This is a genomic window from Pseudomonas sp. GW821-FHT12A04, assembly GCF_058807755.1.
The window spans coordinates 1-56776 of the sequence record NZ_JBXAQZ010000018.1 but is presented as its reverse complement, the minus strand read 5'-3'; the positions used below and the strand labels follow the sequence as shown (position 1 = coordinate 56776).

Below are 56776 nucleotides of genomic sequence, written 5' to 3'. Positions count from 1 at the left end.
CCGGCCTTGCTCGACTCGACGAGGTCGGATTTGGTCGCTGCGATGACACGGCAATCCACCGCTACGCTCTGGTTCGAGCCGAGGCGTTCGAGGGTGCGCTCCTGTAGTACCCGCAGCAGTTTGATCTGCAAGGGCAGGGGCATGCTTTCCACTTCGTCGAGGAACAGCGTGCCGCCGTCGGCGTGTTCGATCTTGCCGATCCGCCGTTTGCCCGCGCCGGTAAAGGCGTTGGCTTCGTGGCCGAAAATTTCGCTTTCGAACAGGTTTTCCGGCAGGCCGCCGCAGTTCAGTGCGACGAACTGTTTGGTGTGGCGCCGACTGAAATCATGCAGGCAACGAGCGACCAGTTCTTTGCCAGTGCCGGTTTCGCCCTCGATCAGCACGTTGGCCGAGGTGTCGGCGACGTTGGCGATCAGTTCGCGCAAGTTCTGCATGGCTGGCGAACGGCCGATGATCCGCCCTTCGAGGGAGTCGCGCTCGGCCAGTTGCCGACGTAACGACGAGACTTCCCGCGCCAGGCTGCGTTGCTCCAGTGCGCGGCGGGCCACGTCCACCAGGCGCTCCGGGGAGAACGGCTTTTCCATGAAGTCGTAGGCGCCTTTCTGCATCGCGCCGACGGCCATGGAGATGTCGCCGTGCCCGGTGATCAGCACCACCGGCAGGCTGCGGTCGCGGGCCTTGAGCCGGGTCAGCAGTTCCAGGCCATCGATGCCCGGCAGGCGAATGTCGCTGACGACGATGCCGGCGAAGTTGTCGCCGACCCGTTCCAGGGCTTCTTCGGCGCTGCCCACGCCAATGCAGGGAATGTCTTCCAGGGTCAGCGCCTGTTGGCAGCCGAGCAGCACATGGGGGTCGTCTTCGACGATCAATACACTAAGGTCGTTGTTCATATTGGCTCGGCGGGAGTGAGGCTTACCAACGGTAAACTGAGGACGAATGCAGTACCACCGCTGGCCGGGTGCTCGACACCCAGGTGACCGCCGGTGGCGGCGGCGAGGCTGGCGGAAAGGGTCAGGCCCAGACCCAGGCCCTGTTCGCCGGGTTTGGTGGTGAAAAACGGTTCGAACAGGTGCTTGCGCGCTTCGGCGTCGATGCCGTGGCCGTTGTCACGCACCCGCAGGCGGTATTTGCCATCGAACGTTTCGCCTTCGAGCCACAACTCGGGTTGCGGCTGCGCTTGCATGGCGTCGAGGGCGTTGCCGATCAGGTTGACCAGAATCTGCTCCAGGCGGGTCTGGTCGATCTGCACCTGCACATCGGTGAAGTCGCGGTGTAATTGCAGCTGAATATTTTCCACCCGGGCGCCTAGCAATTGCAGGGCCGCGTCCACCGCTTTGCCGAGGCAGGCCTGGCCTTTGTCGTCTCCGCGCCGGGCGAACGAGCGCAGGCTGGCGGTGATCCGGCCCATGCGGTCGATCAGTTCGTTGATGGTCTTGAGGTTGGTGCTGGCCACGTCGAGCTGGCCGCGTTCGAGGAAGCGCACGGTATTGCCGGACAAGGTGCGCAGCGCCGCCAGCGGCTGGTTCAGTTCGTGGGCGATGCTGGTGGACATCTGGCCGATGGCCGCGAGTTTTCCGGCCTGCACCAGTTCATCCTGGGCACGGCGCAAAGTCTCTTCGGCGAGCCGGCGTTCGCGGATCTGGCCCTTGAGCCGTTCGTTGCTGGCGCGCAGGTCGGTGGTGCGTTCGGTAATCCGACGCTCCAGCTGATTGTTGGCTTCCTGCAAGGCTTCCCGGGCTGCGAGGCGGGTGGCGATCACCTTGCGCCGCTCGTTCCAGGCGATCAAAAGGAACGCCAGGAGGGCAAACGCCACGGCCACCAGGATCCCCTGGTTGATCGCTTCGCGGCGCAAGTCCTGGAGTGGCGTGAGCAGGGTGAAATTCCACGGTGTATCGCTCAACGGCCGGGTTTGCGCCAGATAGCTGATGTTTTCATCGTCGGACACCAGTTCGCTGTTGGCCGGGAACGTGAGTTTTTCGACGCCTTCGGACAGGGTTTCCCGGGCCAGCGGCTGCAGTTCGTTGAGCGGGAACCAGTAGTACTGCAGGCTGCGGGCGAGTTTTTCCTTGGTTTCTTCGCTCAGCGGCACCACCGATTTCAAGCGCCGTGCCGGATCGCTGGAAAGAATGATGATGCCGTTTTCGTCGCTGACGAAGGCTTCCAGGCGAGCCCGTTGCCAGCGTTCTTCCATGGCTTCCAGACGGACCTTGACCACGGCTACGCCGATGATCTTGCCATGTTCTTCCAGGCCATGGGCCAGGTAGTAACCGGGTTCGCCGTTGGTGCTGCCAATGCCATAGAAACGCCCCGGCTGACCGCGCACGGCGTTCTGGAAATAGGCGCGAAAGGACAGGTCTTCACCCAGGTAACTGTCGACATCGCGCCAGTTGCTGGTGGCCATGACGCGACCGGTGGTGTCCATCACGTAGATGGCCCGACTGCGGCTGCGCCGGTTCAGGCCTTCAAGGTAATCGTTGACCGTCTGCCGGTATTCCGGAGTCGGGTCGGCCAGCAACTGCGAAACGCTGGTTTCGAGTTCCAGCAGGCTGGGCAGGTAGGTGTATTTGCTGATTTCGCTTTCGACGGCGCGCGCGTGCAGTTCCAGCTGGCGCTGGCCGTTTTCGCTGAGGCTGCGGATGCCGTAGTGCTCACTGATCCAGAAGCCGATATAGCCCAGGCCGATCATCATGGCGATGATCAGTGGCGGCAGGAACAAATGACGAACCAGACGGGGTTTCACGGCGAGTGATGGCGACGTGGCGCGATAAAGAGTGGGGTCGCATTTCATCACAGATGCCTTGGGTCAACCACAACACAAATCTGCAAGCCACCGCCGGCCCCTGTGGGAGCGAGCTCTGTGGCGAGGGGGCTTGCCCCCGTTCGGCTGCGAAGCAGTCGTAAACCCTACACACGCGGTTCGACTTTGCAATGCAGGGGCCGCTCCGCGACCCAACGGGGGCAAGCCCCCTCGCCACACAAGCCCGCTCCCACATTAGGGGAACGGTGTTTGCTTAGTGCTGCAGAATCTTGTTGAGGAAGTGCTGCGTACGCTCCGCGCGGGCATTGATGTCACCGAAGAACTCTTCTTTCTTGCAGTCTTCGATGATCTTGCCCTGGTCCATGAAAATCACGCGGTCGGCCACTTTACGGGCGAAGCCCATTTCGTGGGTCACGCACATCATGGTCATGCCTTCGTGGGCCAGTTGCACCATCACGTCGAGCACTTCGTTGACCATTTCCGGGTCGAGCGCCGAGGTCGGTTCGTCGAACAGCATGACGATCGGGTCCATCGCCAGCGCACGGGCAATCGCCACACGCTGCTGCTGACCGCCGGACAGTTGGCCAGGATGCTTGTGGGCGTGGGCCGAGAGACCGACGCGCTCGAGCAGTTGCAGGCCTTTCTTGGTGGCCTCTTCCTTGCTGCGGCCCAACACCTTGATCTGCGCGATGGTCAGGTTTTCGGTGATGGTCAGGTGCGGGAACAGCTCGAAATGCTGGAACACCATGCCCACGCGCGAGCGCAGTTTCGGCAGGTTGGTCTTCGGGTCGGCGATGGAGGTGCCGTCGACCACGATGTCGCCTTTCTGGAACGGTTCCAGAGCGTTGACGCACTTGATCAGGGTCGACTTGCCGGAACCGGATGGCCCGCACACCACGATCACTTCGCCTTTTTTGACCTCGGTGCTGCAATCAGTCAGTACCTGGAAGTCCCCATACCACTTGTTGATGCTTTTGATAGAGATCATACGGCGAACCTTTTTTGCAGACGCTTGACCAGCTGCGAGGCGGCAAAGCTGATGATGAAGTACACGAGACCCGCGAAAATCAGGAACTCATTGGAGCGGCCAATGATGTCGCCACTGGCGCGCGAAGCATTGAGGAAGTCCACCAGGCCGACGGCGTAGACCAGCGAGGTGTCCTGAAACAGGATGATGCTCTGTTGCAGCAACAGTGGCGTCATCTTGCGGAACGCTTGCGGCAGGATGATCAGGCGCATCATCTGCCCGTAAGACATGCCCAGCGCCTGGGCAGCGCCCATCTGGCCCTTGGGAATCGACTGCACACCGGCGCGGACGATTTCGCAGAAGTACGCCGCTTCGAACATCATGAAGGCCACGATGCACGAGGCGAACGCGCCGATCGGCGTGTCTTCGCCGGTGATCCAGCGCAGCACGAACGGTACCGCCAGGTAGAACCAGGTGATCACCAGCAGCAAGGGGATCGAGCGGAAATAGTTAACGTACGCGCCGGCGATGTTCGACAGCACTTTGTTGTGGGACAGACGCATCAACGCCAGGATGGTGCCGAGGATGATGCCGCCGATCACGCCCATGGCCATCAGCTTGAGGGTCATGATCATGCCGTTCCACAGGCCCGGCAGGGACGGGATGATGCCCGAGAAGTCGAATTCCATCATTTACCCCCTACGGAAATCAGGCCCGGTACGGCGACTTTCTTCTCGACCACGCGCATCAGCAACATCAGGCTCATGTTCAGGGTGAAGTAGATCAGCGTTGCCAGGGTGAAGGCTTCGAACAGGTTGGCGGAGAACTCGGCGGTCTGCTTGGTCTGCGCGAGCAGCTCCATCAAACCGATCAGCGAGGCCACGGAGGTGTTCTTGAAGACGTTCAGGAATTCCGAGGTAAGCGGCGGAATGATGATCCGGTAGGCCTGGGGCAGCAGCACGTTCCAGTAGATCTGCGGCAGCTTGAAACCCATGGCGCGAGCCGCGGATTCCTGGCCTTTTGGCAGGGCCTGGATACCGGTGCGCACCTGTTCGCAAACCCGGGCGGTAGTGAACAGGCCCAGGCACACCACGACGCTGAGGAAGGCCGAGGTGGTCGGGTTCAGATCCTGCTTGTACCACTCTTGCAGGTCGGCCGGCAGCAGGTCGGGTACCAGGAAGTACCAGATGAACAGCTGAACCAGCAGCGGCACGTTACGGAAGAGTTCGACGTAGCAGGTGGCGATGCCCGATACGATACGGTTCGGCACGGTACGCATGACGCCCAGGATCGAGCCCAGTGTCAGGGCGATGATCCAGGCCGCGATGGCGATGCCGATGGTCCAGGCCAGACCGGTCACGTACCAGTCGAAATAGGTCTCGCTGCCCACGCCGGTGGACTTGAAGAACACGCCCCAGTCCCAGTTGTAATTCATTAGGGTCTCCCCTCAGTTCAATCAATGTACAAGTGCCCGCTTGGGGGAAGCTCCGTTCCCGCCCGACCTTTACGATCAGGCACACGCTCCCGGCTCGACAGCCACCGGTTCGAGTGTTTCCAAAAAATGCCAGCAGGAAGTGACCACCTCCTGAAAGGGCCAGGGCCCTCTCAGGAGATAAGGTTAGTCAGAAATCAGGACTTCTTGTCGTCAGCCGCTTTATCAGTCGGTTTGGCGATCAGGGCCTTGAGCTCGTCGCTCATCGGGAAGTTCAGGTTCAGGCCTTTTGGCGGGATCGGTTGCATGAACCATTTTTCGTAGATCTTGTTGATCTCGCCCGATGCGTAGGTGGCCTTGATGGCGTCATCCACAGCCTTTTTGAACGGCTCGTCGCCTTTGCGCACCATGCAGCCGTAGATTTCGTAGGACTGTGGAGTGCCGGTAACGGCCCAGTCACTTGCCTTCTTGGCCTTGGCTGCTTCACCGGCCAGCAGGGCGTCGTCCATCATGAAGGCCACTGCGCGGCCGGTTTCCAGCATCTGGAACGACTCGCCGTGGTCTTTGGCGGAGATGACGTTCATGCCCATCTGCTTGTCGGCGTTCATCGCCTTGAGGATGCGCTCGGACGTGGTGCCGGCGGTGGTCACGACGTTCTTGCCGGCCAGGTCAGGGAAATCCTTGTACTTGGAGTCTGCCTTGGACAGCAGACGAGTACCGATTTCGAAGATGCCAACGGAGAAGTCAACTTGCTGCTGACGCTCGACGTTGTTGGTGGTGGAGCCGCACTCGAGGTCCACGGTGCCGTTTTGCACCAGCGGGATACGGGTTTGCGAAGTCACCAGGTTGTACTTGACCTGGAGGTTCGGCATGTCGAGGTCTTTTTTCAGCGCTTCGACGACTTTCAGCTGGATGTCGTGGGAATAGCCGACCGGTTTGCCGGTAGCGTCGGCAATGTAGGAAAACGGAATGGAAGCGTCGCGATGGCCCAGGGTGATGGTGCCGGACTCTTTGATCTTCTTCAGGGTGCCGGTGAGTTCGGCGGCGAAAACTGGCGTGCTGATCAGAGCGGCAGCAATGGCTGCGCCCAGGATATGGGGAACGATGCGCATCAAATTTTCCTCGACTTTGTTTTTTTTATGGAGCCAGTTCACCGGCCCTTTTGTGCTGCAAAACACCTGAGCGCTACGATGAGTCGGCGCAAAGGACATTCGTCGAAGAAGTGTAGAGCATGACTCGTGCCAGACCAGTGCGAATTGATCAAAACGTTGATTTATAAGGAAATTAAATATTTTTTGCGTTGGGATTTCACTGAGATGATCCGGTTAACCGAACCGACCCGCAGGTCGCGTTCGGAAAACCGAATGGTGGCAGGGTGCTACCCGATCATCAAATGTATTTGCGCTTGTCCGGTGCTGGCGGGAAGTACTGGTACAACCAGGTTTCACTCAGCGTGCGGTCGTTGGTGCGGATGAACAGGCGCAGCTCGACAGGCTCGACGCTGTCATTGGTCGGGTACCAGTCAAACAGGATGCGGTAGCCCTTGATGTCATCGAGCTTGAGAACGCTGAAATCCTTGACCTCGCCGTTCGAGCAAGTGACTACAGGCTCGATGCCCGTGCCTTCAGGCAAGCGGTCCAGGCCGCCGCCGGTGAAGTCCACGGCAAAACGACGGGCCCAGACTGGCGGATAGTGTTCGCCCGGCGCCCAGCCCTCAGTGAAGCCGCCCATCCCGGAGCGGGTCGCATTGACCCGTGCCAGCGGCGTTCCGACCGGCGGCAATGCGCTCCAGTACAGCTTGTAGCCGTAATTCAGCGAGTCGCCGGCCGCCACCGGTTTCTTCGGCGTCCAGAAGGCGACGATGTTGTCCATGGTCTCGCCGGTTGTCGGGATCTCCAGCAGGTCGACCGAGCCTTCGCCCCACGCCGTGGTCGGTTCTACCCACAGGCTCGGGCGACGGCTGTACCAGTCGACGGTGTCCTGATAGCTGGCGAACTCGTGGTCGGTCTGCACCAGGCCGAAGCCCTTCGGGTCGGTATCGGCGAAGGCATTGAATTGCAGGGTGGCCGGGTTGTTCAGCGGGCGGCAGATCCACTCGCCGTTACCGCGCCACATGGCCAGGCGGTCGGAGTCGTGGATTTGCGGGTGAATGGTGTCGCACATCCGGCGCTCGTGGGTGCCGCAACTGAACATGCTGGTCATCGGCGCGATGCCTAGCTGGTCGATGGCGGTGCGTGCGTTGACGTGGGCATCGACCTCCATCACCACGCGCTCGGCCTGACAGTCGATATCGAAGCGGTAGGCACCGGTGGCGCTCGGCGAGTCGAGCAGGGCGTAGACCACGAAGCGGGTGCTGTCCTTGTTCGGAGTCTCGAACCAGAACTTGGTGAAGTCGGGAAATTCTTCGCGTTTCTTGGCGTAGGTGTCGATCGCCAGACCGCGGGCCGACAAACCGTACTGGCCGGTGGCGTCTACCGCACGGAAGTAACTGGCGCCGAGGAAGGACACGACATCGTGCTTGTCCAGTTCCGGGGCCTTGAACAACTTGAAGCCGGAGAAACCCAGGTCGCCCTTGAGCTGTGCGGTGTCGACCGTGGTGTTTTCATAGTTGAACAGCGACGGGCGGAAATGCACCTCGCGGGCCATCCGGGTTTTCGGATCGACGCTGTACATGCGCACCGGCTGCTTGAACCCCATGCCGACGTGGAAGAACTGCACGTCCAGCTGCCCCTTGTTTTCTTTCCACAACGAATGATTGCCGTCGTAGCGAATCGCATTGAAGTTCTGCGGGGTCATGGTCGCCAGGGTCGGCGGCAACTGTTGCTTGGTGTCCTGGTAGCGATTGCTGGCGAGCTGTTTGGCCTGGAGCTTCAGCGCCTCGAAATCGAACGCGGTGGCCTCGCCATCAGCGGTGCCGCCGCTGGCGGCCCAGGCCTTGGCGGCCAACAGGCCCGTGGCGGACAAACCGGTGTAGGCCGCGATGGCCATGGAGGCTTTGAGCAAGTTCCTGCGGTGCATAAATACAACCTGTCGTGAGCAATCCCGCGCCGTTCCTGGCACGTGCTGGATCAGAAATATCGGTTCGGACATGCCTTCGGCCAAACGCAACGGACTTATAAACAGATGCCCGACAGCTTAAACCGTTCGAATGCGGAGCAAAATTGATTGATGGCACTGCGCTGGCTCGGCAATGAAACAAGACATGTCGGGAAACAATTCCGACAGGGGTTTCTGATTTAGAGGGCATTTCTGCTTTTTTCGACTAATTACTCTAAAAACCGCTTTTCAGCGCCCGGATTATTTCTATTCTGTGCACATGACCGGTTTAAGCCCGAAAGACCGGTGCGGTTCAGTCGGCACGATGCGGCTGCCGAAAAGGGGTAGGGCGATGCGGTTTTTTGCAGTTTTCTTTGACGTTTAGAAGGACATCGTCCATGTCGAAAGTACAAGGCATCACCGAAATGTTGGGAATCTTTCCGTGTCTGGCCCTGGGGCGAAGAAGGCGCCGGCTCAACAGCGAGGAAATGAAACTGGTGGAACGCTATCGGGAGCTGTCGGAGAGCGACAGGATTGCGATGAGGTATCTGGTGGACGCGATGAGGAGTGTTTCGCGGTTTTAAGTGGACCTGGAGCAGTAATGTAGGAGCGAGCCTGCTCGCGATGGTCGTTAACGATGACGCGTCCGTTCTGGATGTACGCGGTGTCTTTGAGTCCATCGCGAGCAGGCTCGCTCCTACAGTTTCCCTTTTTTATCCGCTCGATTTATCCCTTCAACGGCAAGTGCCAGCGATTGGGAAGGGGCGCTGCACCTGCATCAACTCAGGCATGTCTCGCCATTTGATCCAGGCGTGATGTTGGTAATGCAGCAGGGGCACCGAAATTCCAGCCCAGTTCAATGAGCTCAGACTGGGCAGGTTTTCCACAGGCTCTGATTTCGCATCACGCAGCGAAGGTATGACTTCGTTGCTCAACCACTGGCGCAGATTGCGGTTTTCCGGGACGAAGTGGTGAACCAGCAAGGCGTACACACCTGATTCGCTGACCATCAGGGTTTCGACCGTTTTGCCGTCTTTGCGCAGCCAGACGGTGCGACGTTGGTCTGCGTCGAGTTTCAGGGTGAGCCGTTCATTCAGGGGTTTACCCATCAGGCGCCCAAGGTCCTGAACACAGAACCAGGCTTGGTTGTCTTGCATGAAGGCGTGGAGGAAGCGGTTGTGGCGGGTGAAGACGGTGGGATCGAAATAGGGAAGAGGCGAGCTTTGAGGATGCATTGGCATGGCGTGATTTCCGTTTTGGCCTGGAAAGTCGCCACCAACCCTTCGACAGGTTGGGTGGCGGACCGAGTGGCGTTCGAAGTCGGGACACTTCCAAGTCAAAACGGAAGCCGAAAGGCCCGCGCCACACGGCCCGCCATAATGCAGAACTGAAGGCATAAAACAGCCACAGTTCTATGGGGGCACACGAGCACCGTTTTGACTTGTTCCGGCTTCGACTCCGGGCCGCTGATTTGGCAGCGACGGAACAAAGCCTATCGGTCAGGCGCTCGCGGCGCCAAGTCTACTCTGGCGACGCGTGTTGTAGGAATCGAGGGTTTTTCAGGCAGGCTGAATCTTTAGGAATTTACTGTTTGCAGTGTTGCGGTGGCGCCATCGCGAGCAGGCTCGCTCCTACAGGGATGCGTTCCAAATGTGGGAGCGAGCCTGCTCGCGATGCTTTAGTGCTTGAACATCACATGCCGCACAACGGTGTAGTCCTCCAGCCCATACATGGACATGTCCTTGCCATAGCCGGACAGTTTCTGACCGCCGTGGGGCATTTCGCTAACCAGCATGAAGTGCGTATTCACCCAGGTGCAGCCGTACTGCAAACGCGCTGACAGGCGATGGGCGCGGCCGACGTCGGTGGTCCACACGGAGGAGGCCAGGCCGTAGTCCGAATCGTTGGCCCAGCCCAGCACTTGTGCTTCATCGGTGAATTTGGTTACCGACACCACTGGCCCGAACACTTCGCGGCGCACGATTTCGTCGTCCTGTTGTGCGTCGGCCAACACGGTCGGTTCGAAGAAGAAACCATCACCCTCAACCGCCTTGCCGCCAGTGATCAAACGAATGTGTGGCTGGGCGATGGCGCGTTCGACGAAGCCGGCAACGCGGTCGCGGTGTTGTGCGGTGATCAGCGGGCCGAGTTCGGTCGACGGATCATCCTGCAAGCCGTACTTGATGCTGCTGACGGCGGCGCCGAGCTTCTCCACGAACTTGTCGTAAATGCCTTCCTGGGCATAGATGCGGCAGGCGGCGGTGCAGTCCTGGCCTGCGTTGTAGAAACCGAAGGTGCGGATGCCTTCGACGGCGGCATCGATGTCGGCGTCGTCGAAGATGATCACCGGGGCTTTGCCGCCCAGTTCCATGTGCATGCGTTTGACGGTGTCGGCGGTGCTGGAAATGATGTTCGAGCCGGTGGCAATCGAACCGGTCAGCGACACCATGCGCACTTTCGGGTGAGTGACCAATGGGCTGCCGACGGTAGGACCACGGCCGAACACCAGGTTGAGTACGCCGGCCGGGAAGATATCCGACGCCAGTTCAGCCAGGCGCAGGGCTGTCAGCGGAGTCTGTTCCGACGGTTTGAGCACCACGGTATTACCGGCGGCGAGGGCCGGGGCGATTTTCCAGGCGACCATCATCAATGGGTAGTTCCACGGCGCTATGGAGGCGATCACGCCCACCGGATCTCGGCGGATCATCGAGGTGTGACCCGGCAAGTACTCGCCACCGGTTGAACCACTCATGCAGCGGCTGGCGCCGGCGAAGAAACGGAACACGTCGGCAATTGCCGGGATCTCGTCGTTCAGCGCAGCGCTGTAAGGCTTGCCGCAGTTGTCCGATTCCAGTTTGGCCAGTTCTTCGCCGTGGGCTTCGATGGCATCGGCGAGTTTGAGCAGCAGCAGCGAGCGGTCTTTCGGCGGGGTATGCGACCAGCTGTCGAACGCAGCGTCGGCGGCGCGCACGGCGGCATCGACCTGGGCTTCGCTGGCTTCGTTGATTTCCACCAGCACACTACCCAGCGCCGGGTTGAACACTGGTTGGGCGGGGCCTTCGCCGCTTTGCAGTTGGCCGTTGATCAGGAGTTTGGTTTGCATGGCTTTGCCCTCTTCGAAACTGTTGTTTTTTCTCGGTGGAAACCGACCCCCTGTGGGAGCGAGCTTGCTCGCGATAGCGGTGTGTCAGGCAACATCAATGTTGAATGTAAGTCAGCCATCGCGAGCAAGCTCGCTCCCACAGGTTCCGGTTTCCACATTGGGAATTGAGTTGTCAGTTACTTACCACCACTGCCCGCCACGCTCTCACCACCACGGGTCAGGTAATAAGCGCCGAGGATCGGCAGCATGGTCACCAGCATCACCAGCATCGCCACGACGTTGGTCACCGGCACGTCCCGTGGGCGGCTGAGCTGGTTGAGCAGCCACAGTGGCAGGGTGCGTTCATGGCCGGCGGTGAAGGTGGTGACGATGATTTCGTCAAACGACAGGGCAAACGCCAGCATGCCGCCGGCCAGCAATGCCGAGCCGAGGTTCGGCAGGATGATGTAGCGGAAGGTCTGCCAGCCGTCGGCGCCGAGGTCCATCGAGGCCTCGATCAAGCTGTGTGAGGTGCGGCGCAAGCGGGCGATGACGTTGTTGTAGACGATCACCACACAGAAGGTCGCGTGGCCGACGATGATGGTGAACATCCCCGGCTCGATTCCCAGAGTCTTGAAGGTCGCCAGCAACGCGATCCCGGTGATGATCCCCGGCAGGGCAATCGGCAGGATCAGCATCAGCGAGATGCCTTGTTTGCCGAAGAAGTCCCGGCGGTACAACGCGGCCGAAGCCAATGTGCCAAGGACCATGGCGATCAGGGTGGCAATCGAGGCGATCTGCAACGACAGCTTGATGGCCTCGAGCACGTCCGGCCGCGAGAACGCCACGCCGATCCACTTCCAGGTGAAGCCCTTTGGCGGAAAGCTGAACGCCGCGTCTTCGGTGTTGAAGGCGTACAGGAAGATGATCAGGATCGGGAAGTGCAGGAACACCAACCCGCCCCAGGCGGCGAGGCGCAGGCCCAGGGAAGCTTTGTCAGAGTGCATCGAAGGCCCCCAGTCGTTTGACGATGGACAGGTAAATGGCGATCAGCACGATAGGCACCAGGGTGAAGGCAGCGGCCATCGGCATATTGCCGATCGCCCCTTGCTGGGCGTACACCATGCTGCCGACGAAGTAGCCGGGCGGGCCGACCAGTTGCGGCACGATGAAGTCGCCCAGGGTCAGCGAGAAGGTGAAGATGGAACCGGCGGCAATGCCCGGGATCGACAGCGGCAGAATCACTTGCATGAAGGTCTGGCGCGGCTTGGCGCCGAGGTCGGCGGAGGCTTGCAGCAGCGAAGGCGGCAGGCGTTCCAGCGAGGCCTGGATCGGCAGGATCATGAACGGCAGCCAGATGTAGACGAACACCATGAAACGCCCCAGGTGCGAGGTCGACAAGGTGCTGCCGCCAACTCCCGGAATGCCCAGTACGAACTGCAGGACCGGCTCCAGCCCCAGGTGCTGCACGAACCACTGCGCCACGCCACCCTTGGCCAGCAGCAGTGTCCAGGCGTAGGCCTTGACGATGTAACTGGCCCACATCGGCATCATCACTGCGATGTAGAAAAACGCCTTGGTCTTGCCGGTGGTGTAGCGCGCCATGTAGTAGGCAATCGGGAATGCGACGATGGCGCTGGCAATCGATACGGCAATCGCCATGCCCAGGGTGCGCAGGATGATGTCGAAGTTCGACGGCTGGAACAGCGCGGTAAAGTTCGTCAGGGTCAGGTCAGGTGTGACCGCCATGGTGAAGTCATCGAAGGTGTAGAAACCTTGCCACAGCAGGACCAGCAATGAACCCAGGTAGATCGCGCCGAACCACAGCAACGGCGGCACCAGCAGCATCGACAAGTACAGGTTCGGCCGGCGATACAGCAGGTTGGAAAACCTGCGCAACGGCGAGCCGCCTGACGAGGTTTGAGAAATAGCCAAGGTGCTCATCTCACACCCCGCCTGCAACAGTGTCGTGCAACGGAATCATTGCCTCGCGCGCCCAGCGTGCGCTGATGCGCTGCCCGGTCTGGTGCTGGGCACTGGTGTCCAGCCACTGGTTGTTGGCCTTGCTGATGTTCAGGGTCTGGCCGTTTTCCAGTTTCAGCTCATAGCGAGTCGCACTGCCCTGGTACTGGATGTCATGCAGCAAACCGCTGACTTCAATCTCGTGGCTGGCCAGCGGACCTTCGGCGAATCGCACGTGTTCCGGGCGAATCGAAAACGGCTGTGGATTGCCACTGAGCTGCCAGGCCAGGTCACCGCGAATCACGTTGGAGGTGCCAACGAATTCCGCCACGAAGGTGGTGGCCGGTTTCATGTACAGGTTGCGCGGGCTATCGACTTGTTCGATGCGCCCCTTGTTGAACACCGCCACGCGGTCGGACATCGACAAGGCTTCGGTCTGGTCGTGGGTGACGAAAATGAAGGTGATGCCGAGCTGGCGTTGCAGCTTCTTCAGCTCGCCCTGCATTTGTTCGCGCAACTTAAGGTCGAGGGCGCCGAGGGGTTCGTCGAGCAGCAGCACCCGTGGGCGGTTGACCAGGGCGCGGGCCAGGGCCACACGCTGGCGCTGACCGCCGGAGAGTTGTACCGGCTTACGCTCGCCGTAGCCACCGAGGGCGACCATGTCGAGGGCTTCTTCGGCGCGCTTGAGGCGTTCGGCCTTGCCGACGCCTTTGACTTTCAAGCCGTAGGCGACGTTGTCGCGAACGTTCATGTGCGGGAACAACGCGTAATCCTGGAACACGGTGTTCACGTCGCGCTGGTACGGCGGCAGGCCGGCGGCCTCCTCGCCATGAATACGGATGGAGCCCGCGCTCGGTTGTTCAAAACCGGCAATCAGGCGCAAACAGGTGGTCTTGCCCGAGCCGGACGGCCCCAGCATGGAGAAAAACTCGCCGTCCTGGATGTCGATGGAAACCCGGTCTACGGCTTTCACTTCGCCGAATTGACGGGAAACGTTGGTGAACTGGACTGCAAGCGTCATGGTGCGATGCTCCAAAAAGGCGAAGGCCGTCGCAGCGGCCCTGCCTGGACTTCTGAAAAAACTGAATCGTGTTCGCGCATGTGTGGCTGGAATACTGACTGTGGCGGGGGGGGCTTGCCCCCGTTGGGCTGCGCAGCAGCCCTGAAAACGGTGGGCGCGGTCTGCCAGACCGCAGTGACGGACTAGGGGAGGGCTTCGCCCTCCAACGGGGGCAAGCCCCCTCGCCACAAAAGCGTTTTTGCCACAGAAACGGTGTGTTACCTGCCGCCCATGATCGCGATGTAGTCCTGGGTCCAGCGGCTGTATGGCACGAACTTGCCGCCTTCAGCCTGCGGGGTTTTCCAGAAGGCGATCTTGTCGAAATTGTCGAAACCGTTGGTCTTGCAGCCTTCGGCGCCGAGCAATTCACTGCCCTTGCACGCTGCCGGCACCGCCGGCAACGAGCCGAACCACGCCGCAACATCACCCTGGACTTTCGGTTGCAGCGACCAGTCCATCCACTTGTAGGCGCAATTGGGGTGCTTGGCTTCGGCATGCAGCATGGTGGTGTCGGCCCACCCGGTGGCGCCTTCTTTCGGGATGGTCGAGGCAATTGGCTGCTTCTCGTTCATCAGGCCGTTGACCTGATACGGCCAGGCACCGGAGGCGACCACGCCTTCGTTCTTGAAGTCGCTCATTTGCACAGTGGTGTCGTGCCAGTAGCGGTGGATCAACGGCTGCTGGGCGCGCAGCAGATCGAGCACGGCCTTGTACTGGGCTTCGGTCAGTTCGTACGGGCTCTGGATACCCAGTTCCGGCTTGGCGGACTTCAGGTACAGCGCCGCGTCGGCGATGTAGATCGGGCCGTCATAGGCCTGCACGCGACCCTTGTTCGGCTTGCCGTCCGGCAGGTTTTCCGCGTTGAACAACACGCCCCAGCTGGTGGGCGCAGTCTTGAACACGTTGGTGTTGTACATCAGCACGTTCGGGCCCCATTGGTACGGGGTGCCGTAGGTCTGCTTGTTGACCACGTACCAGGGTGCATCCTTGAGGCGCGGGTCGAGGTTCTTCCAGTTCGGGATCAACGCGGTGTTGATCGGTTGCACACGCTTGCCAACGATCAGGCGCAGGGAGGCGTCGCCGGACGCTGTGACCAGGTCGTAACCGCCCTTGGCCATCAGGCTGACCATTTCATCGGAGGTGGCGGCGGTCTTGACGTTGACCTTGCAGCCGGTTTCCTTCTCGAAACCGGTCACCCAGTCGTAGGCCTTGTCGCTCTCGCCACGTTCGATGTAGCCGGGCCAGGCCACAATATCCAGTTGGCCTTCGCCCGCCCCGACAGCTTTGAGCGGCTCGGCGGCCTGGACACTGGCGCTGGCCAGCAGCGCGGTGGTGATTGCACTGAGCAGTGCGGTCTTGTGCACGAACATTGGAATTCCCTCTTCTTTAAATTATGGTCGGGGCAGTTGTGAACGTGGTGAAGCATGCCGTTGGCGGCTTGTTATTAGCTTAGTCAGAGATGCTCGCCATGGCGGGCCATGATGTGCCGCACCACGCTGTAGTCCTGAAGCGAATCGCTGGACAGGTCCTTGCCGTAACCCGAGCGCTTCAAGCCGCCGTGGGGCATTTCGCTGACCAGCATGAAGTGGCTGTTGATCCAGGTGCAGCCGTACTGCAAGCGCGCCGCGACCTGCATGGCCTTGTCGAGGTTCTGGGTCCAGACCGACGAGGCCAGGCCGTATTCCGAGTCGTTGGCCCAGTCCACCGCTTGTTCCAGCTCATCGAAGCGGGTCACGGTGACCACCGGCCCGAACACTTCGCGCTGGACGATCTCGTCACTTTGCTTGCAACCGGCGAGCAGGGTCGGCTGGTAATAGAAGCCGGCGCCGGAGTGCACCGCGGCACCGGTCACCCGCTCGATGTGCGGCTGGCCCAAGGCGCGTTCGACGAAACTGGCTACGCGGTCGCGTTGGCGGGTACTGATCAGCGGGCCGATTTCGTTGTCGGCATCGCGCTTGCCGGCGAAACGCAGGCTGCCGACGGCCGCGCCGAGCTCGGCCACCAGGCGGTCATGAATCCCGGCCTGGGCATAAATGCGGCAAGCGGCGGTGCAATCCTGGCCGGCGTTGTAGTAGCCGTAGGTGCGTACGCCTTCGACCACGGCCTGAATGTCGGCATCGTTGCAGACGATCACCGGGGCCTTGCCACCGAGTTCGAGGTGGGTGCGTTTGAGTGTCTTCGACGCGGCCTGGAGAATCTTTTGGCCGGTGACGATATCGCCGGTCAGCGACACCATGCGCACTTTAGGGTGGCTCACCAGGTGGCTGCCGACGCCTTCGCCGCCACCGCAAATAATGTTGATTACACCGTGCGGCAGGATCTCGGCCAGCGCTGGCGCCAGGGCCAGGATCGACAGCGGCGTGTGTTCCGACGGCTTGAACACCAGGGTGTTGCCAGCGGCGAGGGCCGGGGCGATTTTCCACGCGGCCATCATGATCGGATAGTTCCACGGCGCAATCGACGCCACGACCCCGATAGGATCGCGCCGGACCATGCTGGTGTAGCCCGGCAGGTATTCGCCGCTGAGCTGGCCGGTCTGGCAACGCACGGCACCGGCGAAGAAGCGGAACACGTCGACCGTGGCATTGAGGTCATCCTGACGGGCCAGGTGCAGCGGCTTGCCGCAATTCAGGGCTTCGAGACGGGCGAGATGGTCGGCGTTTTTTTCGATGGCGTTGGCGATGTCCAACAGCAGGTTTGAGCGCTGTTGTGGCGTGGTGCGCGACCAACCGGCAAAGGCGCGGTGGGCGGCGAGGATGGCTGCTTCGACTTGTTCGGTGCCGGCTTCGGCGATCTGCGTCAGGATTTCGCCAGTGGCCGGATTGATGATGGGTTCGGCACAGCCTTGCCCTGCGACTAATTCACCATCGATCAACAAGGCGGTGAACAACGGGGTCTGCGCGCCAGCCATTTTTCGGGTTCTCGTTTTTTGTGTGGCTTGTTGTGTCGACATGGCAGCGCTCCCTGTGACTGGGGCCCGGCCGTCTTTATTAGATGCAACAAGACTAGTTCGCGGACCCGAGGACAACAAATACTAAATACTGAAGGTAGCGTTCGATTAAATAGATGGCTTGCGCCCGCCATGGGGTTGTTCGCGCGCGACCGTGAGGAAGGGGTCCACCAATGCCGGCCGCGCGGTGCCGCGACGCCAGGCCAGGCCGACATCCAGGGTCTGGCTGAGGTCGGCGATCGGCCGCGCTTCGATGATGTCGCCCTCCAGTGACCACGGGCGATAGGTCATGTCGGGCTGGATCGATACGCCCAGGCCAGCGGCCACAAGGCTTCGCACCGCTTCGGTCGAGGCCGTGCGCAGGGTGATGCGCGGTTGCAAGGAGGCTGCCGACCACATGCGTTGGGCGTTGCGGTCCATTTCATCGACGTTCAGTTGAATCAATGGCTCGCGGGCCACGTCGGCGAGGTTGATGCTGTCGTGTTCCAGCAGCGGGTGCTGGGCCGGCAGCCATAGCCGGTGCGGCGAGCGGGTCAACACTTCGGTCTGCAATGCGTGGCGGTCTTCGAGGTTGGACAGGATCAACACGCCGACATCGATCTCGCCGCTGACCAGCAAATGCTCGATGTACGGGCGCTCATCCTCCATCACGCGGATTTCCACGTTGGGGTAGGCGCGCTGGAAACGGGTGAGTAGATCCGCCAGGTAATAACCGGCCACCAGGCTGGTCACGCCGACGATCAGTTGCCCGGCGACCTGGTCGGTGCTCTGTTGCAGGCTGCGCTTGGCGTTATCCACCGTGGCCAGGATCAAGTGCGCCTGACGCAGGAATTGATGCCCCTGGTGGGTCAGGGTCATGCCCTTGGCATGGCGGCTGAACAGGCTGACGCCGATTTCCTCCTCCAGTTGCTGGATCGCCAGGGTCAGGGTCGACTGGGAAATGAACGCAGTTTGCGCGGCGGCCGAGATCGAACCGGTCTCGGCCACGGCGATGAAGTGACGGATCTGACGCAAGGTCATCATGGGGAAGCACCCGGTGGGCTGTTTTTATCGATTGGCGAGAGTGTATATCGTTTTTTCTGACGGGTCGGCGCAAGCGGCAATGGGCGCATTGAGGGGAGTGCAACATCTGGAAGCACTCTCGCCCACGGGGCATGGGCACTTTCGTTTTAGGCTGGTGGTCTTGGTTACAGGTTAAACGTCTTGTGGAGGCGGTAAATGAATACCCGTGGATTGCTCGATCAACTACTCAAGTCCGGCCAGGACCTGTTGCAGAACAAGGCCGGCAGCCCGCAGCAAAAGGGTGCGAGCGGTGGCAACGGAGGCCTCGGCAGCTTGCTCTCCGGTGCGAGTGGCGGGGCATTGGCGGCAGGCGCCATGGGCTTGCTGCTCGGCAGCAAAAAGGCCCGTAAAGTCGGGGGCAAGGTCGCGGTCTACGGCGGTCTCGCCGCGTTGGGTGTGCTGGCCTATAAAGCCTACGGTAACTGGCAGGCGCAGCAGGGCGGTGCGGCCGGTGCGCAACCGCAAACCCTGGACCGCGTACCGGACGCACAAGTCGAGCTGCACAGTCAGGCGATTCTCAAGGCGCTGGTGGCCGCGGCCAAGGCTGACGGTCATGTCGATGAGCGTGAGCGTGCCTTGATCGAAGGCGAATTCACCCGGCTCGACAGCGATCAGGAGCTGCAACACTGGCTGCACGCCGAGCTCAACAAGCCACTGGACCCGAGCGATGTCGCCCGCGCCGCCCGCTCCCCGGAAATCGCCGCCGAGATGTACATCGCCAGCGTGATGATGGTGGACGAGGAAAACTTCATGGAGAAGGCCTATCTCGATGAGCTGGCGCGGCAGCTCAAGCTGGAGCCGGGGTTGAAGGCCGAGCTTGAGAAGCAGGTTCGCCAGGCTTCCTTGTAAACCTTCAGTCCGCCCCACATCCCCAATGACCATTCTACGGTCCCTTTCTGCCTAATCACCCCAGGCACCCATCCCGCCTTTTTTGGCGGGATGAGAAGTAGCGCGCAACCGTCTTATAAATGAAACACCGCCCTCGGCTATACTCCCCGCATTTCGAATCGGCTCCGAGGAATGACTGTGAAGAACTGGACGTTACGCCAACGCATTTTGGCGAGCTTTGCGGTAATTATCGCCATCATGTTGCTGATGGTGGTTGTCTCGTATTCGCGGCTGTTGAAGATCGAAAAAAGCGAGGCCAGCGTGCGTGAGGACGCTCTGCCAGGGTTGTATTACAGCTCGATGGTTCGTGGCGCGTGGTCCGACAGTTATGTACGCATTCAGGCCATGCTCGGCCTGGAGGAAGGGCAGAGCTTCACTGCCGAGGATGCCGCGAGCTTCAAGGGCTACGCCGAGCGGTTGAAAGAGCAGATGGACCTCTACCGTGGAACGATTGCCGACGAAGAAGACAGGGTCGAGTTCGCCGCGTTCGAAAAGCTTCATGAGGACTACCACCGGATTCTGGCCGCGGTGATCGAGTTGTATAAACGCAACCAGAACGCCGAGGCCGTCAACATGTTCAAGGGTGAACTGACCCCGACCTGGACAGCGGGTCGAATGAAGGTCAATGAAATCCTGCGCCACAACAAGTCTGTGGCGGACGCAGACATCGCGGCCATTGACGATGCAGTGCTCACCGCCAAAGTCATCATGGGTATTTCCCTGCTGATCGCGGTGCTGGCGGCCGCTCTCTGTGGTCTGTTGCTGATGCGCGCCATCATGGCGCCGATGAACCGCATCGTGAGAATCCTCGAAATCATGCGCACCGGCGACCTCAGCAGCCGCCTGAACCTGGAGCGCAAGGACGAATTCGGCGCGGTAGAGACCGGGTTCAACGACATGATGACCGAGCTCACTTCTCTGGTGTCCCAGGCCCAGCGCTCGTCGGTGCAGGTGACCACGTCGGTGACCGAGATCGCCGCGACGTCCAAGCAGCAACAAGCCACCGCCACCGAAACCGCCGCCACCACCACGGAAATCGGCGCGACCTCCCGTGAGATTGCCGCCACTTCCCGGGATCTGGTGCGCACCATGACCGAGGTTTCCACCGCCGCCGATCAGGCTTCCGTGGCTGCCGGTTCCGGCCAGCAGGGCCTGGCGCGCATGGAAGAAACCATGCACTCGGTGATGGGCGCGGCCGATCTGGTCAACGCCAAGCTGGCGATCCTCAACGAGAAGGCCGGCAACATCAATCAGGTGGTGGTGACCATCGTCAAGGTCGCCGACCAGACCAACCTGTTGTCGCTCAACGCCGCCATCGAGGCCGAAAAGGCCGGGGAATACGGGCGCGGTTTTGCCGTGGTCGCCACCGAAGTGCGGCGCCTGGCGGACCAGACCGCTGTCGCCACCTACGACATCGAACAGATGGTGCGCGAGATCCAGTCGGCGGTGTCGGCCGGGGTCATGGGCATGGACAAGTTTTCCGAAGAGGTGCGTCGCGGCATGTCCGAGGTGCAGCAGGTCGGCGAGCAGTTGTCGCAGATCATCCATCAGGTCCAGGCGTTGGCGCCGCGGGTGCTGATGGTCAACGAAGGCATGCAGGCCCAGGCCACCGGTGCCGAGCAGATCAACCATGCGCTGGTGCAGTTGGGTGATGCCAGCAGCCAGACGGTCGAGTCTCTGCGCCAGGCCAGTTTCGCCATCGATGAACTGAGCCAGGTGGCCGTCGGGCTGCGCAGCGGCGTTTCGCGATTCAAAGTCTGATGAGCGAAATCACGGCCAAACGCTCTGCCGTGAAGCAGGCGCTGCATGCCTTGTTTCTGGTGTTTCGCGTCGGCAACGAGCGCTATGCCTTGAAGGCTATCGAAGTGGCTGAAGTGCTGCCGCGCCTGCCGTTGAAGCCCATTCCCCATGCCCCCGCCTGGGTCGCCGGGGTGTTCGCCTATCGGGGCACCGTGGTGCCGGTGATCGACTTGAGCGCACTGACCTTTGGCATGCCTGCACAGGCCCGTACCAGCACGCGACTGGTGCTGGTCAACTATCGCCCGGATGAAACCGCCGAGACACAACTGCTCGGGCTGATTCTGGAACAGGCGACTGACACCTTGCGCTGCGATCCGACGGATTTTCAACCCTACGGCCTGGACAATCGACAGACGCCTTACCTCGGGCCGGTGCGCAAGGACGAGCGGGGGTTGCTGCAATGGGTGCGGGTCGGCGATCTGCTGGACGATCAGGTGCGCGCATTGTTGTTTCCCTCGCCGCCAATGGATCCGGCACTGCTGCAGGAGCGGCCATGAACAGCGACCAGCGTTTTTTCGACTTTCTCAAGGAAACCATCGGACTCGACGTGACCTCGGTAGGGCCTGCGATCATCGAGCGAGCGGTGCGCCAGCGCAGCATCGTTTCGCAAGCAGTGTCGGCCGATGAGTATTGGCACACCTTGCAGGGCTCGCGGGACGAGCAGCAGGCCTTGATCGAGGCGGTGATCGTTCCGGAAACCTGGTTCTTCCGCTATCCGGAGTCCTTCGTCACCCTGGCGAAACTGGCGAGCAAGCGTCTGGCCGAGATCAACAGCCTGCGCGCACTGCGAATTCTCAGCCTGCCATGCTCCACGGGCGAAGAGCCGTACTCGATCGCCATGGCGTTGCTCGATGCCGGGCTCAAACCGCACCAGTTCAAGGTCGACGGCCTGGACGTCAGCCCGTTGTCAGTGGAAAAAGCCCGTCGGGCGTTGTACGGCAAGAATTCCTTTCGGGGTGACGACATTGCGTTTCGCGACCGTCATTTCATCGCCGAAGGCGAGAGCTATCGCCTCGATCAGCGGGTGCTCGAGCAAGTGCGCCTGCAGGTAGGCAATCTGCTGGATCCGGCCTTGCTGGCCGGTGAACCGCCATTCGATTTCGTGTTTTGTCGCAACCTGCTGATCTACTTCGACCAGCCGACCCAGAAGCTAGTCTTCGAAGTGCTCAAGTGCCTGACCCACGTTGACGGCGTGCTGTTTATCGGCCCGGCCGAAGGCGGTCTGCTGGGGCGTTTGGGGATGCGCTCGATTGGTATCGCGCAGTCCTTCGCGTTCAGTCGACAGGGAACTGCGGACCCTGATCCCTTGCCGACGTTCGTTCCTGCGCCATTGCCGGTGCCGCAACCGTTGCGCAATCCACCGCCTGCGCCAGTGCGCAGCCGTCCGTTTGCCCGGGTTGCGCCGCTGCGGCCTGCGCCTGCGCCTGCAACCTCCGGCTCCGACACTGCCGCGCTGCTGGCCAATATCGCCGTGCTGGCCGATGAAGGCAAAAGCGCCGAGGCGCGAGCGGCGTGTGAAAGCTACTTGCGCAGCCATGAGCCGGTGGCTCAGGTCTTTTACTGGTTGGGACTGCTCAGCGATGTGGCCGGCAATACCCTTGAAGCACAGGGTTTTTACCGCAAGGCGTTGTACCTGGAGCCGCAACATCCTGAAGCGTTGATGCACCTGGCCGGCTTGCTGCAGGCCCAGGGCGACGCGATGGGAGCCAGACGATTGCAGGAGCGTGCCGCCCGCAGCGCACGTTCCGTCGACAGTGAGCGTAAACGATGATCGCCTCCGATACCTTCAGCGTCACCCGGGATGCCCAGGCCATCGACGATTGCTGGAACCGCATTGGTATCCACGGTGACAAGTCCTGCCCGCTGCTCAGCGACCATATTCATTGCCGCAATTGTGCGGTGTATTCGGCGGCTGCCACACGCTTGCTCGATCGTTATGCATTGCAGCAGGAAGATCGCGGGACTGTGTCCGTCGCGGTCGAGAGCGAGGTGAAAACCCGCTCGCTGTTGATGTTCCGTCTGGGTGAAGAGTGGCTGGGGCTTGCGACCCGCAGCCTGGTCGAGGTGGCGCCGTTGCAAGCGATTCACTCGTTGCCGCATCAACGTTCCCGGGCCTTGCTCGGCGTGGCGAATGTACGCGGAGCGCTGGTTGCCTGCCTGTCGCTGGTGGAACTGCTCGGGCTCGACGGCGCCAGCAGCGTGGCCACCGGTGCACGGGTCATGCCACGCATGCTGATCATCGCCGCCGACGGCGGGCCGGTGGTGGTGCCGGTGGACGAAGTCGACGGGATTCACGCCATCGACGAGCACATCCTCGATACCGCATCGCGCTCAGGTGCTCAGGCCAGCGCCAAATACACCCGTGGCGTGTTGCAATTCAAAGGTCGCAGCCTGCGTTGGCTGGATGAAGAACAGCTGTTGTGCGCCGTGACCCGGAGCCTCACATGACCCCCGAGCAAATGCGCGACGCTTCTTTGCTGGAGCTGTTCAGCCTGGAGGCCGAAGCCCAGACCCAAGTCTTGAGCGCCGGCCTGCTGGCGCTTGAGCGCGACCCGACCCTGGCTGATCAACTCGAATCGTGCATGCGTGCCGCACACTCGCTCAAGGGCGCAGCGCGGATCGTCGGTGTCGACGCCGGAGTCAGCGTCTCCCATGTGATGGAAGATTGTCTGGTCAGCGCCCAGGAAGGCCGCCTGTTGCTGCGCCCCGAGCATATCGATGCGTTGCTGCAAGGCACCGATCTGCTGATGCGCATCGCCACACCGAGCAACAACCCGGAAGTCGCGGACATCGAGGCCTATGTGGCGTTGATGGCGCGGTTGCTGGACCCGGCGGCCCCGCTGGTTGCGCCTGCCGCACCGGTGATGGCCGAACTTCAGCTCGAAGCACCCGCGCCGAAGGTCGAGTCGCCGGCGCCTGTCGTCGAACCGCCATCGGTGCCAGCTCCACGCAAGACCAAACGCACCACCGAAAACGGCGAACGTGTGCTGCGTGTCACCGCCGAGCGCCTGAACAGCCTGCTCGATCTGTCGAGCAAATCCCTGGTGGAAACCCTGCGGCTCAAACCGCACCTGGCGACCATGCAGCGACTCAAGCGCATGCAGAGCAACAGCCTGCGCGCACTGGAGAATCTCAATGTGCATCTCAAGGATCACGCCTTGAGCCTGGAGGCCCAGGAAGCCCTTGAGGATGCGCGGCGCTTGCTCGCGCAATCCCAGCAACTGCTCATGGAAAAGAACGCCGAACTCGACGAGTTCGCCTGGCATGCCAGCCAACGGGCGCAGGTGTTGTACGACACGGCGCTGGCCTGTCGCATGCGGCCCTTTGCCGATGTGCTGACCGGGCAAGTGCGGATGGTCCGGGATCTAGGGCGCGATCTGGGCAAACAGGTGCGCCTGGAAATTGAAGGCGAAAAGACCCAGGTCGATCGCGACGTACTGGAAAAGCTCGAAGCGCCGCTGACTCACCTGTTGCGCAACGCGGTCGACCACGGCATCGAAACCCCGGAGCAGCGCCTGCTGGCCGGCAAGCCGGCGGAAGGTTTGATTCGCCTGCGCGCGTCCCATCAGGCCGGTCTGCTGGTGCTTGAACTGAGCGACGACGGTAACGGCGTGGACCTGGAAAAGCTCCGTCGCAGCATCGTCGAACGAAATTTGTCCCTCGCGGAAACCGCCGCGCAGTTGAGCGAAGAGGAATTGCTGACGTTCCTGTTCCTGCCCGGTTTCAGTCTGCGCGACAAGGTCACCGAGGTGTCCGGTCGCGGCGTCGGCCTGGATGCGGTGCAGCATATGGTCCGGCAGCTGCGCGGCGCGGTGGTGTTGGAGCAGACGGCGGGCGAGGGCAGTCGTTTCCACCTTGAGGTGCCGCTGACCCTGTCGGTGGTGCGCAGCCTGGTGGTGGAAGTCGGCGACGAAGCCTATGCCTTCCCGCTGGCGCACATTGAGCGCATGTGCGACCTGGAGCCGGCGGATATCGTGCAGGTCGAAGGCCGCCAGCATTTCTGGCACGAAGGCCGACATGTCGGTCTGGTGGCGGCCAGTCAGCTGTTGCAACGTCCGGCCAGCCAGAACAGCGGGCAAACCCTGAAGGTCGTGGTGATTCGCGAGCGCGATGCCATCTACGGCGTGGCCGTGGAGCGGTTCATCGGTGAGCGGACCTTGGTGGTGCTGCCGCTGGACGAGCGTCTGGGCAAGGTGCAGGACATTTCCGCCGGGGCCCTGCTCGACGACGGTTCGGTGGTGCTGATCGTGGATGTCGAAGACATGCTGCGTTCGGTGGAAAAACTGCTCAACACCGGGCGTCTGGAGCGCATTGCCCGTCACAGCAATCAGGTGGTCGAGGCGGCCCGCAAACGAATTCTGGTGGTGGATGATTCCCTGACCGTGCGAGAGTTGCAGCGCAAGCTGTTGCTCAATCGCGGCTATGACGTGGCGGTTGCGGTGGACGGCATGGATGGCTGGAACGCGCTTCGTTCGGAGGATTTCGATCTGCTGATCACCGACATTGATATGCCGCGCATGGACGGCATCGAACTGGTCACGCTGCTGCGTCGGGACAATCGCCTGCAATCGCTGCCGGTGATGGTGGTGTCCTACAAGGATCGTGAAGAGGACCGGCGCCGTGGACTGGATGCCGGGGCCGACTATTATCTAGCCAAGGCCAGTTTTCATGACGACGCCTTGCTCGATGCAGTGGTCGAGCTCATCGGAGGAGCACGGGCATGAGGATCGCAATCGTCAATGACATGCCCATGGCGGTGGAGGCCCTGCGCCGCGCCCTGGCATTCGAGCCGGCCCACGAGGTGGTCTGGGTCGCCGGCACTGGTGCCGAGGCGGTGCGCCAGTGCGCGCTGGACACGCCGGACCTGATTCTGATGGACCTGATCATGCCGGTGATGGATGGCGTCGAGGCCACGCGGCGGATCATGGCCGAGACCCCGTGTGCCATCGTCATCGTCACCGTGGATCGCCAGCAGAACGTGCACCGGGTGTTCGAGGCCATGGGCCACGGTGCGCTGGACGTGGTCGACACCCCGGCCCTCGGCGCCGGCAATGCCCAGGAAGCGGCGGCGCCGTTGTTGCGCAAGATCTTGAACATCGTCTGGCTGATCGGCGACAAGGGTAACCGCCCGCGCTCGGCGCCGGCACCCTTGCGCTGTTCGGGCTCACGCCAGGGCCTGATCGCCATTGGCTCATCCGCCGGTGGGCCGGCAGCGCTGGAAGCCTTGCTCAAGGGGCTGCCGCGTGATTTCTCTCCGGCCATCGTGCTGGTGCAACACGTTGACCAGGTGTTTGCCGCCGGCATGGCTGAATGGCTCGGCACTGCCAGCGGCCTTGATGTGCGCCTGGCCCAGGAGGGCGAGCCGCCGCAAAGCGGCACGGTATTGCTGGCCGGCACCAATCACCATATTCGCTTGTTGAAAAACGGCACGCTGGCCTACACCGCCGAACCGGTCAACGAGATCTACCGGCCCTCCATCGATGTGTTCTTCGAGAGCGTGGCCAATAACTGGAGCGGTGATGCCGTGGGGGTTTTGCTCACCGGCATGGGGCGTGATGGCGCCCAAGGGCTTAAACTCATGCGCCAACAGGGCTACCTGACCATCGCACAAGACCAAAACAGCAGTGCGGTGTACGGCATGCCGAAGGCGGCCGCAGCCATCGACGCTGCCGTGGAGATTCGCCCGCTGGACAAGATAGCGCCACGATTGCTGGAGATTTTCGCCAAATGAGCACCTTTTCCCTCATTCCTGGCTCAGGTAGTACTCAGGTGACCGCACATGACTGAATTACAGCTCGACGACTTCAAGACCGACGAAAACGCCGCCATGGTGTTGCTGGTGGACGATCAGGCCATGATCGGCGAAGCCGTACGTCGCGGCCTGTCGAACGAAGAGAACATTGATTTCCACTTCTGCTCCGACCCGCACCAGGCCATCGCCCACGCTGTGCGCATCAAGCCGACAGTGATCCTGCAGGATCTGGTCATGCCCGGTCTTGACGGTCTGAGCCTGGTGCGCGAATACCGCAATCACCCGGCGACCAAGGACATTCCGATCATCGTTCTGTCGACCAAGGAAGACCCGCTGATCAAGAGCGCGGCCTTTGCGGCCGGGGCCAACGATTATCTGGTCAAGCTGCCGGACAATATCGAACTGGTCGCGCGCATCCGCTATCACTCGCGCTCCTACATGACCCTGCTGCAACGGGATGCGGCGTACCGCGCGTTGCGGGTCAGCCAGCAGCAACTGCTCGACACCAACCTGGTGCTGCAACGCCTGATGAACTCCGATGGCCTGACAGGGTTGTCGAACCGTCGGCACTTCGATGAATACCTGGAACTGGAGTGGCGCCGTTCGCTGCGTGAGCAGAGCCAGTTGTCGTTGCTGATGATCGATGTCGACTACTTCAAGGCCTACAACGACAGCTTCGGCCACCTGGAAGGCGATGAAGCCCTGCGCAAGGTCGCCGCGGCGATCAAGGACGCCAGTGCCCGGCCTTCGGACCTGCCGGCCCGCTACGGCGGCGAAGAGTTCGCCCTGGTGCTGCCCAACACCTCCCAGGGCGGTGCACGGTTGGTGGCCGAGAAGCTGCGCCAGACCGTGGCAGCCCTGAAGATCCCGCATAACTCGCCGGCCGAAGGTTCGAGCCTGACCATCAGCATCGGCCTGTCGACTATTACCCCGAAAGCGGGCAGCAACTGCCGCGACCTGATCCTGGCGGCGGACAAGGGGCTGTATTCGGCGAAGAACAATGGGCGTAATCAGGTGGGCATCGGCTGACGGTACAACGCTCCGTAGCGCTTTAGCAGCTGCGGAGCCCGCGAGGCTGCGTCCGAAGACGAAGTCCTCGCAAACCCTGTACATGGAGTTTGACTAAGGAGGCTTGTTGCATAGTTTAGGAGAGTTTTTGTACGGATAGTCGCTCCATACAACTATTGGCTGTTATTTAAGAATGCTGGCAGATTTGCTTTCGACGGTCTGAAAACAATCATGTCAACTTTTAGTAAAGGCTTAGGGGAGGGCAGCGTCGCGTTCAATAAGAATGAAAGCGAACGCCGCAATAAGTGTTCTTACTCAAAATCTTCTTTAGGCATCTGACAATCTGGGCATAACCAATCTTCGGGCAGATCGTCCCAAGGCGTGCCTGGTGGTATTCCATTTTCAGGATCGCCCAGGGCGGGGTCATATTCATAGCCGCAAATAGTGCAACTCATTATTTTTTCTTTGCTTAACATGATTCTTCCTGAGGGCAGATTAAAGTGTGACAGTGGCGACCAAACCAGTTGCTCCTAAGATGAAACCAATTAGAGCGCCTCTTTCCGGTAATTCCTTTAGCATTGCGTATATCACAATTGGTTCAAGAATCAGGAGAAGTGTCAAGGATGCAACAGTAACTACCCATATATTTCCAGTTGCTTGATATCCTAGCCAGTACGCGAAAATTAGACTTATACCGGCAATGCTGATAAGTATTACAGGTTTTACAAATATTAAAGGAGTTTCCAATGATCGCTCGGGAAGTTTGGATGCGTATACTTCGCTGTAAATTGTTAGTATTTCACCGAAAACCATAAGTATTAAGGATGCAGCCATGTAGTAGTGATTTTTCATTTTTAACCTTTGGCTAGTATTGATAAAATGTCTTTTACTACAGGGGCTCCGAGTTCGCTTGAATTGAGCAAAAAGTGAGGGCCGTCGTGATCAAAAAGAAATGTGTTTTGATAGGGTGTGCCTTCGAGCTTGGCAATTCTTTGAAGTATGTCTTCGGCTTTGTGTAAATCTGAAAGGTGGTTGTGTTTCAGTATTTTTATTGCATTCCCGAAGTGTATGGCTTCGTCCGCAATCAGGTTTTTAATCCATGTGTTGAAGTTTTGGTGTCCGAACTCGTTGTAGAATGTGTCTTTTTTATATGTTTTGACTGATGTGTATTCATCGTAAGCAAATAGAAGTAGTAGGTTGAATTCGCTTGTAAATATTTCTTGTAGTTGATCAAAATTTCCGGTTCTTGTTTTTAGTTGGTCTATCAGCTCTTCCTCGGTTGAACCAAATAAAAGGCGGATGAGTTCAAAAAAACCGTCGGAATGATTTTTTTCATCTGCAAACCATAAGTCGAGATACTGGACGAAGTGCGGCGAAAATTTTGCTCTCCGCAGGTGTAAATGATGATAAAGATTGATAGCGTCATACTCTGAAAATAAATCTGCCATAAAGAATTTTTTATACTTTAGGTCGATTCCAGGGTTTGTCCATTCGCTGTCGGATATTTCATTGAAAAGTGCTCTTGAGCTCCAGTGTCTTTTTGTAAGGAGGGGTGGGGTCATTTTTTTCTCCTGTAGTTCGGGTTATGCTTTTATTTTTTTTATGATGGTAGGGATTATAAAGTCTTTTATTTCTTGTTTTTTAATGGGGAAGTCTGGTGTGTTGTGGTCCAGAACAAATGTTCCAGAGTAGTTTGGTTTCTCGAAATCTATAGCGAAGATCTCCTCCAGGATTGAGGCGGTTTCATTAATCCTCTCGGGGAATAGTTTTTTGGCTTTCTCGATAAAGGAAAAGAAGTGATTGATTTCATCTTTTTTTGTTTTTCTGATCCAGTTCGAGAGTTGTGGGGATTTGAATTTATCGTATTTTGCTATGCTGCGGTGATAGACGTGTGTGGTAATAATTTCGTCGTAGGCCAGCATGATGAGGAGTTTGAATGTGTCATCAGTTATTGGATTGATTACACTGAAGTCAGGGTTTCTAACTTCGGCCTCCAGAGTAACTTGATCAAGGGGGATGCCTGTGAATGATGAGTAGATCAGAGCAAAACCATAGGCATGGTCAATTTCGTCCCTAAGCCAAGGATTTAGCACTCCAACTAGTGACGGAAAGTATGTCGGGTATTTGGTCTTTAAATGCCAGTAAAGTCGCCGTGCATCGTACTCAGTAATTACTGAGTCGAATAATATCTCCTTCCATTCAGTGCGCTCGATATTGCTTAGTTTTGTATCAGGGAATCGGAAGTTAGCCAGCACCACGGCAGCATCCGGGGTCGAACGGGGGGGGATTCTGGGTTCTGTTATTTTTGTTGCGTTCATGGTGTTTGACTTCCATTGTTTTATCAGTTTTTTGGATGCACCCTAAAATTATGAAATTGTAGAGTGTCGCTGCAGTTTGGACGCCAATCAGTTTCTTGGATAATTATTGGCTGCCAGTACGGTTCTACGAAGTCATAGATGTATTCCCAGTCTAGACTTTCAGATTCTAGAATCCCGGATTCTGAGTTTTGCTCGGCCCACTTCATGCCAGCAACGATGCTTGATGTGACTTGTAGGCTCGTTGCACTGTTATGTTTTGCCATTTTTCTTGCCTTTCCTATTGAAAGATTAGAGCCGAGCCAAAGTGATTTGTGTTTTTTGCTGATCAGGAAAATGCCGAGTTCGTCGATGCCGGAAACTATATCGTCTTTCATTACTTCCTTTGATTTGATTTGATCTTCACTCCCGCTGCAAAGTAAATGCATTGAATCTACTGCTTGGTCGCAAGGATGATATGCGTAGTATACGGTTGGTCGATATTTGGGTGTTGATGGGGTATCTGAAGTTAAGTATTCGGCGATTGATAGCGATTCATTGTGTGTTAATAGATATGCGTTAAATTCTAAGTAATTAGGGGACCAGCTTTTTACGATGACATTTCGGCCTTGTTCAATCAGTTCGAGTGAGTATCCGTTATTCTTGGCGTTCAGTGGAACGTCTACTTCGTGAGATCCCCAGCCCAGTTCCGCCGGTTGCAAGCACTCTGTAATCAGTCCGTCCACAGACCAAGTGCAGATAAAGCTTTTTGGTGCGCGCTTTTTTGACGAGATTTGTGTGTCTCGCTCTGATATTTGTATGACCTGTAATTCTAGGCGTTCTGATAGTTTGGCCCACTCAGATTGTGTTGTTGGTTGATCATGTATTCCATTTTTGAGTGCCATTTCAAGCATTGCTTTTTTTAGCAGTATAGATATAAAACCAGGGTTTGCTCCGTGCCCAACAATTGCTGTTGTTGTGCTGGTCTTGGTTTGCGCATATTGTTTCAGGCTTTCCCTTAGAGAGTGATTGCTTTTTAATTTTTTGTTGTTTTGATTTGCGTATTCCCAAGGCTCTATGCATGTGTCTAAATACAGTGTGTTGAACCGCTGGGCTAGATTTATCAGAGCTAAGCTGGAAACAGATACCGCCAGATTTAAGAGGAAACTGTTGTCGCTTAATAATGGTGACAAAACACTGTGGAAGTTGTTTTGGGTTATCAGCTTTTTGTTTAATGTTGCGGAATACTCACTCGCGATATTTTTTCGAGTTGCGTCGATTTCTTTGTCGAAAATGATGATGTCTGAGTTGTAATTTTCTGAAAGTAGCGGTAGCAAAGCTTGGGCGATACTTCCAAAGCCTACAATTATTATTCTGTCGATTTTTTTCATGGTAGTCCTTTAATTAGTAAGTTGAGTTGACTTGTCCATGTTTTGCGGTGGTGCTGTAGCTTGCTTAGGTTTCTGAAGATTAAGGTTTTCGATGATGGTGTTAGTAAGTTGTTGTCGATTTTTTTGTGTTGCATAGTTATAGGGAAAGCAGATGCATTGCGCAATTGCCAATTAAGTAGGATTAGTCCGTTATTTTTGAGGTTGTTTTCCTACAGATCGGTCGAGGTCTTAATCTTGTTGTTGATTAGTACTCTGAGAGATGTTTACGGCATCATCCTCAAGGGCGAGTTGCTTATAGCCATGGCAGTTGCGCGAGCCACACAGCCGCGCGGCGGCGGTGCTATCGTTCAAACCGTCTGGTTGTGGGCCCAGCAGGCGATCAGAGCCACACCGTCGGCGGACTACTCGGTCGTGAATGCCCAGTGTGCATGTGCAGCGCCGCAACCAGGTCCTTGAACTGGCCTCACCATGCATCTGCATCAACTCCGTGGCCCCGGCCATGGTTGAATCTCCAGTCTAAGGCACCTTCCTGGGAGTCGAGCCGGTCAAGGACGTTGCCGACCGTTAACCCCTTCCATCAACTGCGGCGTAGCGGTCAGCCCGCTGATGTAGCCCAGGCCATTCCGTTTCTGGTATCGATTCAGACTTCGGCGATCACCGGCACTGTGCTGCCAGTCGACAGCTGCATCACTGAAAGACGTGTGCAGGGTGATTGCAGCGTTCATGGCTGGTGCGAGGCAGGAATAACTGAAACCATTCGCCGGTAAACCCGCCATGCGGGCTGCCGGGACCGCGTGATTACGGTATACTCGCCGGCTTTCAAAAGTTCGCCAACGAGTGCTGCCCGTCATGGAAATCAACCCGATCCTGAACACCATCAAGGACCTGTCCGAGCGCTCCGAAACTATTCGGGGGTATCTTTGACTACGATCAAAAGCATGAGCGTCTGACCGAAGTCAATCGCGAGCTTGAAGATCCGAGTGTCTGGAACAAACCTGAATACGCCCAGGAACTGGGCCGCGAGCGCGCTGCGCTGGCGCAGATCGTCGATACCTTGGACGAATTGAACACGGGTCTGGCCGATTGCCGCGACCTGCTGGACATGGCCGTCGAAGAGAACGACGAAGGCGCAGTGGGCGATGTCGTCGCCGAGCTGGCCCGTCTCGAGGAAAGTCTGGCCAAGCTGGAATTCCGCCGCATGTTCAGCCACGAAATGGACCCGAACAACGCCTACCTGGACATCCAGGCCGGTTCCGGCGGCACCGAAGCCCAGGACTGGGCCAACATTCTGCTGCGCATGTACCTGCGCTGGGCCGACAAGCGCGGCTTCGACGCGACCATCATGGAGCTGTCCGCCGGTGAAGTCGCCGGGATCAAGGGCGCGACCGTGCACATCAAGGGCGAATACGCGTTTGGCTGGTTGCGGACCGAAATCGGCGTACACCGTCTGGTGCGCAAGAGCCCGTTCGACTCCGGCAACCGTCGCCACACCTCGTTCTCCGCGGTGTTCGTCTCGCCAGAGATCGATGACAAGGTGGAAATCGAAATCAACCCGGCAGACTTGCGGATCGACACCTATCGTTCCTCGGGTGCCGGTGGTCAGCACGTAAACACCACCGACTCGGCCGTACGTATCACCCACGTACCGACCAACACCGTGGTCAGCTGCCAGAACGAACGTTCCCAGCACGCCAACAAGGACACCGCCATGAAAATGCTGCGGGCCAAGTTGTACGAGCAGGAAATGCAGAAGCGCAACGCGGCGTCCCAGGCGCTGGAAGACACCAAGTCCGATATCGGCTGGGGTCATCAGATCCGTTCTTATGTACTCGATGCCTCGCGCATCAAGGATCTGCGCACCAACATCGAGCGCAGCGACTGCGACAAGGTGCTCGACGGCGACATCGACGAATACCTGGAAGCGAGCCTGAAGTCCGGGCTGTAAGCAATGCAATACAGGATCGGCTGACCCGGTGCGATCCTTGTAGGAGCCAGCTTGCTGGCGATCCCCAGGCCGCAGGCCTGGGGGCAACGAACCTGTGATGGAATATTTAAAGACATGAGCGACCTAGAACTCGACCCGCAAGCCCTGCAACAGGAAGAAAACTCCCTGATCGCCCTGCGCAAGGAAAAGCTTGCTGCCGAGCGCGCCAAGGGCAATGCCTTCCCGAACGACTTCCGCCGCGAAAACTACTGCGAACAACTGCAGAAACAGTACGCGGACAAGACCAAGGAAGAGCTGGCAGAGGCTGCGATCCCGGTCAAGGTTGCCGGTCGTATCATGCTCAACCGTGGCTCGTTCATGGTGATCCAGGACATGACCGGTCGTATCCAGGTCTACGTCAACCGCAAAACCCTGTCCGAAGAGACCCTGGCCGCGGTGAAAACCTGGGACATGGGCGACATCATTGCCGCCGAAGGCACCCTGGCCCGTTCCGGCAAGGGCGACCTGTATGTCGAAATGACCAGCGTGCGCCTGCTGACCAAATCCCTGCGCCCGCTGCCGGACAAGCACCACGGCCTGACCGACACCGAACAGCGCTACCGCCAGCGTTACGTCGACCTGATCGTCAACGAAGACGTGCGCCAGACGTTCCGCGTGCGTTCGCAAGTCATCGCCCACATCCGCAGCTTCCTGATGAAGCGTGACTTCCTGGAAGTGGAAACGCCGATGCTGCAGACCATTCCTGGCGGCGCGGCGGCCAAGCCGTTCGAAACCCACCACAATGCGCTGGACATGGGCATGTTCCTGCGTATCGCGCCGGAGCTGTACCTCAAGCGCCTGGTTGTTGGCGGGTTCGAGAAAGTGTTCGAGATCAACCGCAACTTCCGTAACGAAGGCGTTTCGACTCGTCACAACCCTGAATTCACCATGTTGGAGTTCTACCAGGCCTACGCCGACTACGAAGACAACATGGACCTGACCGAAGAACTGTTCCGAGAACTGGCGCAGCTGGTTCTGGGCAGCACCGACGTGCCGTACGGCGACAAGGTGTTCCACTTCGGCGAGCCGTTCGTGCGTCTGTCGGTGTTCGACTCGATCCTCAAGTACAACCCTGAGCTGACCGCCGATGATCTGAACGACATCGACAAGGCTCGCGCCATCGCCAAGAAGGCCGGCGCCAAGGTGCTGGGCTTCGAAGGCCTGGGCAAGCTGCAGGTGATGATTTTCGAAGAACTGGTCGAGCACAAGCTGGAGCAGCCGCACTTCATTACCCAGTACCCGTTCGAAGTGTCGCCGCTGGCCCGTCGTAACGACGACAACCCGAACGTCACCGACCGTTTCGAACTGTTCATCGGTGGTCGTGAAATCGCCAACGCCTACTCCGAGTTGAACGACGCGGAAGACCAGGCCGAGCGCTTCATGGCCCAGGTGGCCGACAAGGACGCCGGCGACGACGAAGCCATGCACTACGACGCCGACTTCGTTCGTGCGCTGGAGTACGGCATGCCGCCAACGGCGGGTGAAGGCATCGGTATCGACCGTCTGGTGATGCTGCTGACCAACTCCCCGTCGATCCGCGACGTGATCCTGTTCCCGCACATGCGGCCGCAAGCGTAAGTGTTTCAAATAAAAAGCCGCCTTTGAGGCGGCTTTTTATTGCCTGTCTGGTACAAACGTATCAACTTGTTAGTTTCATCTGAGAGGAAATACCTGTCGTGATTCGTGCAATAGCTCAAGAAGGTGCAGCGGGTATCGCCACTGCGGTCGCTGAAAGCGTTCAGTACCAGGGCCGCAAGGCCAGCCGACAGGGCAGTGAGCAGCGTCGACAGGACATTCTCGACGCCGCCATGCGCATTGTCGTGCGTGACGGCGTGCGTGCCGTCCGACACCGCGCGGTGGCCGCCGAGGCGCAAGTGCCGTTGTCGGCGACCACCTACTATTTCAAGGATATCGATGACCTGCTCACCGATACCTTCGCCCAATACGTGGAACGCAGTGCGGCGTACATGGGCAAGCTGTGGGTGAACAACGAGGGTCTGCTGCGCGAGATGATCGACAGTGGCGACGGCAGCCCGCAGGCGCGCTCGAAACTGGCGGACGACATTGCACGGCTGATGACCGATTACGTTCACCGGCAACTGGTCAATCGTCGCGAACATTTGATGGCCGAGCAGGCGTTCCGTCAGGAGGCGTTGCTCAACCCGCGCCTGGCCGAACTGGTGCGCTCGCATCAGCAAATCCTGTTGCAGGGCTCTTGCCAGCTGTTCCAGGTATTGGGCTCGCGCGAGCCGCATCAGGATGCCAAGGTGTTGACGGCGATTATCGGCCGGATGGAATATCAGGGCCTGCTCAACGTAGACGAGCCTGCCGCCGAAGAGGAAATGCTCGGCATCCTGACGCGCTACATGCACCTGGTGCTGGCGTCGGTGTAGTCCGGCTGGCTCTTCACCCTGTGGGAGCGAGCTTTTGTGGCGAGGGGGCTTGCCCCCGTTGGGTGGCAAAGCCACCCCAAAATCTGCGGCCGCGGTGAGACAGTCAGTTCAGATGCGCAGGTTTTACGACTGCTTCGCAGCCGAACGGGGGCAAGCCCCCTCACCACACAAGCTTGCTCCCACAGGGGAAGGTGTCCACTTCAGGGCGGCGTATGTTCATAGGGAGTATTGAATGAAAGCCTGGCGTGTCGTTGTGATCGCCTTGTCGTTCCTGCTGCTCAGTGGCTGTCTGGTGACCTTCAAGGAACCGCTGCCCACGAGCGAGCCCGCGCCCAAAGGGTTGCTCGGCAAGTGGACCAGCACCAGCGCCTGGGGCGAGCCCGTCAATCTGGAGTTGACCCGCATCGCCGACAATCGCTACCAGGCCGTCAGCTACTTCAAGGCCAAACCCAAGGAGCGTGAAGCCTACCCCTTCACCGTGTCGCGCCATGGCAACCGTTGGTACTTGTCGGCGAAGGTGCCGGCGCAGTTCGGCGGGTATTTCATCATCGGCGGCTTTGAGCTGACCGACCAGCGTGAACTGGTGCTGTACAACCTCGACCCCGAACAGATCAACCAGGCGCTGAAGCAAAACGCCCTGAGCGGAGAAGCGTTTCAGACTGACGACGGCGCAGGCGTGCTGATCAACAGCTCCATGGATCAAGTCGCCGCCTACCTCGACGACCCGGCCAATTCCGATGTGTTCGTCGAAGCCGTACGCTACCAGCGTCAGGCCAAAGCCAAATAAGCAGCACAATCAGGTTTCTACAGGAGTTTCGGGTGGACGATTACCAACAGTCGATACGCATTTTGTCCGATCGCATCGTGCTCGCGCAGACGCCGATCCGCGTCCTCGATGCGGTCAAGTGGGACGACAACATTCGTAAGGGCTTCCTCAAGGCCAAAGGCAAGGAAATGCCGGCGGTGGACCGCGACTACTACCTCAACCGGCCGCTGGCGTTCGATTCCAGCAAAGTGAAGCTGGAGTTCCAGAACATCGAGCGCGACATCACCCGCCAGCTCGGCCAGTTCAACCCGGTCGGCCAGATCATGCGTCGCATGTGCAAGGAATACCGCATGGTGGTGCGCATGCTCGAAGCGCGCGGCACCGAGGATTTCGGCCTGATCTCGCAGGAATTGTATGGTGCCGCCTCCGATGCGTTCCACGCCGGCGACCCGACGCTGTCCGACCTGGGCATGATGTTGTCCGAATACCTGAACAACATCGACGGCCGCGGCGACCTCAAGGATGAGCCGAAGACGCTGACGGCCAAGGATGCGGTCGACCTGTTGCAGCATCGCTTGAACAAGGTATTTGGCGAAGCCGAGGAAACCATCCGGGTGTTCGAGTCCGACGGCATCGTCGCCGATGCGGCGGCCGGCGCCGACTACATCAAGATCCGCTCCGATGCGATGTTCAATCAGCGCGATGTGCGCGCCCTGGAGGTCCACGAAGGGCTGGTGCATGTCGGCACCACCCTCAACGGTCTGAACCAGCCGATTTGCACCTTCCTCTCCAAGGGGCCGCCCTCGTCGACGGTGACCCAGGAAGGCCTGGCGATCCTGATGGAAATCATCACCTTCGCCTCGTACCCCAGTCGCCTGCGCAAACTGACCAACCGCACGCGGGCCATTCATATGGTGGAGGAGGGTGCCGACTTCCTGCAGGTGTTCGAGTTCTTCCGCGAGCAAGGCTTCGAAATGCCCGAGAGCTACAGCAACGCCAGTCGCGTTTTCCGCGGCTCGGTGCCGACAGGTCTGCCATTTACCAAAGACTTGTCCTACCTCAAGGGCTTCATCATGATTTACAACTACATTCAACTGGCCGTGCGTAAAGGCAAGCTGGAGCAGATACCGCTGTTGTTCTGCGGCAAGACCACCCTGGAAGACATGCGTACCTTGCGCCAGTTGGTGGATGAAGGTCTGGTGGTTCCGCCCAAGTACCTGCCGGAACAGTTCCGCGACATGAACGCGCTGTCGGCGTGGATGTGCTTCTCCAACTTCCTCAACCACCTGAGCCTGGACCGGATCGAGGCGGATTACTCGAACATCTTGTGAACAAAGAATTCCCCTGTGGGAGCGAGCTTGCTCGCGATGGCGGCTTTACATTCAACATGGGTGCAAGCTGACAGATCGCAATCGCGAGCAAGCTCGCTCCCACAGGGGATTGTGTTCCAATCCATTATTTCGCGAGGTTTCACCGGATGAGAATCCTCGGCATCGTCTGCCTTCTCCTGGCCCTGAACGGCTGCAGTTCGCTGCTGTTCTACCCCGAACCCGGCCAGTTGTTCACGCCGGAAAAGGCCGGGCTCGAATACCGCACCGTCACCTTGAACACCGCCGATGGCCTCAAGCTGAACGCGTGGTGGCTGCCGGTGAAGCAGGGTGTCGAGGTCAAAGGCACGGTGCTGCACCTGCACGGTAACGGCGGCAATCTGCCAATGCATCTGGGCGGGAGTTGGTGGTTGCCGGAACAGGGCTATCAAGTGCTGCTGGTGGACTATCGCGGTTATGGCTTGTCCGAAGGCAAACCGAGCCTGCCGGCGATCTATCAGGACATCGATGCGGCGTTCAAATGGCTCGACCAGGCCCCCGAGGTCAAGGGCAAGCCGTTGATCCTGCTTGGCCAAAGCCTTGGCGGTTCGATGGCTGTCCACTACCTCGTTCAACACCCCGAGCGGCAGAAACAACTCAAGGCTTTTGTCCTCGACGGCGTGCCCGCCAGTTATCGCAGTGTCGGCCGGTATGCGCTGAGTAATTCATGGGTGTTCTGGACGTTCCAGGTGCCGCTGTCGTGGCTGGTGCCGGACGGCGACAGCGCGATCAACTCCATGACGCAACTCAAGGACGTGCCGAAACTGATCTACCACAGCATCGACGATCCGATCGTGCCTCTTTCCAACGGCATCCGACTGTATCAAGCTGCGCCGCCGCCGCGGGTGCTGCAACTGACCCGTGGCGGTCATGTGCAGACGTTCGCCGACCCGGTCTGGCGCAAGGTCATGCTGCGTTATCTCGATGACCCGCAACATTTCAACGGCCTGCGCCGCCTGGGTGAAATCCCCAACTACCCGGCGCCCCCGAATTCAGAAGATGAACCACCAGAGAGTCCGCAATGAGTGAAGAACGCAACGCCATCCCGCTGATCATCACCGGTATCTGCAGCATCCTCGGCACCGTCGGTGCCCTGTGGTGGTACGGCTACCTGCACTTCGCCAAGCCCGAGGATGCGTTGCTGCTCAGCGACTTCACCATGCTCAAGACCGTGCCGGGCGAGGACTACAAGGTTTCCCTGGCGCCGGCGGCCCAAGTGGCCCAGTGCATCGATGGCGTGCTGGTGCTGTTCGACACCGAACAGAAAGGCCTGACCGGCGTGCTGGTCGACAGCAAGAAAAAAGCCGTGCGCTGCATGGGGCAGGAGACGCCGCAGAAGCTGGAGCAGTAACGCGATTCTGGCTGGCAATAAAGAACCAATGTGGGAGTGAGCTTGCTCGCGATGGCGGTGTAACAGTCAACATGGATGTTGAATGTTATGGCCTCATCGCGAGCAAGCTCGCTCCCACAGGTTTTGCATTGAGGCAAATTACTGGGTGTAAGAGCTAACCGCCGAACGCGGAATCACCGGTTGGTTATCGTTGGAAATCGTCACTTCCACCCGACGGTGCATCGCCGGTTCGAGGTGCTGGGTGACGGTGCAGGTTAAATCAACACCGTCCTCCTTCAGTGCCATCAACCCGGTGCCGGTGAGAAAAGTAAAATAGTCATCGCGCTACTTCAAACCAGCGAAAGTTTATCAGCGATGTGCTATTGCCAGCTTCTTGGATTACACCCGCGTTAAATATTCCAGGCGGAAGTGACGGTAGCGTTATCCGCCAAACTCCAGTAGCGTCTGCAGTAGTTGTTTCAATACTCGACTTGCTGTTTTTAGAACTCATTGTATAGGAAAGGGTTATCCCAGCCCCTGGGATACTGGTGCCTTGAAATGTAACGGGATTTGGAGTGGCTGGTGCTCCGGAGGCAGGAGTTTGAATACCTGGTGGTAGTAATGGTAGTCCAATTACGGGGCAAGGTGGACTTGTCTCGCCATTGATTGCAATGGCAACTGTCGCCCCATCTGCCGATGTTGTGCATACACGGACAGTAATACCTGCTGTGTCATCCTTCAAAACTTTACCGGGTTGCAGGGCAGGGTCAACGGTCGTGGCTGATTCTGGAGTCGCATCGAGCTGAATGTTAGTTACAACCCTGTCTGTGGTTGTGTATCTCACCCAAACACCGTTAGCTCGATTATCGGTTGGTGGGAAATTATCGTAATGGGTGGGTCTGCGAAATTCCAGGGCGATTTGACTAGGAGTCAAACCGGTACGATTGATGAGATAAAGTTGCGGTCCACTTTGGCCCAGTACACCCAGGCGATATAGGCCTGAGCGCTCGATTACAGCTGCCTGCGATTTATCCAGCCAACCGGCATACCAGCGGTAGTTTGCTGGGAAGAGCCCCATGCCGCTGTTCACTGGATCACCTGAATCGGTAGGGGTTTTGGTGTAGGGGATGGGGTTGATGACCTCGCAATGATCGGGAGCAAAAACGGTGTCATTTGCTTGCCGGCATTTCGTGTAGATTTTTCCGTGGTTGAATCCGAGGTTATGTCCGAACTCATGTGCCCATATAAAATGGCCATAACCCGACCCGCCCACAATCAACCTGTTTCCCGGCATTTGGGCTTCGCCTCCAATCGCCTCCCTCATGAAGATAAAAAAGTAATCGTATAGCTTTGGATCATAGCCCTGCTGCTTGGCTGCCTCCATAACGCGTTGCATGGTGATGTTAAAATTTCCGGGATATGGTTCGGCAATTCTGGCGGTGAGTGTCGTCCATTTTAAAGTCAGTTTGCCCATTGAAGCTTGTCGTATGTAATCACCGATAGAGCCTGGTTGTTCCGAGGCTGTTTCGGCATAAAGTTTTTGCATGTCGATTTCGCCACTGCCCTGCCAGTGAGTTGCTACTAGCAATACCTTTCTTTCTCCAACGACAGGTCGCTGGTTAACACCTGCTTGTGGCAAAGGAAGGTTGGTTGGAATGGCGTCATCGTTCATTTGGTGTTTCGATTGTGCGCCAGCCACTTGAACTACGATCATGCACGCCCACAAGAGTGCGGCTTTCAGTTTCATGATTCCTTCCTCTAAGTTCTGAAGGTTCTTCATAATTTAGTTTCAGGAATCTCGCTACTGTCAGAAATGACAGTAGCGATTAGTGGCGCAAAAAAAACCGCCTTAAAGGCGGTTTTTTTGCGATAAAGCATCTTGCCTCAGTTCGAGCTAACCGCCGAACGCGGAATCACCGGTTGGTTATCGTTGGAAATCGTCACTTCCACCCGACGGTTCATCGCCCGGCCCGAAGTGCTGCTGTTATCCGCCACCGGATACTCCTTGCCGTAACCCTGGGCGACGATACGCGCAGGATCAACGCCCATCTTCACCAGTGCCGCACGCACGGAACCCGCGCGACGTTCCGACAGCGACTGGTTGTGCGACGCCGTACCGGTGCTGTCGGTATAGCCCTCGACAATCACTTTGCGCTCGGGGTTTTCCTGTAGGTACTGCGCCAGTTTGTTGATGTTCGCCAGGCCGTTGGATTTCAGCTCGGCCTTGTCGGTGGCGAACAGCACATCACCGAAGGTCACCAGTGTTCCGCGATCGGTCTGCCTGGCGTTGAGGCTGTCCTTCAACTGTTTGATCTGCTGATCACGGGCGTCAAGGCGCGCCTGAGCCCGTTGCGCCGAGGCATCTTTCAGGCTGGCCTCGGCGGTGCGCAGGGCGATGGTCTGCTTGGCCACTTCGACGCGCTGGTTGGTCAAATAGGCAAGCTGGTCGACCGTGGTCACGTCCTCCTTGTCCCTGTAGGCCTTATCGGCCTTGTCCAGATAGTCGCTGGCTTCCTTGGTTTCCAGGGCCGCAACCTTGGCCGCTTGCGGATCGGTTTGCAGGCCGGTGTAGTTGGTGCGGGCCTGTTCGAGGTTGGCGTTCGGTGGTGTGGAACAGGCTGCCAGGGTTACGGTGACAGCCAGCAGGGCAGGGATCATCAATTGATTGGATTTCATGATTTCGTCCTTTTAGTCGAATGGGAATGCGTGGTGCCGCGCCGCTTACTGAACGGTGCGCTGGCTTTCCTGACGCAATTCCTGAACGCCTTTCTGCGCGTCCTTCACTGATTGTTCGGCCTTCATCGCCTGGGCCTTGCGCTCGGCCACGCGAGCGTCCCACTCGGCCTGTTCGGCGAGCATCCGGGCCTGGTCGTATTTTTTGTCGTGCATGGCGATTTCGGCTTGCTTGAGCTTGTCCTGGGCCGACTTCATTTCCACGGCGGCGAACTCGGTGCCGCCGGCGCTCACGGCGTCGTTGACGGCCGATTGGGTGACCGCGTACTGCTCGGTCGGCGGGTTACCGGCGCAGCCGGCCAGGACCAGGCTGCTGCCCAGGGCCAACGCCGCCAGTTTGAGGCTACGCGAACAGGTGAATGAGGGGCTTCCGATTCGGGTTTTCATGGTCTTCAACTCCATTGGGCCAGTTCCTGAAAAACGTCGAAGTCCACCCTGGGCAGGGCGCTGAAACCATCAATTGCGGGGTATTTTGAAACGCTCGTCCCAGGCGTGGTTACTTGGGTTGACCCGAGGCTTTTTTTGAAAGTTCAGAGAAATTAGTCAGCTATTGAAAAAACCGTGAACGAATCGACAGGGCTCTAAATCGCATACTTGTGGGAGCGAGCCTGCTCGCGATGGACTTCACTACGCCGCGTTTAATCAGTCATCACGCGGTTTCGTTAACGCCCATCGCGAGCAGGCTCGCTCCCACATAAGGAAGTAGGAGTGCGGGGGAATAAATCAGTGTTTCTGTTTGTCCTCAGGCACCGACAAATCGTGCAAATGCCGACGGGACAGCGCCAGAAAGCGCGGGGTCGGCCCAATGTCTTCGTACAGCGGATCGCCTTCTTCATCGGTGGCGACCACGGTTGTGCCCTTGACGTACGGGAAGCTTCTTTCCAGCTCTTCCAGTGCGGCGCCGATCAGATCGCCGAGCAGTTCTTCAGGATGCCGCTTGGGATACATCTCGACGAGCGCGGCCAGGCGTGCGGCAGACTCCACGTCCAGATGAATCGAGTAGCCGGTGTCGGTCAGGCGTCCTTTGGCGTTTTCTTCCCAGTGGTGGGCAAGCTCGCGGATTTTCATATTGACCTCATTGCGCTCCCGCTCGTGGCAGGCAGAGTGAGTGTCCGGCATTGGCCGGCGACAACCGTTGTACGGCTTACCGTTCAGACTAGCCTCAACAGGCAAGGTTTACAGTCCCTTCGTCGTCTTGCTTGTAAGAACCTGTCTGGGGCGGCACTCTCTTGTTTCTTAGCCGCCCGGATTTTTTGCTGGAGACCTGCTGATGACCGATATTGATGCACGCTTGCGCGAGGACGTTCACCTGTTGGGTGAGCTGTTGGGCAACACCATTCGTGAACAATATGGCGACGGTTTTCTCGACAAGATCGAGCAGATCCGCAAAGGCGCCAAGGCTGACCGGCGCGGCTCCATGGACGCCGAGCTCAGCGCCAGCCTCAACCAGTTGACCGAAGACGAGCTGCTGCCGGTGGCGCGGGCGTTCAACCAGTTCCTCAACCTGGCCAACATCGCCGAGCAATATCAGTTGATTCACCGTCGCGAGGAATCCCGGGAGGCGCCGTTCGAAGCCCGGGTGCTGCCGGAGTTGCTCGCGCGCCTGCGCGCCGAAGGGCATGGCGCCGACGCGCTGGCCCGGCAACTGGGCCGGCTGGAGATCGAGCTGGTACTCACGGCGCACCCTACCGAAGTTGCACGCCGCACACTGATCCAGAAGTACGACGCCATCGCCGCGCAACTGGCGGCTCAGGATCACCGTGACCTGACCAGTGCCGAGCGCGAGCAGATCAAGACCACCTTGCAACGCCTGATCGCCGAAGCCTGGCACACCGAGGAGATCCGCCGCACGCGCCCGACGCCGGTGGACGAAGCCAAGTGGGGTTTCGCGGTGATCGAGCATTCGCTGTGGCAGGCCATTCCCAATTATCTGCGCAAGGCCGATCAGGCCCTGTACGCCGCCACCGGCCTGCGCCTGCCACTGGAGGCGGCACCGATTCGCTTTGCCTCGTGGATGGGCGGCGACCGCGACGGCAACCCGAACGTGACGGCGGCGGTGACCCGAGAGGTTTTACTGTTGGCGCGCTGGATGGCGGCCGATTTGTACCTGCGCGATGTCGATCGCCTGGCCGCTGAGCTGTCGATGCAGCAGGCCAGCGATGAATTGAAAGCCAGGGCGGGAGACAGCGCCGAGCCGTACCGGGCAGTGCTCAAACACCTGCGCGAACGCCTGCGGGCAACGCGTAACTGGGCACATGCCGCCTTGTCGACTTCCGCACCGGCACCGATCGATGTGTTGCAGGACAACCGCGAACTGCTCGATCCACTGGAGCTTTGCTACCACTCCCTGCACGAGTGCGGCATGGGCGTGATCGCCGATGGGCCGTTGCTCGATTGCCTGCGTCGGGCAGTGACATTCGGTCTGTTCCTGGTTCGTCTGGATGTGCGCCAGGACTCGTCGCGACACACCGCCGCGATGACCGAAATCACCGACTACCTCGGCCTGGGCCGCTACGAGGACTGGAGCGAGGAGGAGCGCATCGCCTTCCTGATGCGCGAATTGAGCAATCGTCGGCCCTTGTTGCCGAACTACTTCAAGCCTTGCGCCGACACCGCCGAGGTGCTGGCGACCTGCCGGGAAATCGCCGCTGCGCCGCCGGCATCCCTCGGTTCCTATGTGATTTCCATGGCCGGTGCGGCTTCCGATGTACTCGCCGTGCAATTGCTACTCAAAGAGTCCGGCGTGTTGCGGCCGATGCGTGTGGTGCCACTGTTCGAAACCCTGGCCGACCTCGACAACGCAGGTCCGGTGATCGAGAAGCTTCTGCTGTTGCCTGGCTATCGCGCGCGCCTGCAAGGGCCGCAGGAAGTGATGATCGGCTACTCGGATTCGGCCAAGGACGCCGGCACCACCGCGGCGGCCTGGGCGCAGTACCGGGCGCAAGAGCGATTGGTGGATATCTGCCGCTCGCACGACGTCGAGCTGCTGTTGTTCCACGGTCGCGGCGGCACTGTGGGGCGCGGCGGCGGCCCGGCCCACGCGGCGATCCTGTCGCAGCCGCCGGGTTCGGTGGCGGGGCGTTTCCGCACCACCGAACAGGGCGAAATGATTCGATTCAAATTCGGCCTGCCGGACATCGCCGAGCAAAACCTCAATCTGTACCTGGCCGCCGTGCTTGAGGCGACCTTGCTGCCTCCGCCGCCACCTACGCCCGAGTGGCGCCATTTGATGGACGAACTGGCTGCGGATGGTGTCAGCGCCTACCGCGCCGTGGTGCGGGAAAACCCGCAGTTCGTGGAGTACTTCCGCCAGTCCACGCCGGAGCAGGAGCTCGGCCGTTTGCCGCTGGGCAGTCGTCCGGCCAAGCGCCGGGCCGGGGGGATCGAAAGCCTGCGGGCGATCCCATGGATTTTCGGCTGGACCCAGACGCGCCTGATGCTGCCGGCCTGGCTGGGTTGGGAAGCGGCCCTGAGCAAGGCGCTGGAGCGTGGCGAAGGCGAACTGCTGGGGCAAATGCGCGAGCAGTGGCCGTTCTTCCGCACCCGCATCGACATGCTGGAAATGGTCCTGGCCAAGGCCGATGCCGACATTGCACGGTCCTACGATGAGCGTCTGGTAGAGCCGAATCTGTTGCCATTGGGTGCGCACTTACGCGACCTATTGTCGCAGGCGTGCACCATCGTTCTCGGCCTGACCGGGCAGTCGCAGCTGCTGGCACATAGCCCAGCGACCCTTGAGTTCATCCGCTTGCGCAACACCTACCTCGACCCGCTTCATCTATTGCAGGCCGAGTTGCTGGCCCGTTCAAGAGTGCAGGACGTGGCGCAGGGCAGCCCGGTAGAACAGGCCTTGCTGGTGTCTGTGGCGGGGATTGCCGCCGGTTTGCGCAACACCGGCTAAGGTCTTTGCCATGGGGTCAGGCGTCCGGCAGGTGAGTCGGATGCCGCCGTTTGACGGGTGCAAAAGTGCTGCCAGGCGACAGTTAATGACGGGGTTGCGACTTGGGAAACTGTGCGCAATGGTCGCAGGAGGCAGCGGTTTCTCCGACTTTTGGCGTCTTGTGTGGGCGCAGCCTGCTGTGTATCTTGATCAGCCTTTGACCGTTTGGGCGGTCACGACCCTATTTTTGAGATTGGCCCCACGAGGCGAATCTGACGTTATCCATATAAAAAATTGAGGAGCACATCGATGCGCGTCATTCTGCTGGGAGCTCCCGGGGCCGGTAAAGGTACTCAGGCACAGTTCATCACCGAAAAATTCGGCATTCCGCAAATCTCCACCGGCGACATGTTGCGTGCAGCGGTCAAGGCCGGCACCGAGCTGGGCATCAAGGCCAAGAGCATCATGGATGCCGGTGGCCTGGTGTCCGATGACCTGATCATCGCACTGGTCAAGGACCGCATCGCCCAGTCCGACTGCGCCAACGGTTTCCTGTTCGATGGCTTCCCGCGCACCATTCCCCAGGCTGAAGCCCTGGTGACTGCAGGCGTCGAGCTCGATGCCGTGGTTGAAATCGCCGTTGAAGACGAAGAAATCGTCCAGCGTATCGCCGGTCGCCGTGTTCACGAGGCCAGCGGCCGCGTGTACCACATCGTCTACAACCCGCCGAAAGTGGCTGGCATTGACGACGTCACCGGTGAAGAGCTGGTGCAGCGCAAGGACGACACCGAAGAAACCGTGCGTCATCGCCTGTCGGTCTACCACTCCCAGACCAAGCCGCTGGTGGACTTCTACCAGAAGCTGTCGGCTGCCAATGGCAAGCCGAAGTACAGCCACATCGAAGGCGTCGGTTCGGTTGAAGCGATCACCGCCAAGGTGCTTGCAGCCCTGAGCTGAAAAGTCTGACCCGCTGCATCATCCACGGCCCGCTTGCGGGCCGTAGTTGTTTATACTGACGCACTTTTTTCTGATCTCTCTTGTGGATACATCGATGAGCACCTTGCTGGCCCTGGACACCGCGACTGAAGCTTGCTCCGTTGCCTTGCTGCATGACGGCAAGGTCACGAGCCATTACGAGGTGATCCCGCGCCTGCACGCGCAGAAGCTGTTGCCGATGATCAAGCAATTGCTGGCCGATGCGGGCACCACGCTGCAAGCGGTCGATGCCATTGCCTTCGGCCGTGGCCCGGGCGCCTTCACCGGTGTGCGTATCGCCATCGGCGTGGTGCAAGGCCTGGCGTTTGCCCTGGATCGCCCGGTGCTGCCGGTGTCGAACCTGGCCGTGCTGGCGCAACGTGCGCTGCGCGAACACGGCGCCACTCAGGTCGCCGCCGCCATCGATGCGCGCATGGATGAAGTGTATTGGGGTTGCTACCGCGAAACGGCCGGGGAGATGCGCCTGGTGGGGGCGGAAGCGGTACTGCCGCCGGAGTCCGCTGCATTGCCGGCCGATGCCGGCGGCGAATGGTTCGGCGCAGGCACCGGTTGGGGCTATGGCGAGCGTATCGCCGTCAGCCTGAGCGGGCAGGACGCGGGCATGTTGCCCCACGCGCAAGACTTGCTGACACTGGCGCGATTTGCCTGGGCGCGCGGCGAGGCGATCGTGGCCGATGAGGCGCAGCCGGTGTATCTGCGCGATAAAGTGGCGACACCCAAGGCGCGGTAATCTACTGGACCGGGGTGCTCCCATCGCGAGCAAGCTCGCTCCCACAGGTTTTGTGTTGGGCTCAATGTCTGGAGCACCGAAGACCCTGTGGGAGCGGGCTTGCCCGCGATGGCGATCTATCGGACGCAGCCAATCGTCATTTTCTAATCCGGCTTTTAAACCTTTTGCCTTTTATGTGTTCTAGTTATCACTCGGCGGTTTGCGAAGTGGATTTTGCGCCACTAAACTGCCATCACTGATTCCGAGTATGCACTTATGCGTATAGACGGCGTTTCCTCTCAGTCCTACCCCATCAAGCGCAAACCCCGCAAAGGCCGCGTGGTGGAAGACGACACCATTGATATCGAAGGCGAGCTGGAATTCCCGACTGAAGAGCAACTGGCTGCCCGCGCCGCCAAAGCCTCTGCGCAAAAACTGAGCAATCTTCCCGCCCGTCAGCAAGACATGATTTACCACCGTGCCATGAGCAAAAGCGTAGCGACAGCCCTGGCCAGCTACCTGAGCACCGCCGGTTTCGTCGATTGGGAAGCGGATGTGCTGGGTCTCGACCTGTACATCTGATGGTGCTGCCGTATTACCTCGGTTGCCCCTCCTGGAGCGAAAACGCCTGGCGCGACTACCTGTATCCGCCGGACGCCAAACCCGCCGATTTTCTTGATCTCTATTGCCAGGTTTTCAATGCCGTGGAAGGCAACACGACCTTCTACGCGAGCCCGGCTGCCAGCACCGTGCAGCGTTGGGCCGAAACCATGCCCGAACATTTTCGCTTCACCGCCAAGTTTCCCGGCGAGATCAGCCACGGTGGCGATCTGCGCGAGCAACTGACCGCCGCCGAAACCTTCCTGCAATTGCTCAGCCCTCTGGGTGAACGGGTGTCGCCACTTTGGTTGCAGTTGTCGAAAAGCTTCACGCCCCAACGTTTGCCTGAGCTGGCCGGATTTATCGATGCCCTGCAGCGACCACTGGCCGTTGAAGTGCGGCATGACGAGTTTTTCGCCAAGGGTGATAGCGAACGAATGCTCAACCGGCTGCTGCTGGATCGCGGTGTCGAACGCATCTGTCTCGATCCCCGTGCGCTGTTCAGTTGCACCTCGACCGAGCCTTCGGTGCTCCACGCCCAGTCGAAGAAACCCCGTGTGCCACCGCGGCCGGCGGCATTCACGCAATTTCCGCAGGTGCGTTTTATCGGCCATCCGACGCTTGAGGCCAACGATACGTTCCTGGAACCATGGGTCGAGAAAATCGCGTTATGGATCGAAGAAGGTCGTACGCCGTACATCTTCCTGCACACGGCCGACAACCTGCTGGCCGCGAAACTGGCGCAGCGTTTTCACGCCCGGCTGATGCTGCGTTTGCCTGGCTTGCCGACGCTGCCTGAGCTATACAGAGAACCCGTCGCCGAGCAACTTGGCCTGCTCTGAGGCGGATTCTTTCCCCTCTTCAGGAGCCTGCCCAATGGATGCGCAAACCCTTCGAGCCCAGGCGTTCAAAGCCCTTCACGAACGCCCCGGGGCATTTGTGATTCCCAATCCGTGGGATGCCGGTTCGGCAAAAATGCTTGCCAGCCTCGGCTTCGAGGCGCTGGCGACTACCAGTGCCGGTTATGCCTTTTCCCAGGGGCGTGCCGATGGCGGATTGACCCTCGACGATACCCTGATGAACGTTCAGGCGATTGTCGCCGCCACCGACCTGCCGGTTGCCGTGGACCTGGAAAACGGCTTTGCCGACAACCCGGCTGATTGCGCCAAAAGTATCTTGCGCGCGGCAGAGGCCGGCGCCGTCGGTGGTTCGATCGAAGATGCCACCGGCCGCGAAGAAGGCCCGATCTACTGTTTCGAACATGCCGTGGCGCGCATCGAAGCCGCTGTGGCTGCCGCTCGCAGTCTGCCGTTCGACTTTACGTTGACTGCCCGGGCGGAAAACTTCCTGCACGGCAATCCCGATCTGGCCGACACCATCCGCCGTTTGCAGGCATTCGCCGAGGCCGGTGCTGATGTGCTCTACGCACCGGGTCTGCGCAGTGCCGAGGATGTGCTGGCGGTGGTGCGCGCCGTGGCGCCAAAACCGGTGAATGTGTTGATGTCGGGCGGCTTGAAGCTGACGGTCGCGCAGTTGGGTGAGATGGGCGTCAAACGTATCAGCGTCGGTTCGGCGCTGGCATTGGCGGCCTATGGCGAATTCTTCCGCGCCGCCGAAGAAATCCAGACGTCAGGCACGTTCGGTTTCACATCCCGGTCGATGCCGTATCAGAAGGCGAATCAGTTTTTCAAAGGTTGAGGGAAGAGGGCGCGGCTGAGGATCAGGCGGCGATGCGCAGGTTCTGCAGGATGATCGGGCGCGCCCAGCCATTGTCGAAATCGAGTTGTTTCTGCTGCTCCACCCGTTCTTCTGGCGAGAACGGCGGGAACGGCTTGTCGAGCAGCTCGAGTTCGAACTCGGCGATGGGCAGGTGCAGCGGACGCGGTTGCGGGGCAGGGCCAGCTTCTGGCAGCGGTTGACCGGCGTTCAATACGATCGGGCGAACCCAGCCGCTTTCGAAGTCCTGCTGTTTTTGCTGGGCGACGATTTCGTCTGCCGGGAACGGTGGGAACGGCTTGTCGGCCAGGTCCATTTCGAATTCGGCAATCGGCAGGAACAGCGGCTCGGGCGGGCGGATTACGTTGTCCTTCACGTCGCATTCACGCTGGGACACGATGTGGGCCAGCAGGTCGCTGCCGACCGTGGGTTCAACAGGGCTTTCGAGATCGACCGGTGGAAAATTCAGAGACTCAGGTAGCACTTCACCCGACTGTTCGGCCAGCGCTCGGGCAAAGAAATCCTGCCAGATGTGGCTGACGCCGCTCAGTGCCTGGGTGTTTCGCAGGTTGTAGTCGCCGTAGGGCGAGATAAAACCTGTGATTGTGGGTTGAATGTCTGACATTTCTCTCGGTAGACGCTCAGCTCTGGCAAAATGCTCGATAGTTTTGTTATCGGCAGTTTTTGCCGATCATTAATTTTTTGAGCGTGTTTTCCGATGATTGATCAACCTGCGGCCTGCCGCATCCATGTCCAGGCCCTCGACGCGGCTTTCGAGCCACAAGCCTTGCAATGGGCCGAGCGCCTGGGCTTGCCAATGCAAGTAGCGGACGGCGAATTTGCCTTGCAGGTGGGTGACATGGGCTTGCAGCTGCAACAGCTGGGGCCGGATGCGCCGGGGCCGGTGCGGGTGGACTTCGTCGAGGGTGGTGCGGCCCATCGCCGACTGTACGGCGGCGGCAGTGGGCAGATGATCGCCAAGGCTGTTGGCGTCGCCCAAGGCGTGCGCCCGCGGGTGCTGGATGCCACGGCGGGGCTGGGCAAGGATGCGTTCGTGCTGGCCAGCCTCGGTTGCGAGATGAGCCTGATCGAGCGTCAGCCGCTGATCGGTGCCTTGCTGGAAGACGGCCTGGCCCGTGGCGCGGAAGATTTCGACGTGGCGCCGATCGTGGCGCGCATGCGCTTGCTCAAGGGCAATTCGATCGAGGTCATGCGCAACTGGGAGGGCGAACCGCCCCAGGTGATCTACCTCGACCCGATGTTCCCGCACCGCGAGAAAACCGCGCTGGTGAAGAAGGAAATGCGCCTGTTCCGGCCGCTGGTGGGCGATGATCCGGATGCGCCGGCATTGCTCGAAGCCGCGCTGGCCCTGGCCAGCCACAGGGTGGTGGTCAAGCGCCCGCGCAAGGCGCCTTGCATTGAAGGGCCGAAGCCGAGTCATGCGCTGGATGGCAAGTCCAGTCGGTATGACATCTATCCGAAGAAGGCGCTCAAGCCGTAGGACCGAGTCGCCCCAATCGCGAGAAAGCTCGCTCCCACAGGTACGGTGAAAACCTTGTGGGAGCGAGCTTGCTCGCGATGGCGTCAGTCCAGACACCAACAATCCATCAGGCTCACTCAGGCCGATAAGCCCGCATAAACAACCCCACCACCTCCCGCACATGGCTCTCCGCCTCTTCGCCAACCGGCGGCTCGCCGCAGCCATACAGCAAACGGAAATTCCCGGCGCCCTTGAGCAGGCAGAAGAAGTGCTCGGCCGCGTTGTGCGGCTTGTCGATGCGCAGCACACCACTTTCGTCGATCTTGCTCAGCAGGCGCTCCATGCCATGCAGCATGCGCTCTGGGCCGGCCTCAAAGAAAATTTGCGCGAGTTTCGGGTCCTGGCTGCCCAGGGTCATCATCAGGCGGTGCAGGTTCACTGATTCATCACTGTTGATCAGTTGATGAAAACCGCGCGCGATGTTCAGCAGCACGGTTTCCACGGCCACGCCTTCCGGCAGTTCGAAGAACAGCGGTGGCAACTGTTCCTCGCACTTGGCCATCACGGCGGAGGAGAACAGCGTCTCCTTGTCGTTGAAGTGGCTATAGACCGTCAGCTTCGACACGCCGGCCTCGGCCGCGACGGCATCCATGCTGGTATTGGCATAACCCTTACTCAGAAACAGCACTTTCGCTGCATCGAGAATTGCCTGGCGCTTGACCAGGTCCTTGGGTCTGCCTGGGCCATTGGGTGCTGAAAGATTGTTTGGCATATTCGTTTTTATTACTGGACTGGTGAGTTTGCTATTAATAACATACTGCTCAGTATAATTATTCAAAGCACCATTAGCGAAAGGTCCTTCACCATGTTCCGCTATGCCTTGTCCCTCGCGTTGCCAGTCACCCTGGCTTTTTTATTGTCTGCGTGTGGTCATGAAGAGGCGCCGCAAGTCAGCGTGCGCCCGGCCATGGTGGTCCAGCCAGAGCCTTCGGCGCAGGCCATGGAAAGCTATCCCGGTGAAGTTCGCGCGCGGTATGAGCCGGATCTGGCGTTCCGCATCGGCGGCAAAGTCAGCCGACGACTGGTCGAGGAGGGGCAGCGGGTCAAGGCCGATCAACCCTTGGCGGAGCTCGATCCCCAGGACGTGCGCCTGCAACTGGAGGCCACTCGCGCCCAGGTCGCAGCCGCCGAAGCCAATCTGAACCTGGTGCGATCCGAGCGTGATCGCTACAAGACCCTGATGGAGCGCCAACTGGTCAGTCGTTCGCAATACGACAACGCCGAAAACCTCTACCGTTCCGGTGAAGCGCGCCTCAAGCAAATCAAAGCCGAATTCAACGTTTCCAATAACCAGGCCAGCTACGCCGTGTTGCGTGCGCCGCAGGACGGCGTCGTGGCCAAGCGCCTGGTGGAAGTCGGGCAAGTCGTGGCAGCCGGGCAAACGGTGTTCACACTGGCCACCGATGGCGAGCGTGAAGTCTTGATCAGCCTGCCGGAGCAGAACTTCGGCCGCTTCAAGGTCGGTGAGCCGGTGTCAGTGGAACTCTGGACCCAACCCGACCAGCGTCTCGCCGGGCGCATCCGTGAATTGTCGCCGTCAGCCGATCCCAAGTCGCGTACCTTCGCGGCGCGTATCGCCTTCAAGACCGGCACTGTGCCTGTCGAACTGGGCCAGAGCGCCCGAGTGTTCGTGCAGGCCGCCGACGTGGTTCCACTGTCCGTTCCGCTGTCTGCGCTGACGGCGGAAAACGGCGTGACCTATGTCTGGGTCGTCCGCGCCAACAACACCTTGCAAAGGACCCCGGTGCGGGTCGGTGCCTTCGGCGAGAAAACCGTACCGGTGCTTGAAGGGCTCAGCGCCAGCGACTGGGTGGTGGCCGCCGGTGTTCATGTGCTTCTCGAAGGGCAGCAGGTGCGCCCGGTGGATCGCTCCAATCGCGTGGTCAATCTGGCGGACAAGGAGTAAGCCCCGATGCGCTTCAACGTTTCCGAATGGGCGCTGCGTAATCGCCAGATCGTCCTGTTCCTGATGCTGTTGCTGGCCATCGTCGGCGCACTTTCCTACACCAAACTCGGCCAGAGTGAGGACCCGCCGTTCACCTTCAAGGCCATGGTGATTCGCACCAACTGGCCGGGGGCGACCGCCGAGGAAGTCTCGCGCCAGGTCACCGAACGCATCGAAAAGAAACTGATGGAAACCGGCGAATACGAACGCATCGTGTCGTTCTCCCGCCCCGGCGAATCCCAGGTGACCTTCATTGCGCGCGACTCCATGCACTCGGTGGAGATCCCGGAGCTCTGGTATCAGGTGCGCAAGAAGATCAACGACATCCGTCATACCCTGCCGCCGGGGATTCAGGGACCGTTTTTCAACGATGAATTCGGCACCACTTTCGGCAATATTTACGCCCTGAGCGGCGAGGGTTTCGACTACGCCGTGCTCAAGGATTACGCCGACCGCATCCAGATCCAGCTGCAACGGGTCAAGGATGTGGGCAAGGTCGAGCTGCTGGGGCTGCAGGACGAGAAAATCTGGATCGAACTCTCCAACGTCAAGCTCGCCACCCTCGGCTTGCCGCTGGCGGTCGTCCAGCAAGCCCTTGAAGAACAGAACGCGGTGTCGACGGCAGGTTTCTTCGAAACCAGCAGCGAGCGTTTGCAGCTACGGGTGACGGGGAATTTTCAAACGGTCGACGAGATCAAGAACTTCCCGATCCGGGTCGGTGATCGCACCTTCCGCATCTCCGACGTGGCTGACGTGCGCCGTGGTTTCAACGATCCACCGGCACCGCGCATGCGCTTCATGGCGCAAGACGCCATCGGCCTGGCGGTGGCAATGAAGAACGGCGGTGACATCCTGGTACTGGGCAAGGCGCTGGAAATCGAGTTCGCCCGCATACAGAAAAACCTCCCGGCCGGCATGGAGTTGCGCAAAGTCTCCGACCAACCGGCGGCGGTGAAAACCGGTGTTGGTGAGTTCGTGCAAGTGTTGGTCGAGGCGCTGGCCATTGTGTTGCTGGTGAGCTTCTTCTCCCTTGGCGTGCGCACCGGCATGGTGGTGGCGCTGGCGATTCCGCTGGTGCTGGCGATGACGTTCGCGTGCATGTATTACCTGGGCATCGGCCTGCACAAGATCTCCCTCGGCGCGCTGGTACTGGCCCTGGGTTTGCTGGTGGACGACGCGATCATCGCCGTGGAAATGATGGCGATCAAAATGGAGCAGGGCTTCGACCGGGTCAAAGCGGCGAGTTATGCCTGGACCAGTACCGCGTTCCCGATGCTCACCGGTACGCTGATCACCGCGGCCGGCTTCCTGCCGATTGCCACGGCGCAATCGGGCACTGGCGAATACACCCGCTCGATCTTCGAGGTGGTCACCATCGCGCTGTTGGCGTCGTGGGTGGCCGCGGTGGTCTTCGTGCCGTACCTCGGGGAAAAACTTCTGCCGGACCTGGCGAAGATTCATGCCGCCAAACACGGTGCCGGCCAACCCGATCCCTATGCCACGCCGTTTTATCAGCGCGTCCGGCGTCTGGTGGAGTGGTGCGTGCGCTGGCGCAAAACCGTGATCCTGGCGACCGTGCTGTTGTTCATCGCTTCCATCGTGCTGTTCAAGTTTGTGCCGCAGCAGTTCTTCCCGGCATCGGGTCGCCTGGAGCTGATGGTCGATCTGAAACTGGCCGAAGGCGCTTCACTGAGCAACACCGCCGACGAGGTCAAACGCCTCGAAGCACTGCTCAAGGATAAGGCCGGGATCGACAATTACGTGGCCTATGTCGGTACCGGTTCGCCACGATTCTACCTGCCGCTGGATCAGCAACTGCCGGCGGCGAGCTTCGCCCAGTTTGTCGTCCTGGCAAAAACCATCGAAGAACGGGAAGCCCTGCGCACCTGGTTGATTTCAACCCTTAACGAGCAATTTCCCGCTCTGCGTTCGCGGGTCACGCGCCTGGAAAACGGTCCGCCGGTTGGCTATCCGGTGCAGTTCCGCGTGACCGGGGAGCACATCGAGGAGGTGCGGGCGCTGGCGCGCAAGGTCGCGGCCAAGGTTCGCGAGAATCCGCATGTGGTCAATGTCCACCTGGATTGGGAAGAACCGAGCAAGGTGGTGTACCTGAACATCGATCAGGACCGTGCGCGGGCGCTGGGCGTGAGCACGGCCAACCTGTCGAGGTTCCTGCAAAGCTCCCTGACCGGTTCCAGTGTCAGCCAGTACCGTGAAGACAACGAGTTGATCGAGATCCTGTTGCGCGGCACCGTGCATGAGCGCACCGAGTTGTCGTTGCTGCCGAGCCTGGCGGTACCGACCGATAACGGTCGCAGTGTCGCGCTGTCGCAGATCGCGACCCTGGAATACGGCTTCGAGGAGGGCATCATCTGGCACCGCAACCGCCTGCCTAACGTGACGGTTCGCGCCGACATCTATGGCAAGGAGCAACCGGCGACGCTGGTGCAGCAGATCATGCCGACCCTCGAACCGATTCGTGCCGAACTGCCGGATGGCTACTTGCTGGATGTCGGAGGCACGGTGGAAGACTCGGCGCGCGGACAGAACTCGGTGAAGGCCGGTGTGCCGTTGTTCATTGTGGTGGTGTTGACCTTGCTGATGCTGCAGCTGCGAAGTTTTTCGCGCACGGCGATGGTGTTCCTGACGGCGCCGCTGGGGTTGATCGGGGTGACGCTGTTTCTGTTGGTGTTCCGCCAGCCCTTTGGTTTCGTGGCCATGTTGGGGACTATCGCCTTGTCCGGGATGATCATGCGTAACTCGGTGATTCTGGTGGATCAGATCGAGCAGGATATTGCGGCGGGGCTCAAGCCTTGGCAGGCGATCATCGAGGCGACGGTGCGGCGGTTCCGGCCGATTGTGTTGACGGCGCTTGCGGCGGTGCTTGCCATGATTCCGTTGTCGCGTAGTGTGTTTTTCGGGCCGATGGCGGTGGCGATCATGGGGGGGTTGATCGTTGCTACGGCGTTGACGCTGCTGTTTTTGCCTGCCCTTTATGCCGCCTGGTTTCGGGTTCGCAAAGAGTCGGTTTGATGATTTGACCGTGGCGGCCTTCGGGCCGACCAGACTTTTGCGGGTGAATGCGATCCCCTGTGGGAGCGAGCTTGCTCGCGATGGCGGCCTGACAGTCGACCTGTATTTTGTTGACTGTGTACATATCCGTTGTTGCGGTAACGGCGGCTGGCGGTTTCGCCCTTACGGCGACTCACTTTTTTACAAGCGCCTAAAAAAGTAAGCAAAAAACGCTCGCCCCGAACGTCCGGCCCCTCGCCTAGGCTCGGGGTTCCTTCGCTCCGGTATTCATCCGGGGGCATTGCCCTCCGGTCGGCTTCGCTTCGACCTACATGCAATGAGTTCGACTGCGTCGAACGGCGC

Annotated in this window: 52 protein-coding genes and 1 pseudogene (1 of these 53 cut by a window edge); 25 read left to right on the top strand and 28 right to left on the bottom strand. The window is 59.4% G+C overall.

Features of this window, described 5'->3' with window-relative positions; translation table 11 throughout:
- The 7 genes from aauR to AC1RS8_RS25290 form a co-directional block, all read right to left on the bottom strand.
- On the bottom strand, positions 1-890 hold the 5' portion of the coding sequence (gene aauR / locus AC1RS8_RS25320; RefSeq protein WP_429520713.1) for a two-component response regulator AauR. It extends 439 nt beyond the left edge of the window; 890 of the gene's 1329 nt are visible here — the first part of the coding sequence; the start codon lies at positions 888-890; its stop codon lies off the left edge, out of view.
- Positions 887-2788 carry a two-component sensor histidine kinase AauS gene (aauS, locus tag AC1RS8_RS25315; protein WP_349733545.1) on the bottom strand — a complete coding sequence of 634 codons (1902 nt, stop codon included), beginning with the start codon at positions 2786-2788 and terminating at the stop codon, positions 887-889. Before aauS ends, aauR begins: the two co-directional genes overlap by 4 nt.
- Before the next feature lie 223 nt (positions 2789-3011).
- A complete protein-coding gene (locus AC1RS8_RS25310) occupies positions 3012-3746 on the bottom strand; it encodes an amino acid ABC transporter ATP-binding protein (protein ID WP_057716227.1) in 735 nt (244 codons plus the stop codon).
- Positions 3743-4414 carry an amino acid ABC transporter permease gene (locus AC1RS8_RS25305; protein WP_057716226.1) on the bottom strand — a complete coding sequence of 224 codons (672 nt, stop codon included), beginning with the start codon at positions 4412-4414 and terminating at the stop codon, positions 3743-3745. Before AC1RS8_RS25305 ends, AC1RS8_RS25310 begins: the two co-directional genes overlap by 4 nt.
- Positions 4414-5160, bottom strand: a complete 747-nt coding sequence (locus AC1RS8_RS25300) for an amino acid ABC transporter permease (RefSeq protein ID WP_057716225.1) — start codon at positions 5158-5160, stop codon at positions 4414-4416. Before AC1RS8_RS25300 ends, AC1RS8_RS25305 begins: the two co-directional genes overlap by 1 nt.
- A gap of 194 nt (positions 5161-5354) precedes the next feature.
- Entirely contained in the window at positions 5355-6269 is a 915-nt protein-coding gene (locus tag AC1RS8_RS25295) for a glutamate/aspartate ABC transporter substrate-binding protein (RefSeq protein ID WP_154909574.1), read from the bottom strand.
- A 277-nt stretch (positions 6270-6546) separates the two neighbouring features.
- The gene (locus AC1RS8_RS25290; RefSeq protein ID WP_057716224.1) at positions 6547-8175 is read right to left on the bottom strand and encodes a glucan biosynthesis protein D; all 1629 of its coding nucleotides are present in this window, start codon (positions 8173-8175) and stop codon (positions 6547-6549) included.
- 416 nt (positions 8176-8591) lie between these two features.
- Between AC1RS8_RS25290 and AC1RS8_RS25285 the strand changes: the two genes are divergently transcribed.
- Positions 8592-8777, top strand: coding sequence for a hypothetical protein (locus AC1RS8_RS25285; protein ID WP_046041279.1), 186 nt, complete (start codon positions 8592-8594; stop codon positions 8775-8777).
- A gap of 150 nt (positions 8778-8927) precedes the next feature.
- On the opposite strand, the gene AC1RS8_RS25280 is transcribed toward AC1RS8_RS25285, so the two are convergent.
- From AC1RS8_RS25280 to AC1RS8_RS25245, 8 genes are all read right to left on the bottom strand, one after another.
- Positions 8928-9434: a BRO-N domain-containing protein gene (locus tag AC1RS8_RS25280; protein ID WP_489339871.1), complete on the bottom strand. Its 507-nt coding sequence runs from the start codon at positions 9432-9434 to the stop codon at positions 8928-8930.
- 437 nt (positions 9435-9871) lie between these two features.
- A complete protein-coding gene (locus AC1RS8_RS25275) occupies positions 9872-11296 on the bottom strand; it encodes a gamma-aminobutyraldehyde dehydrogenase (protein ID WP_489339872.1) in 1425 nt (474 codons plus the stop codon).
- 176 nt (positions 11297-11472) lie between these two features.
- On the bottom strand, positions 11473-12282 hold the full coding sequence (locus AC1RS8_RS25270) for an ABC transporter permease (RefSeq protein WP_057716221.1): 810 nt from the start codon (positions 12280-12282) through the stop codon (positions 11473-11475).
- The gene (locus AC1RS8_RS25265; RefSeq protein WP_489339873.1) at positions 12272-13219 is read right to left on the bottom strand and encodes an ABC transporter permease; all 948 of its coding nucleotides are present in this window, start codon (positions 13217-13219) and stop codon (positions 12272-12274) included. Before AC1RS8_RS25265 ends, AC1RS8_RS25270 begins: the two co-directional genes overlap by 11 nt.
- 1 nt (position 13220) lies before the next feature.
- Positions 13221-14258, bottom strand: a complete 1038-nt coding sequence (locus AC1RS8_RS25260) for an ABC transporter ATP-binding protein (protein ID WP_057716219.1) — start codon at positions 14256-14258, stop codon at positions 13221-13223.
- A gap of 257 nt (positions 14259-14515) precedes the next feature.
- Entirely contained in the window at positions 14516-15667 is a 1152-nt protein-coding gene (gene ydcS / locus AC1RS8_RS25255) for a putative ABC transporter substrate-binding protein YdcS (RefSeq protein ID WP_057716218.1), read from the bottom strand.
- An 83-nt stretch (positions 15668-15750) separates the two neighbouring features.
- The gene (locus tag AC1RS8_RS25250) at positions 15751-17208 is read right to left on the bottom strand and encodes a gamma-aminobutyraldehyde dehydrogenase (RefSeq protein ID WP_489339874.1); all 1458 of its coding nucleotides are present in this window, start codon (positions 17206-17208) and stop codon (positions 15751-15753) included.
- Between the two features lie 147 nt (positions 17209-17355).
- Complete coding sequence (locus tag AC1RS8_RS25245; protein WP_057716216.1) at positions 17356-18270, bottom strand: LysR family transcriptional regulator; 915 nt, start codon at positions 18268-18270, stop codon at positions 17356-17358.
- 195 nt (positions 18271-18465) lie between these two features.
- Here AC1RS8_RS25245 and AC1RS8_RS25240 point away from each other — a divergent pair, with 195 nt between their 5' ends.
- The 8 genes from AC1RS8_RS25240 to AC1RS8_RS25205 all read left to right on the top strand — a co-directional run bounded on the left by AC1RS8_RS25240 (position 18466) and on the right by AC1RS8_RS25205 (position 27778).
- Positions 18466-19158 carry a tellurite resistance TerB family protein gene (locus AC1RS8_RS25240; RefSeq protein WP_057716215.1) on the top strand — a complete coding sequence of 231 codons (693 nt, stop codon included), beginning with the start codon at positions 18466-18468 and terminating at the stop codon, positions 19156-19158.
- 177 nt (positions 19159-19335) lie between these two features.
- Entirely contained in the window at positions 19336-20958 is a 1623-nt protein-coding gene (locus tag AC1RS8_RS25235) for a methyl-accepting chemotaxis protein (protein ID WP_489339875.1), read from the top strand.
- On the top strand, positions 20958-21494 hold the full coding sequence (locus tag AC1RS8_RS25230) for a chemotaxis protein CheW (RefSeq protein ID WP_489339876.1): 537 nt from the start codon (positions 20958-20960) through the stop codon (positions 21492-21494). The genes AC1RS8_RS25235 and AC1RS8_RS25230 overlap by 1 nt, the downstream gene beginning before the upstream one ends.
- Positions 21491-22768, top strand: coding sequence for a CheR family methyltransferase (locus tag AC1RS8_RS25225; protein WP_057716212.1), 1278 nt, complete (start codon positions 21491-21493; stop codon positions 22766-22768). The genes AC1RS8_RS25230 and AC1RS8_RS25225 overlap by 4 nt, the downstream gene beginning before the upstream one ends.
- On the top strand, positions 22765-23445 hold the full coding sequence (locus AC1RS8_RS25220; protein WP_090453333.1) for a chemotaxis protein CheW: 681 nt from the start codon (positions 22765-22767) through the stop codon (positions 23443-23445). The genes AC1RS8_RS25225 and AC1RS8_RS25220 overlap by 4 nt, the downstream gene beginning before the upstream one ends.
- Positions 23442-25721, top strand: coding sequence for a hybrid sensor histidine kinase/response regulator (locus AC1RS8_RS25215; protein ID WP_489339877.1), 2280 nt, complete (start codon positions 23442-23444; stop codon positions 25719-25721). The genes AC1RS8_RS25220 and AC1RS8_RS25215 overlap by 4 nt, the downstream gene beginning before the upstream one ends.
- Positions 25718-26728 carry a chemotaxis response regulator protein-glutamate methylesterase gene (locus tag AC1RS8_RS25210; RefSeq protein WP_489339878.1) on the top strand — a complete coding sequence of 337 codons (1011 nt, stop codon included), beginning with the start codon at positions 25718-25720 and terminating at the stop codon, positions 26726-26728. The genes AC1RS8_RS25215 and AC1RS8_RS25210 overlap by 4 nt, the downstream gene beginning before the upstream one ends.
- Positions 26729-26776: 48 nt before the next feature.
- A complete protein-coding gene (locus tag AC1RS8_RS25205) occupies positions 26777-27778 on the top strand; it encodes a response regulator (RefSeq protein ID WP_057716208.1) in 1002 nt (333 codons plus the stop codon).
- Between the two features lie 290 nt (positions 27779-28068).
- On the opposite strand, the gene AC1RS8_RS25200 is transcribed toward AC1RS8_RS25205, so the two are convergent.
- The 6 genes from AC1RS8_RS25200 to AC1RS8_RS25175 all read right to left on the bottom strand — a co-directional run bounded on the left by AC1RS8_RS25200 (position 28069) and on the right by AC1RS8_RS25175 (position 32167).
- Positions 28069-28233 (bottom strand): rubredoxin, encoded by a 165-nt coding sequence (locus AC1RS8_RS25200; RefSeq protein ID WP_493163899.1) that lies wholly within the window; start codon positions 28231-28233, stop codon positions 28069-28071.
- Positions 28234-28252: 19 nt separating this feature from the next.
- On the bottom strand, positions 28253-28609 hold the full coding sequence (locus AC1RS8_RS25195) for a hypothetical protein (RefSeq protein WP_493163897.1): 357 nt from the start codon (positions 28607-28609) through the stop codon (positions 28253-28255).
- Positions 28610-28611: 2 nt separating this feature from the next.
- Positions 28612-29319 (bottom strand): hypothetical protein, encoded by a 708-nt coding sequence (locus AC1RS8_RS25190; RefSeq protein WP_493163895.1) that lies wholly within the window; start codon positions 29317-29319, stop codon positions 28612-28614.
- Positions 29320-29340: 21 nt separating this feature from the next.
- Positions 29341-30075 carry a ferritin-like domain-containing protein gene (locus AC1RS8_RS25185; protein ID WP_493163893.1) on the bottom strand — a complete coding sequence of 245 codons (735 nt, stop codon included), beginning with the start codon at positions 30073-30075 and terminating at the stop codon, positions 29341-29343.
- 23 nt (positions 30076-30098) lie between these two features.
- A complete protein-coding gene (locus AC1RS8_RS25180) occupies positions 30099-31442 on the bottom strand; it encodes a saccharopine dehydrogenase C-terminal domain-containing protein (protein ID WP_493163891.1) in 1344 nt (447 codons plus the stop codon).
- 545 nt (positions 31443-31987) lie between these two features.
- Positions 31988-32167, bottom strand: a complete 180-nt coding sequence (locus AC1RS8_RS25175; protein ID WP_489339880.1) for a hypothetical protein — start codon at positions 32165-32167, stop codon at positions 31988-31990.
- A gap of 124 nt (positions 32168-32291) precedes the next feature.
- Here AC1RS8_RS25175 and prfB point away from each other — a divergent pair.
- From prfB to AC1RS8_RS25140, 7 genes are all read left to right on the top strand, one after another.
- A protein-coding gene (gene prfB / locus AC1RS8_RS25170; RefSeq protein WP_109790603.1) for a peptide chain release factor 2 occupies positions 32292-33387 on the top strand; the annotation gives its coding sequence in 2 pieces (ribosomal slippage) (positions 32292-32363 and positions 32365-33387; 1095 coding nt in all).
- Between the two features lie 114 nt (positions 33388-33501).
- On the top strand, positions 33502-35004 hold the full coding sequence (gene lysS / locus AC1RS8_RS25165; protein ID WP_057716207.1) for a lysine--tRNA ligase: 1503 nt from the start codon (positions 33502-33504) through the stop codon (positions 35002-35004).
- Positions 35005-35102: 98 nt separating this feature from the next.
- A complete protein-coding gene (locus AC1RS8_RS25160) occupies positions 35103-35819 on the top strand; it encodes a TetR/AcrR family transcriptional regulator (RefSeq protein WP_090453336.1) in 717 nt (238 codons plus the stop codon).
- A 232-nt stretch (positions 35820-36051) separates the two neighbouring features.
- Positions 36052-36606 (top strand): hypothetical protein, encoded by a 555-nt coding sequence (locus AC1RS8_RS25155; protein ID WP_090453338.1) that lies wholly within the window; start codon positions 36052-36054, stop codon positions 36604-36606.
- A gap of 32 nt (positions 36607-36638) precedes the next feature.
- Positions 36639-37916, top strand: coding sequence for a flavohemoglobin expression-modulating QEGLA motif protein (locus AC1RS8_RS25150; RefSeq protein WP_057716204.1), 1278 nt, complete (start codon positions 36639-36641; stop codon positions 37914-37916).
- A gap of 146 nt (positions 37917-38062) precedes the next feature.
- The gene (locus AC1RS8_RS25145) at positions 38063-38977 is read left to right on the top strand and encodes an alpha/beta hydrolase (RefSeq protein ID WP_218495024.1); all 915 of its coding nucleotides are present in this window, start codon (positions 38063-38065) and stop codon (positions 38975-38977) included.
- Entirely contained in the window at positions 38974-39303 is a 330-nt protein-coding gene (locus AC1RS8_RS25140; RefSeq protein ID WP_057716202.1) for a PA3694 family proteiin, read from the top strand. The genes AC1RS8_RS25145 and AC1RS8_RS25140 overlap by 4 nt, the downstream gene beginning before the upstream one ends.
- A gap of 138 nt (positions 39304-39441) precedes the next feature.
- On the opposite strand, the pseudogene AC1RS8_RS25135 reads toward AC1RS8_RS25140, so the two are convergent.
- The 5 genes and pseudogenes from AC1RS8_RS25135 to AC1RS8_RS25115 form a co-directional block, all read right to left on the bottom strand.
- Positions 39442-39528: pseudogene (locus AC1RS8_RS25135) on the bottom strand (OmpA family protein); the annotation flags it as partial.
- A gap of 91 nt (positions 39529-39619) precedes the next feature.
- Entirely contained in the window at positions 39620-41029 is a 1410-nt protein-coding gene (locus AC1RS8_RS25130; RefSeq protein WP_489339881.1) for an Ig-like domain-containing protein, read from the bottom strand.
- A 137-nt stretch (positions 41030-41166) separates the two neighbouring features.
- Positions 41167-41958, bottom strand: a complete 792-nt coding sequence (gene lptF, locus AC1RS8_RS25125) for a lipotoxin F family OmpA-related lipoprotein LptF (protein ID WP_489339882.1) — start codon at positions 41956-41958, stop codon at positions 41167-41169.
- A 45-nt stretch (positions 41959-42003) separates the two neighbouring features.
- Entirely contained in the window at positions 42004-42417 is a 414-nt protein-coding gene (locus tag AC1RS8_RS25120; protein WP_057716200.1) for a DUF4398 domain-containing protein, read from the bottom strand.
- Between the two features lie 321 nt (positions 42418-42738).
- Entirely contained in the window at positions 42739-43083 is a 345-nt protein-coding gene (locus tag AC1RS8_RS25115; protein WP_056721034.1) for a hypothetical protein, read from the bottom strand.
- Positions 43084-43285: 202 nt separating this feature from the next.
- Here AC1RS8_RS25115 and ppc point away from each other — a divergent pair, with 202 nt between their 5' ends.
- The 6 genes from ppc (at position 43286) to AC1RS8_RS25085 (ending at position 49898) form a co-directional block, all read left to right on the top strand.
- A complete protein-coding gene (ppc, locus tag AC1RS8_RS25110) occupies positions 43286-45916 on the top strand; it encodes a phosphoenolpyruvate carboxylase (protein ID WP_340315468.1) in 2631 nt (876 codons plus the stop codon).
- Between the two features lie 288 nt (positions 45917-46204).
- On the top strand, positions 46205-46852 hold the full coding sequence (gene adk / locus AC1RS8_RS25105; RefSeq protein ID WP_057716198.1) for an adenylate kinase: 648 nt from the start codon (positions 46205-46207) through the stop codon (positions 46850-46852).
- Between the two features lie 94 nt (positions 46853-46946).
- Positions 46947-47621 (top strand): tRNA (adenosine(37)-N6)-threonylcarbamoyltransferase complex dimerization subunit type 1 TsaB, encoded by a 675-nt coding sequence (tsaB, locus tag AC1RS8_RS25100; RefSeq protein ID WP_057716197.1) that lies wholly within the window; start codon positions 46947-46949, stop codon positions 47619-47621.
- 255 nt (positions 47622-47876) lie between these two features.
- On the top strand, positions 47877-48182 hold the full coding sequence (locus tag AC1RS8_RS25095; protein WP_489339883.1) for a hypothetical protein: 306 nt from the start codon (positions 47877-47879) through the stop codon (positions 48180-48182).
- Positions 48182-49042 carry a DUF72 domain-containing protein gene (locus tag AC1RS8_RS25090; protein ID WP_489339884.1) on the top strand — a complete coding sequence of 287 codons (861 nt, stop codon included), beginning with the start codon at positions 48182-48184 and terminating at the stop codon, positions 49040-49042. Before AC1RS8_RS25095 ends, AC1RS8_RS25090 begins: the two co-directional genes overlap by 1 nt.
- 34 nt (positions 49043-49076) lie before the next feature.
- Positions 49077-49898 (top strand): isocitrate lyase/PEP mutase family protein, encoded by an 822-nt coding sequence (locus tag AC1RS8_RS25085; RefSeq protein WP_429520669.1) that lies wholly within the window; start codon positions 49077-49079, stop codon positions 49896-49898.
- Positions 49899-49920: 22 nt separating this feature from the next.
- On the opposite strand, the gene AC1RS8_RS25080 is transcribed toward AC1RS8_RS25085, so the two are convergent.
- Positions 49921-50541: an energy transducer TonB gene (locus tag AC1RS8_RS25080; protein ID WP_340315475.1), complete on the bottom strand. Its 621-nt coding sequence runs from the start codon at positions 50539-50541 to the stop codon at positions 49921-49923.
- A gap of 93 nt (positions 50542-50634) precedes the next feature.
- On the opposite strand from AC1RS8_RS25080, the gene AC1RS8_RS25075 reads away from it, so the two are divergent.
- Complete coding sequence (locus AC1RS8_RS25075; RefSeq protein WP_150812883.1) at positions 50635-51417, top strand: class I SAM-dependent methyltransferase; 783 nt, start codon at positions 50635-50637, stop codon at positions 51415-51417.
- 112 nt (positions 51418-51529) lie between these two features.
- On the opposite strand, the gene AC1RS8_RS25070 is transcribed toward AC1RS8_RS25075, so the two are convergent.
- Positions 51530-52168 (bottom strand): TetR/AcrR family transcriptional regulator, encoded by a 639-nt coding sequence (locus AC1RS8_RS25070; protein WP_340315477.1) that lies wholly within the window; start codon positions 52166-52168, stop codon positions 51530-51532.
- Between the two features lie 93 nt (positions 52169-52261).
- On the opposite strand from AC1RS8_RS25070, the gene AC1RS8_RS25065 reads away from it, so the two are divergent.
- Together AC1RS8_RS25065 and AC1RS8_RS25060 are read left to right on the top strand one after the other, a co-directional pair.
- The gene (locus AC1RS8_RS25065; RefSeq protein WP_057716190.1) at positions 52262-53362 is read left to right on the top strand and encodes an efflux RND transporter periplasmic adaptor subunit; all 1101 of its coding nucleotides are present in this window, start codon (positions 52262-52264) and stop codon (positions 53360-53362) included.
- Positions 53363-53368: 6 nt separating this feature from the next.
- Entirely contained in the window at positions 53369-56434 is a 3066-nt protein-coding gene (locus tag AC1RS8_RS25060; RefSeq protein ID WP_489339885.1) for an efflux RND transporter permease subunit, read from the top strand.
- The last annotated feature ends 342 nt before the right edge of the window (positions 56435-56776 follow it).

Bases quoted from the DNA above. Each gene is read 5' to 3' on its own strand.
- aauS (WP_349733545.1), bottom strand. From the start codon at position 2,788: ATGAAATGCGACCCCACTCTTTATCGCGCCACGTCGCCATCACTCGCC.
- AC1RS8_RS25310 (WP_057716227.1), bottom strand. From the start codon at position 3,746: ATGATCTCTATCAAAAGCATCAACAAGTGGTATGGGGACTTCCAGGTA.
- AC1RS8_RS25305 (WP_057716226.1), bottom strand. From the start codon at position 4,414: ATGGAATTCGACTTCTCGGGCATCATCCCGTCCCTGCCGGGCCTGTGG.
- AC1RS8_RS25300 (WP_057716225.1), bottom strand. From the start codon at position 5,160: ATGAATTACAACTGGGACTGGGGCGTGTTCTTCAAGTCCACCGGCGTG.
- AC1RS8_RS25295 (WP_154909574.1), bottom strand. From the start codon at position 6,269: ATGCGCATCGTTCCCCATATCCTGGGCGCAGCCATTGCTGCCGCTCTG.
- AC1RS8_RS25290 (WP_057716224.1), bottom strand. From the start codon at position 8,175: ATGCACCGCAGGAACTTGCTCAAAGCCTCCATGGCCATCGCGGCCTAC.
- AC1RS8_RS25285 (WP_046041279.1), top strand. From the start codon at position 8,592: ATGTCGAAAGTACAAGGCATCACCGAAATGTTGGGAATCTTTCCGTGT.
- AC1RS8_RS25280 (WP_489339871.1), bottom strand. From the start codon at position 9,434: ATGCCAATGCATCCTCAAAGCTCGCCTCTTCCCTATTTCGATCCCACC.
- AC1RS8_RS25275 (WP_489339872.1), bottom strand. From the start codon at position 11,296: ATGCAAACCAAACTCCTGATCAACGGCCAACTGCAAAGCGGCGAAGGC.
- AC1RS8_RS25270 (WP_057716221.1), bottom strand. From the start codon at position 12,282: ATGCACTCTGACAAAGCTTCCCTGGGCCTGCGCCTCGCCGCCTGGGGC.
- AC1RS8_RS25265 (WP_489339873.1), bottom strand. From the start codon at position 13,219: ATGAGCACCTTGGCTATTTCTCAAACCTCGTCAGGCGGCTCGCCGTTG.
- AC1RS8_RS25260 (WP_057716219.1), bottom strand. From the start codon at position 14,258: ATGACGCTTGCAGTCCAGTTCACCAACGTTTCCCGTCAATTCGGCGAA.
- ydcS (WP_057716218.1), bottom strand. From the start codon at position 15,667: ATGTTCGTGCACAAGACCGCACTGCTCAGTGCAATCACCACCGCGCTG.
- AC1RS8_RS25250 (WP_489339874.1), bottom strand. From the start codon at position 17,208: ATGGCTGGCGCGCAGACCCCGTTGTTCACCGCCTTGTTGATCGATGGT.
- AC1RS8_RS25245 (WP_057716216.1), bottom strand. From the start codon at position 18,270: ATGATGACCTTGCGTCAGATCCGTCACTTCATCGCCGTGGCCGAGACC.
- AC1RS8_RS25240 (WP_057716215.1), top strand. From the start codon at position 18,466: ATGAATACCCGTGGATTGCTCGATCAACTACTCAAGTCCGGCCAGGAC.
- AC1RS8_RS25230 (WP_489339876.1), top strand. From the start codon at position 20,958: ATGAGCGAAATCACGGCCAAACGCTCTGCCGTGAAGCAGGCGCTGCAT.
- AC1RS8_RS25225 (WP_057716212.1), top strand. From the start codon at position 21,491: ATGAACAGCGACCAGCGTTTTTTCGACTTTCTCAAGGAAACCATCGGA.
- AC1RS8_RS25220 (WP_090453333.1), top strand. From the start codon at position 22,765: ATGATCGCCTCCGATACCTTCAGCGTCACCCGGGATGCCCAGGCCATC.
- AC1RS8_RS25215 (WP_489339877.1), top strand. From the start codon at position 23,442: ATGACCCCCGAGCAAATGCGCGACGCTTCTTTGCTGGAGCTGTTCAGC.
- AC1RS8_RS25210 (WP_489339878.1), top strand. From the start codon at position 25,718: ATGAGGATCGCAATCGTCAATGACATGCCCATGGCGGTGGAGGCCCTG.
- AC1RS8_RS25205 (WP_057716208.1), top strand. From the start codon at position 26,777: ATGACTGAATTACAGCTCGACGACTTCAAGACCGACGAAAACGCCGCC.
- AC1RS8_RS25200 (WP_493163899.1), bottom strand. From the start codon at position 28,233: ATGTTAAGCAAAGAAAAAATAATGAGTTGCACTATTTGCGGCTATGAA.
- AC1RS8_RS25195 (WP_493163897.1), bottom strand. From the start codon at position 28,609: ATGAAAAATCACTACTACATGGCTGCATCCTTAATACTTATGGTTTTC.
- AC1RS8_RS25190 (WP_493163895.1), bottom strand. From the start codon at position 29,319: ATGACCCCACCCCTCCTTACAAAAAGACACTGGAGCTCAAGAGCACTT.
- AC1RS8_RS25185 (WP_493163893.1), bottom strand. From the start codon at position 30,075: ATGAACGCAACAAAAATAACAGAACCCAGAATCCCCCCCCGTTCGACC.
- AC1RS8_RS25180 (WP_493163891.1), bottom strand. From the start codon at position 31,442: ATGAAAAAAATCGACAGAATAATAATTGTAGGCTTTGGAAGTATCGCC.
- AC1RS8_RS25175 (WP_489339880.1), bottom strand. From the start codon at position 32,167: ATGAACGCTGCAATCACCCTGCACACGTCTTTCAGTGATGCAGCTGTC.
- lysS (WP_057716207.1), top strand. From the start codon at position 33,502: ATGAGCGACCTAGAACTCGACCCGCAAGCCCTGCAACAGGAAGAAAAC.
- AC1RS8_RS25155 (WP_090453338.1), top strand. From the start codon at position 36,052: ATGAAAGCCTGGCGTGTCGTTGTGATCGCCTTGTCGTTCCTGCTGCTC.
- AC1RS8_RS25145 (WP_218495024.1), top strand. From the start codon at position 38,063: ATGAGAATCCTCGGCATCGTCTGCCTTCTCCTGGCCCTGAACGGCTGC.
- AC1RS8_RS25140 (WP_057716202.1), top strand. From the start codon at position 38,974: ATGAGTGAAGAACGCAACGCCATCCCGCTGATCATCACCGGTATCTGC.
- AC1RS8_RS25130 (WP_489339881.1), bottom strand. From the start codon at position 41,029: ATGAAACTGAAAGCCGCACTCTTGTGGGCGTGCATGATCGTAGTTCAA.
- lptF (WP_489339882.1), bottom strand. From the start codon at position 41,958: ATGAAATCCAATCAATTGATGATCCCTGCCCTGCTGGCTGTCACCGTA.
- AC1RS8_RS25120 (WP_057716200.1), bottom strand. From the start codon at position 42,417: ATGGAGTTGAAGACCATGAAAACCCGAATCGGAAGCCCCTCATTCACC.
- AC1RS8_RS25115 (WP_056721034.1), bottom strand. From the start codon at position 43,083: ATGAAAATCCGCGAGCTTGCCCACCACTGGGAAGAAAACGCCAAAGGA.
- ppc (WP_340315468.1), top strand. From the start codon at position 43,286: ATGACCGATATTGATGCACGCTTGCGCGAGGACGTTCACCTGTTGGGT.
- adk (WP_057716198.1), top strand. From the start codon at position 46,205: ATGCGCGTCATTCTGCTGGGAGCTCCCGGGGCCGGTAAAGGTACTCAG.
- tsaB (WP_057716197.1), top strand. From the start codon at position 46,947: ATGAGCACCTTGCTGGCCCTGGACACCGCGACTGAAGCTTGCTCCGTT.
- AC1RS8_RS25095 (WP_489339883.1), top strand. From the start codon at position 47,877: ATGCGTATAGACGGCGTTTCCTCTCAGTCCTACCCCATCAAGCGCAAA.
- AC1RS8_RS25090 (WP_489339884.1), top strand. From the start codon at position 48,182: ATGGTGCTGCCGTATTACCTCGGTTGCCCCTCCTGGAGCGAAAACGCC.
- AC1RS8_RS25085 (WP_429520669.1), top strand. From the start codon at position 49,077: ATGGATGCGCAAACCCTTCGAGCCCAGGCGTTCAAAGCCCTTCACGAA.
- AC1RS8_RS25080 (WP_340315475.1), bottom strand. From the start codon at position 50,541: ATGTCAGACATTCAACCCACAATCACAGGTTTTATCTCGCCCTACGGC.
- AC1RS8_RS25075 (WP_150812883.1), top strand. From the start codon at position 50,635: ATGATTGATCAACCTGCGGCCTGCCGCATCCATGTCCAGGCCCTCGAC.
- AC1RS8_RS25070 (WP_340315477.1), bottom strand. From the start codon at position 52,168: ATGCCAAACAATCTTTCAGCACCCAATGGCCCAGGCAGACCCAAGGAC.
- AC1RS8_RS25065 (WP_057716190.1), top strand. From the start codon at position 52,262: ATGTTCCGCTATGCCTTGTCCCTCGCGTTGCCAGTCACCCTGGCTTTT.
- AC1RS8_RS25060 (WP_489339885.1), top strand. From the start codon at position 53,369: ATGCGCTTCAACGTTTCCGAATGGGCGCTGCGTAATCGCCAGATCGTC.